This window comes from Micromonospora sp. NPDC050200 (genome assembly GCF_040656135.1).
In the GTDB taxonomy this organism is placed as follows: Bacteria; Actinomycetota; Actinomycetes; order Mycobacteriales; family Micromonosporaceae; genus Micromonospora.
Genome location: NZ_JBFALG010000001.1, coordinates 42,923 through 100,593 on the forward strand (window position 1 = coordinate 42,923; position 57,671 = coordinate 100,593).

Annotated in this window: 48 protein-coding genes and 1 pseudogene (1 of these 49 cut by a window edge); 34 read left to right on the top strand and 15 right to left on the bottom strand. The window is 71.4% G+C overall.

Annotated elements, in window-relative coordinates; genetic code table 11:
• Positions 1 to 75: 75 nt before the first annotated feature.
• The 3 genes from AB0I41_RS00185 to AB0I41_RS00195 are packed head-to-tail and all read right to left on the bottom strand — an operon-like array spanning position 76 to position 3,375.
• On the bottom strand, positions 76 to 1,119 hold the full coding sequence (locus AB0I41_RS00185; protein ID WP_357099787.1) for a methyltransferase: 1,044 nt from the start codon (positions 1,117 to 1,119) through the stop codon (positions 76 to 78).
• A gap of 58 nt (positions 1,120 to 1,177) precedes the next feature.
• Positions 1,178 to 2,317 (bottom strand): hydrolase, encoded by a 1,140-nt coding sequence (locus AB0I41_RS00190; RefSeq protein ID WP_357099790.1) that lies wholly within the window; start codon positions 2,315 to 2,317, stop codon positions 1,178 to 1,180.
• Positions 2,318 to 2,343: 26 nt separating this feature from the next.
• Entirely contained in the window at positions 2,344 to 3,375 is a 1,032-nt protein-coding gene (locus tag AB0I41_RS00195) for a class I SAM-dependent methyltransferase (protein ID WP_357099793.1), read from the bottom strand.
• Positions 3,376 to 3,531: 156 nt separating this feature from the next.
• Between AB0I41_RS00195 and AB0I41_RS00200 the strand changes: the two genes are divergently transcribed.
• A complete protein-coding gene (locus AB0I41_RS00200; RefSeq protein ID WP_357099796.1) occupies positions 3,532 to 5,223 on the top strand; it encodes an FAD-dependent monooxygenase in 1,692 nt (563 codons plus the stop codon).
• Here the strand turns inward: AB0I41_RS00200 and AB0I41_RS00205 are convergent.
• Positions 5,179 to 6,123: an AfsR/SARP family transcriptional regulator gene (locus AB0I41_RS00205; RefSeq protein WP_357100503.1), complete on the bottom strand. Its 945-nt coding sequence runs from the start codon at positions 6,121 to 6,123 to the stop codon at positions 5,179 to 5,181. The genes AB0I41_RS00200 and AB0I41_RS00205 overlap by 45 nt on opposite strands.
• Before the next feature lie 104 nt (positions 6,124 to 6,227).
• Between AB0I41_RS00205 and AB0I41_RS00210 the strand changes: the two genes are divergently transcribed.
• Positions 6,228 to 7,223: a ketoacyl-ACP synthase III family protein gene (locus AB0I41_RS00210; RefSeq protein WP_357099799.1), complete on the top strand. Its 996-nt coding sequence runs from the start codon at positions 6,228 to 6,230 to the stop codon at positions 7,221 to 7,223.
• A gap of 44 nt (positions 7,224 to 7,267) precedes the next feature.
• Positions 7,268 to 7,543, top strand: coding sequence for an acyl carrier protein (locus tag AB0I41_RS00215; RefSeq protein WP_357099802.1), 276 nt, complete (start codon positions 7,268 to 7,270; stop codon positions 7,541 to 7,543).
• 54 nt (positions 7,544 to 7,597) lie between these two features.
• Here AB0I41_RS00215 and AB0I41_RS00220 read toward each other — a convergent pair whose 3' ends face one another.
• Positions 7,598 to 8,818, bottom strand: coding sequence for a nucleotide disphospho-sugar-binding domain-containing protein (locus tag AB0I41_RS00220; RefSeq protein WP_357099805.1), 1,221 nt, complete (start codon positions 8,816 to 8,818; stop codon positions 7,598 to 7,600).
• A gap of 186 nt (positions 8,819 to 9,004) precedes the next feature.
• Between AB0I41_RS00220 and AB0I41_RS00225 the strand changes: the two genes are divergently transcribed.
• Together AB0I41_RS00225 and AB0I41_RS00230 are read left to right on the top strand one after the other, a co-directional pair.
• Positions 9,005 to 10,057 carry a ketoacyl-ACP synthase III family protein gene (locus AB0I41_RS00225; protein WP_357099808.1) on the top strand — a complete coding sequence of 351 codons (1,053 nt, stop codon included), beginning with the start codon at positions 9,005 to 9,007 and terminating at the stop codon, positions 10,055 to 10,057.
• A gap of 139 nt (positions 10,058 to 10,196) precedes the next feature.
• Complete coding sequence (locus AB0I41_RS00230; protein ID WP_357099811.1) at positions 10,197 to 15,476, top strand: type I polyketide synthase; 5,280 nt, start codon at positions 10,197 to 10,199, stop codon at positions 15,474 to 15,476.
• Positions 15,477 to 16,177: 701 nt separating this feature from the next.
• Here the strand turns inward: AB0I41_RS00230 and AB0I41_RS00235 are convergent.
• Complete coding sequence (locus tag AB0I41_RS00235) at positions 16,178 to 17,203, bottom strand: methyltransferase (protein WP_357099814.1); 1,026 nt, start codon at positions 17,201 to 17,203, stop codon at positions 16,178 to 16,180.
• 410 nt (positions 17,204 to 17,613) lie between these two features.
• Here AB0I41_RS00235 and AB0I41_RS00240 point away from each other — a divergent pair, with 410 nt between their 5' ends.
• On the top strand, positions 17,614 to 17,895 hold the full coding sequence (locus tag AB0I41_RS00240) for an acyl carrier protein (protein ID WP_357099817.1): 282 nt from the start codon (positions 17,614 to 17,616) through the stop codon (positions 17,893 to 17,895).
• 244 nt (positions 17,896 to 18,139) lie between these two features.
• Here the strand turns inward: AB0I41_RS00240 and AB0I41_RS00245 are convergent, their stop codons facing one another.
• The 4 genes and pseudogenes from AB0I41_RS00245 to AB0I41_RS00260 form a co-directional block, all read right to left on the bottom strand.
• Positions 18,140 to 19,186 carry a ketoacyl-ACP synthase III family protein gene (locus tag AB0I41_RS00245; protein WP_357099820.1) on the bottom strand — a complete coding sequence of 349 codons (1,047 nt, stop codon included), beginning with the start codon at positions 19,184 to 19,186 and terminating at the stop codon, positions 18,140 to 18,142.
• 713 nt (positions 19,187 to 19,899) lie between these two features.
• Positions 19,900 to 20,670 (bottom strand): AfsR/SARP family transcriptional regulator, encoded by a 771-nt coding sequence (locus AB0I41_RS00250; RefSeq protein WP_357099822.1) that lies wholly within the window; start codon positions 20,668 to 20,670, stop codon positions 19,900 to 19,902.
• 406 nt (positions 20,671 to 21,076) lie between these two features.
• A pseudogene (locus AB0I41_RS00255) lies at positions 21,077 to 21,229 on the bottom strand (IS5/IS1182 family transposase); the annotation flags it as partial.
• 190 nt (positions 21,230 to 21,419) lie between these two features.
• Positions 21,420 to 21,917, bottom strand: a complete 498-nt coding sequence (locus tag AB0I41_RS00260; RefSeq protein ID WP_357099825.1) for an ATP-binding protein — start codon at positions 21,915 to 21,917, stop codon at positions 21,420 to 21,422.
• Between the two features lie 121 nt (positions 21,918 to 22,038).
• Here AB0I41_RS00260 and AB0I41_RS00265 point away from each other — a divergent pair, with 121 nt between their 5' ends.
• The 7 genes from AB0I41_RS00265 (at position 22,039) to AB0I41_RS00295 (ending at position 30,272) form a co-directional block, all read left to right on the top strand.
• Positions 22,039 to 22,572 carry a hypothetical protein gene (locus AB0I41_RS00265; protein ID WP_357099828.1) on the top strand — a complete coding sequence of 178 codons (534 nt, stop codon included), beginning with the start codon at positions 22,039 to 22,041 and terminating at the stop codon, positions 22,570 to 22,572.
• A gap of 145 nt (positions 22,573 to 22,717) precedes the next feature.
• A complete protein-coding gene (locus tag AB0I41_RS00270; protein WP_357099831.1) occupies positions 22,718 to 23,074 on the top strand; it encodes a hypothetical protein in 357 nt (118 codons plus the stop codon).
• A 251-nt stretch (positions 23,075 to 23,325) separates the two neighbouring features.
• Positions 23,326 to 24,042, top strand: a complete 717-nt coding sequence (locus tag AB0I41_RS00275; RefSeq protein ID WP_357099834.1) for a phospholipase — start codon at positions 23,326 to 23,328, stop codon at positions 24,040 to 24,042.
• Between the two features lie 141 nt (positions 24,043 to 24,183).
• On the top strand, positions 24,184 to 24,912 hold the full coding sequence (locus AB0I41_RS00280) for a nucleotidyltransferase domain-containing protein (protein ID WP_357099837.1): 729 nt from the start codon (positions 24,184 to 24,186) through the stop codon (positions 24,910 to 24,912).
• 386 nt (positions 24,913 to 25,298) lie between these two features.
• A complete protein-coding gene (locus AB0I41_RS00285) occupies positions 25,299 to 27,119 on the top strand; it encodes a glycoside hydrolase family 3 N-terminal domain-containing protein (RefSeq protein ID WP_357099840.1) in 1,821 nt (606 codons plus the stop codon).
• A gap of 10 nt (positions 27,120 to 27,129) precedes the next feature.
• Positions 27,130 to 28,437 (top strand): DUF1343 domain-containing protein, encoded by a 1,308-nt coding sequence (locus AB0I41_RS00290; RefSeq protein ID WP_357099843.1) that lies wholly within the window; start codon positions 27,130 to 27,132, stop codon positions 28,435 to 28,437.
• 11 nt (positions 28,438 to 28,448) lie between these two features.
• On the top strand, positions 28,449 to 30,272 hold the full coding sequence (locus AB0I41_RS00295; protein WP_357099846.1) for a serine hydrolase: 1,824 nt from the start codon (positions 28,449 to 28,451) through the stop codon (positions 30,270 to 30,272).
• 228 nt (positions 30,273 to 30,500) lie between these two features.
• On the opposite strand, the gene iolD is transcribed toward AB0I41_RS00295, so the two are convergent.
• From iolD to iolC, 4 genes are read right to left on the bottom strand one after another with little or no spacing between them, the layout of a single operon-like run.
• A complete protein-coding gene (iolD, locus tag AB0I41_RS00300) occupies positions 30,501 to 32,345 on the bottom strand; it encodes a 3D-(3,5/4)-trihydroxycyclohexane-1,2-dione acylhydrolase (decyclizing) (RefSeq protein WP_357099849.1) in 1,845 nt (614 codons plus the stop codon).
• A complete protein-coding gene (gene iolB / locus AB0I41_RS00305; RefSeq protein ID WP_357099852.1) occupies positions 32,345 to 33,247 on the bottom strand; it encodes a 5-deoxy-glucuronate isomerase in 903 nt (300 codons plus the stop codon). The genes iolD and iolB overlap by 1 nt, the downstream gene beginning before the upstream one ends.
• On the bottom strand, positions 33,244 to 34,131 hold the full coding sequence (locus AB0I41_RS00310; RefSeq protein WP_357099855.1) for an aldolase: 888 nt from the start codon (positions 34,129 to 34,131) through the stop codon (positions 33,244 to 33,246). Before AB0I41_RS00310 ends, iolB begins: the two co-directional genes overlap by 4 nt.
• Complete coding sequence (gene iolC, locus AB0I41_RS00315; RefSeq protein WP_357099858.1) at positions 34,128 to 35,111, bottom strand: 5-dehydro-2-deoxygluconokinase; 984 nt, start codon at positions 35,109 to 35,111, stop codon at positions 34,128 to 34,130. The genes AB0I41_RS00310 and iolC overlap by 4 nt, the downstream gene beginning before the upstream one ends.
• A gap of 186 nt (positions 35,112 to 35,297) precedes the next feature.
• On the opposite strand from iolC, the gene AB0I41_RS00320 reads away from it, so the two are divergent.
• The 14 genes from AB0I41_RS00320 (at position 35,298) to AB0I41_RS00385 (ending at position 50,567) form a co-directional block, all read left to right on the top strand.
• Entirely contained in the window at positions 35,298 to 36,035 is a 738-nt protein-coding gene (locus AB0I41_RS00320) for a GntR family transcriptional regulator (protein ID WP_357099861.1), read from the top strand.
• A gap of 152 nt (positions 36,036 to 36,187) precedes the next feature.
• Positions 36,188 to 37,585: an extracellular solute-binding protein gene (locus AB0I41_RS00325; RefSeq protein WP_357099864.1), complete on the top strand. Its 1,398-nt coding sequence runs from the start codon at positions 36,188 to 36,190 to the stop codon at positions 37,583 to 37,585.
• Positions 37,560 to 38,507: a sugar ABC transporter permease gene (locus AB0I41_RS00330; RefSeq protein WP_357099868.1), complete on the top strand. Its 948-nt coding sequence runs from the start codon at positions 37,560 to 37,562 to the stop codon at positions 38,505 to 38,507. The genes AB0I41_RS00325 and AB0I41_RS00330 overlap by 26 nt, the downstream gene beginning before the upstream one ends.
• Positions 38,504 to 39,388, top strand: coding sequence for a carbohydrate ABC transporter permease (locus AB0I41_RS00335; protein ID WP_357099871.1), 885 nt, complete (start codon positions 38,504 to 38,506; stop codon positions 39,386 to 39,388). The genes AB0I41_RS00330 and AB0I41_RS00335 overlap by 4 nt, the downstream gene beginning before the upstream one ends.
• Positions 39,388 to 40,533, top strand: coding sequence for an ABC transporter ATP-binding protein (locus tag AB0I41_RS00340; RefSeq protein WP_357099874.1), 1,146 nt, complete (start codon positions 39,388 to 39,390; stop codon positions 40,531 to 40,533). The genes AB0I41_RS00335 and AB0I41_RS00340 overlap by 1 nt, the downstream gene beginning before the upstream one ends.
• 30 nt (positions 40,534 to 40,563) lie before the next feature.
• Positions 40,564 to 41,745: a CehA/McbA family metallohydrolase gene (locus tag AB0I41_RS00345; protein WP_357099877.1), complete on the top strand. Its 1,182-nt coding sequence runs from the start codon at positions 40,564 to 40,566 to the stop codon at positions 41,743 to 41,745.
• Positions 41,736 to 42,647, top strand: a complete 912-nt coding sequence (locus tag AB0I41_RS00350) for a sugar phosphate isomerase/epimerase (RefSeq protein WP_357099880.1) — start codon at positions 41,736 to 41,738, stop codon at positions 42,645 to 42,647. The genes AB0I41_RS00345 and AB0I41_RS00350 overlap by 10 nt, the downstream gene beginning before the upstream one ends.
• On the top strand, positions 42,644 to 43,792 hold the full coding sequence (locus AB0I41_RS00355) for a Gfo/Idh/MocA family oxidoreductase (protein ID WP_357099883.1): 1,149 nt from the start codon (positions 42,644 to 42,646) through the stop codon (positions 43,790 to 43,792). The genes AB0I41_RS00350 and AB0I41_RS00355 overlap by 4 nt, the downstream gene beginning before the upstream one ends.
• Positions 43,789 to 46,539 carry a hypothetical protein gene (locus tag AB0I41_RS00360; protein ID WP_357099886.1) on the top strand — a complete coding sequence of 917 codons (2,751 nt, stop codon included), beginning with the start codon at positions 43,789 to 43,791 and terminating at the stop codon, positions 46,537 to 46,539. The genes AB0I41_RS00355 and AB0I41_RS00360 overlap by 4 nt, the downstream gene beginning before the upstream one ends.
• A gap of 156 nt (positions 46,540 to 46,695) precedes the next feature.
• On the top strand, positions 46,696 to 47,478 hold the full coding sequence (locus tag AB0I41_RS00365) for a DUF427 domain-containing protein (RefSeq protein WP_357099889.1): 783 nt from the start codon (positions 46,696 to 46,698) through the stop codon (positions 47,476 to 47,478).
• 207 nt (positions 47,479 to 47,685) lie between these two features.
• Positions 47,686 to 49,095, top strand: a complete 1,410-nt coding sequence (locus AB0I41_RS00370; protein WP_357099892.1) for a hypothetical protein — start codon at positions 47,686 to 47,688, stop codon at positions 49,093 to 49,095.
• Positions 49,095 to 49,679 (top strand): hydrogenase maturation protease, encoded by a 585-nt coding sequence (locus AB0I41_RS00375; RefSeq protein ID WP_357099895.1) that lies wholly within the window; start codon positions 49,095 to 49,097, stop codon positions 49,677 to 49,679. The genes AB0I41_RS00370 and AB0I41_RS00375 overlap by 1 nt, the downstream gene beginning before the upstream one ends.
• Positions 49,672 to 50,028 carry a hydrogenase maturation nickel metallochaperone HypA gene (locus AB0I41_RS00380; RefSeq protein ID WP_357099898.1) on the top strand — a complete coding sequence of 119 codons (357 nt, stop codon included), beginning with the start codon at positions 49,672 to 49,674 and terminating at the stop codon, positions 50,026 to 50,028. Before AB0I41_RS00375 ends, AB0I41_RS00380 begins: the two co-directional genes overlap by 8 nt.
• On the top strand, positions 50,028 to 50,567 hold the full coding sequence (locus tag AB0I41_RS00385) for a hemerythrin domain-containing protein (RefSeq protein WP_357099901.1): 540 nt from the start codon (positions 50,028 to 50,030) through the stop codon (positions 50,565 to 50,567). The genes AB0I41_RS00380 and AB0I41_RS00385 overlap by 1 nt, the downstream gene beginning before the upstream one ends.
• Before the next feature lie 13 nt (positions 50,568 to 50,580).
• Here AB0I41_RS00385 and AB0I41_RS00390 read toward each other — a convergent pair whose 3' ends face one another.
• Complete coding sequence (locus tag AB0I41_RS00390) at positions 50,581 to 51,786, bottom strand: RNA-guided endonuclease TnpB family protein (RefSeq protein WP_357099904.1); 1,206 nt, start codon at positions 51,784 to 51,786, stop codon at positions 50,581 to 50,583.
• A gap of 158 nt (positions 51,787 to 51,944) precedes the next feature.
• On the opposite strand from AB0I41_RS00390, the gene AB0I41_RS00395 reads away from it, so the two are divergent.
• The 7 genes from AB0I41_RS00395 to hypD form a co-directional block, all read left to right on the top strand.
• Positions 51,945 to 53,066 carry a hydrogenase expression protein HypE gene (locus tag AB0I41_RS00395; protein ID WP_357099907.1) on the top strand — a complete coding sequence of 374 codons (1,122 nt, stop codon included), beginning with the start codon at positions 51,945 to 51,947 and terminating at the stop codon, positions 53,064 to 53,066.
• Positions 53,063 to 54,862, top strand: coding sequence for a nickel-dependent hydrogenase large subunit (locus AB0I41_RS00400; protein WP_357099910.1), 1,800 nt, complete (start codon positions 53,063 to 53,065; stop codon positions 54,860 to 54,862). Before AB0I41_RS00395 ends, AB0I41_RS00400 begins: the two co-directional genes overlap by 4 nt.
• Positions 54,855 to 55,466: a hypothetical protein gene (locus AB0I41_RS00405; RefSeq protein WP_357099913.1), complete on the top strand. Its 612-nt coding sequence runs from the start codon at positions 54,855 to 54,857 to the stop codon at positions 55,464 to 55,466. The genes AB0I41_RS00400 and AB0I41_RS00405 overlap by 8 nt, the downstream gene beginning before the upstream one ends.
• Positions 55,463 to 56,077: a DUF5947 family protein gene (locus AB0I41_RS00410; protein ID WP_357099916.1), complete on the top strand. Its 615-nt coding sequence runs from the start codon at positions 55,463 to 55,465 to the stop codon at positions 56,075 to 56,077. The genes AB0I41_RS00405 and AB0I41_RS00410 overlap by 4 nt, the downstream gene beginning before the upstream one ends.
• Before the next feature lie 14 nt (positions 56,078 to 56,091).
• Positions 56,092 to 56,295: a hypothetical protein gene (locus AB0I41_RS00415; protein ID WP_357099919.1), complete on the top strand. Its 204-nt coding sequence runs from the start codon at positions 56,092 to 56,094 to the stop codon at positions 56,293 to 56,295.
• Between the two features lie 151 nt (positions 56,296 to 56,446).
• Positions 56,447 to 56,719: a HypC/HybG/HupF family hydrogenase formation chaperone gene (locus AB0I41_RS00420; RefSeq protein WP_357099922.1), complete on the top strand. Its 273-nt coding sequence runs from the start codon at positions 56,447 to 56,449 to the stop codon at positions 56,717 to 56,719.
• A gap of 12 nt (positions 56,720 to 56,731) precedes the next feature.
• Positions 56,732 to 57,671, top strand: partial view of a hydrogenase formation protein HypD gene (gene hypD, locus AB0I41_RS00425; RefSeq protein ID WP_357099925.1) — the 5' portion only. Its footprint extends 188 nt past the window's final position; the window shows 940 of its 1,128 coding nt (coding positions 1-940); the start codon lies at positions 56,732 to 56,734; its stop codon lies beyond the right edge, outside the window.

Genomic DNA, 57,671 nt, shown 5'->3' on the forward strand with positions numbered 1-57,671 from the left:
GGTGGTGCGGGCCAGGGACAAGGCCTCCGTCCAGGCGGCGCTCGCCCGCGCCAGCGCCGCGGTGGGCGCCGCCGCTCAGTCGTGGGCCGGCACGACGGCTTCGATCAGGTGATTCATCGGCCCGGTGGGGGTCGTGCCGGCGAATTCCAGCCCGGCCCGCTCGAAGAGGGCGCGGAACTCCCGTGCCGTCCGCTCCTTGCCACCCTGGGTGGCCAGCATCAACAGGTCGATGATGGTGGTGATGCCCGGCGCGCTCGACGCTCCGACGAGCTGTTCGATGACCATGATGCGGGCGCCAGGGGGCGCGCTGCGGCGGATCGAGCTCAACGCCGCAGCGGCCTGGTCGTCGTTCCACATGTGCAGCACGCCCTTGATGACGTAGACGTCGGCCCGCACCGGCACCTCCTGCCAGACGTCGCCGGCCACGATCGAGCAGCGGCCGGCGAGCGCGCCGTTGCCGCAGAGGGCGGGGTCGACGTCGATCAACACCCTGGGCGTGTCGAACAGCACCGCACGCAGGTCCGGGTGTCGCTCCAGCAGCGCACGCACCAGTTTGCCCTGGCCGCCGCCGATGTCGGCGACGGTGGTGGCGCTGCCGAGGTGCAGGGCCGCCGCGAGCGCCTCGGCGATCGCCGCCGTCGAGGTGGCCGCGGCGCGGTCGAAGAGCGCGCTCAGCTCGGGCTCGTCCTCGCTCAGGTGGGCGAACATGTCCTTGCCGTAGAGATCCGGGAAGACGCTCGCCCCGGTGCGCACGGCATCGTCCAGCTTCGACCAGACTTGCCAGGAGAACGCTGCGCCGGCGAGCAGCACCCACGGCCGACGGCTCCCGGGCGTGTCGGCGCGCAGCGCGACGGACAGCGGGGTGTGCCCGTAGACGTGGTCACTGACCTCCTCGAAGACCCCGCGGGTGACCAGGGCCCGCATGAGCTGCCGGAGCGCCTCCGGATGTGCCTGCACCCTCTTTGCCAGGTCGTCGGCGTGGACCGGCTCCTCGGCGATCGCGTCGGCGATGCCCAACTTCGCGGCGGCCACGAGCGCCGCGGTGACGCCGAGACTGTGCGCCATCTCGTGCAACCGCAGCGACGCTACCGCCTGCTCGCTGAGCGGTTCCTGAGCCATGCCGGCTCCCTCCTGTTGGGCGGGCGCGGTACGCGCCGGTACTGGATACGGGGACGGGTCAGCCGGCGCCGAGCATGTGCCGGGCGTAGACGGCCGCGTTCGGATCGAACTGCAGCGCGGCGTGGCTCGTGGCCGTGTGAACGTCCCGCCACGCCCGCTGGATCGGGCTGTCCTCGGCCTGTGCCCGGGCACCGCTCGACCGCAGCACCCGCTCGATCGCGTCGGTCAACGACTCGGCCACGACCGCGTAGTCGCGATGACTGCGCGCCACCACGGCCGGCTCGATCGGCACTCCGGCGTCCGCGAGCGCCGCGATCCGCGTGAGCAGCAGTTCGGCGGCGTCCACCGCGGCGCTGGCGCGGGCGAGCGCCGCCTGGACGGAGGCCTTGTCCCTGGCCCGCACCACCGTGCCCATGGACATCTCCGTCTTGGCGGCGATCCATGCCGACCAGACCCGGACGGCGGCCCGGGTGGTGCCCAGCGGTGCCGCGATCATGGTGAGACCGTTGACCAACCGGAACGGCAGGGGATGCTCGGCGTCCGGGCGGGCTCCGGTCAGCAGCGACTCCTGCCTGAACGACCGGTGCGCCGGGACGAACACGTCGTCGAGTACGACGCTCCGGCTGCCCGTGCCGCGCATGCCGACGGTGAACCACGTGTCGTCGACCGTGCAGTGCTGTCTCGGCACGGCGAAGAAACGCAGGCGCCGCTCCGTCGTGTCCGGCTCCTGGCCGGACACGAGCACCCAGTCGGCGAAGTCGATGCCGCTGATGAAGGTCCACGAACCGGTCAACGTATAGCCGCCGGGTGCACCGGCGACGGTGCCGCCGGGCACCACCCCCGCGGAGATCCGTACGTCCGGCCCCTCGCCCCACAGGTCGTGCTGGCCCTCCGGGGGAAGGAAGGTCGCCATGCGGGCATGTGACGCGAACAGCGACGCGCACCAGCCCGCCGCCGCGCAGCCCTCCGCGACGACGGTGACGCGGTGCAGGAAGTCGACGAACGTGCCGTCCGTGCCGCCGAACCGGCCCGGCACAAAGTGGCGCGGGAATCCCGCGTCGGTGATGGCCCGGACCGCCGGCGGGGACAGGATGCGGTTGCGGTCGGCAGCCAGGGCGTGTTCGGCCACGATCGCCCGCGCGCCGTCGTCGGTCAGGCGGGTCGCGGTGGTGGCCCCGCTGCCGTTCGACTCGACCATGTCTGCTCCCGGTGAGTTCGGGCCGGTCAAAGCCGGTCCGCGATGAAGACCCGGTGCATGGCCGCGTCACTGGCGTGGGTCTGCACGTTCACGAACCCGGCGGCGGAGAGCATCTTCCGGTACGTGTTGACCGAATGCGTCTCGCCCTCGTGCGTCTGCACCAGCATGATCACCGAGAACATGTAGGGCAGCGGGTTCGTCTCTGGGGAGTCGTGCTCCTCGAACGTGTGCCCGACGACGGCTATCCGGCCGCCCGGCTTGACCGCCGTGGCGACCCGGCTGAGCAGTTCGGTGGCCTGCCGCTCGGAGAAGTGGTGAAGGACGTTGGTGAGCATGACGATGTCGTAGGGGCCGCCGAGCGGCACGCTGAACATGTCGCCCGAGATGAGGCGGACCCGGTCGCGTACGCCGAGCCGCTCGGCGTTACGGGCGGTCACCTCGAGCACGTTGGGCCAGTCGAGCCCGGTGACGCGCGCCCGCGGCTCGCGCTGGGCGAACGTGAACCCGTACGAACCGTGGCTGCATGCGACGTCGAGCACCTCGACCGAGTCGCGGTCCTTCGCCCAGGGGATGAGGTTCTCCGCCATCAGCTCGGCGGCGCCGTTGTTGAACCAGGAGGTGTGGTTGGCGAACTCCTCCCAGAAGTCGAACTCGGGCGTCAGCGCGTGAGTCTCGGTGACGGTGCCGCCGTGTCGGACGGCGTCGATGAGGTGCTTCTGCGCATCCCATTCCCAGTCGCTCGCGCTGAGGCGGATCGCTCCTCCGAAATAGTGTGCGCCGGTACTGACGAGAAGGTCGTCGCTGCCCGGCAGCAGCGCATAGCGGTCCTTGATGGTCCGCAAAAGCCCGATCCCGGCGAGCGCGTCGAGCAGGATCCGCATCCCACGCGGATTGGCCCCGACCTTCGTGGCGACCGCATCGGCGTCCTGCGGTCCGTCGGTGAGCAGGTCGAAGACCCGCATTTCGAGCGCGGTCCGCAGGAGTGCTGTCTTGACATAGCCGCGTGCGATGTCGTGCAGCAACTTCGCGTCGACATGGGGAAGCGCCGTCTCAGTCATGGTCACCTTCCGGGGTGGGCAGCGGTCCCCATGGTCGCCATGCCGTTTCGAGGACAACTCGAAGCTGCTCGGGGCCTGGCACGGCCAGGCAGCCCCCGGGGTGCGGCCGGATCCGCGTACGAGCGGGAGCCGAGTGGCGGCTGCGACCGTGGCGCCATGAGCAGCGATGTGCCCGTCCTGGTCGTCGGCGGTGGTCTGGTCGGACTGTCGGCCGCGCTCTTCCTGAGTGATCTCGGGATCCCGGTGGTCCTGGTCGAGCAGCACAGCGGGACGTCGACCCTGCCGCGCGGTCGCGGCCTGAGCCTGCGTTCGACCGAGGTCTTCCGCGCCGCCGGCGTCGAGGAGGCCCTGCGAGCCGCGCCCGCCTCGATCCTGCGGGACCTTCCCGCGATCATGCACGCCGACACGTTGGTGGGTGAGGAACGGTTCCGCACGGTACGACCGGCGCCGGACACGTACACGGACATCAGCCCCACCACGCCGGTCGTGGTGGACCAGAACGCGGTGGAGCCGGTCCTGCGGGAGCAAGCCCGACGACGCGGCGCGCAGTTGCGCTTCTCCACCCGGCTGGACTCGTTCGAGCAGGACGACGACGGGGTGACCGCGGTGCTCCGGGACCGGGCGACCGGGTCGACGTCCACGGTCCGTGCCGATTATCTCGTGGCGGCGGACGGTCACCGCTCGGCGATCCGGGGTGCGCTCGGCGTCGGTACGAGCGGCTCCGGCACCATCACCAGATATGCCAACATCCCGTTCGAGGCGGACCTGAGCGGCCCGCTGCGCGGCCGGCGCCTGGCGCTGTGCTACCTCGAACGGCCCGTGTCGAACACCATGCTGACCCGACTCGACGACCCGCGGCGGTGGGTGCTCATGGTCCCCTGCGACGATGACGGGGGCCTCCCAGCCGGGCAATTCCCGCGGCTCATCCGCGAGGCCGTAGGGCAGGACGTGGAGGTGCGCGTCCTGGACTCGCAGCTCGCGGAGCACGGCCGGGCCCCGACGTGGGACCTCGCCTCCTGGATCGCCGACCGGTTCCGCGTGGGACGGGTCTTCCTCGCCGGGGACAGCGCGCACGTCACTCCCCCGGCCGGCGGCCTCGGCGGCAACGCCGGCATCCAGGACGCACACAACCTGGCGTGGAAGCTCGCCGCCGTGGTGCGTGGCCACGCCGCACCCGCCCTGCTCGACACGTACGAGCGGGAGCGACGCGCCGTGGCCACGCTGACCGCCGACTTCTCGGCGCAGCGACAGGCCCGCCGGATCGCCGGTCGCGGTGACGGTGCGTCGGGCCTCGACCCGGTCGCGGTCGGGCTCGGCTACCGGTACAACTCCGCCGCGATCGTCCCCACCCCGGTGGCCGGGAAGCGAAACGACGTTAAACCCGGTGTCGGCACCGACCGCGACCGGAACGAGGCCGGGGCCGCCACACCGTCCCGGGACTTCACCGGCCGGCCGGGGAGCCGGGCGCCGCACCTGTGGCTACGCCGGGCCGGCCGGCCGGTGTCGACCCTGGACCTGTACCGCGGCAATTTCGTGCTCGTCGCCGGGGCGAAGGCGGACCGCTGGACGGAGGCTGGACGACGGGCCGAGGTTCAGGTGCCCGTGGTGGTGTACCAGCTGGGTCACGACCTTGAGGACGAACGCGGCGACTGGGCGGCGGCGCACGAAGTCGGCCACGCCGGTGCCGTGCTGGTACGACCGGACGGCTTCGTCTGTTGGCGTGCGCCGGACGACGTGGCGGCCGGGCCGGCGGTGCTCGCCAAGGTCTTCGACCAGATCCTCGGGCGGCGTACGGAGCCGGAGTCAGGCCGACCGTGCGACGACGCCGGTCGGGCGCAGAGGATGTAGCACGATCGTGTCGGCGCTGAGCACCGCCTGGTGCAACCGCTGCAGATCGGCCGAGGGGTCGAGACCCAGTTCGTTGTTGAGCAGCCGCCGCAGATCCTGGTAGGCGCGCAGCGCCTCACCGCGCCGCCCGGCCTTTTCCAGTGACACGATGAGCTGTGCGTGCAGCCATTCGTTGAGCGGGTGTAAGGCGACGAGGGACTTGAGCTCGGCGATGAGCTCGCGGTGCTTGCCCAGTTGGAGATCCGCGGCGATCCGCAGCTCCAGCGCGGTGATCCGTTGTTCCTCGAGGTGGGTCGCGTAGCTGCGCAGCATCGGCCCGCAGGTGACGTTGGTCAACGCCGGTCCGCTCCACAGCCCCAGCGCCTCGTGCAGCACCTGGCCGGCCTGCCGGACCCGGCCGCGATCGAAAAGGCCACGCCCCTGGTCGACGAGGTCCCGGAACAGGGTCGCGTCGATCTGCTCCTTGCCGAGCTCCAGCGCGTATCCCGGCGGGCGGGTGACCAGCAGCCGGTCCGCGCAGTCCTCGCCCTCCAGCCGTTCGAACGCCTTACGGATCTGGTAGACATACGTCTGCGTCGTGGTGACCGCGCTCTTCGGCGGGTTTTCCTCCCACAGTTCCTCAATCAGCCCGTCGATGCTCACCGTCTGACCAGCTCGCAGCGTCAGCACAGCAAGCACCTGGCGCACTTTTGGCGCGCTCGGTGTGCATATCTGCCCCTGACTGGCGACCTGGAACCGACCGAGAACGTTAAACCTCACGGTGCCTCCCCTGACCCGTTTTTGGGGGCTTGATCGAAGCCTCCTGGAACCAACGTACTGACGCGGTTCCGGCCCCCTCAAGACGACGACACGGAAGTTCCACTTCGCTGTATCGGCGGGAGAACAGCTACAACCTTCCATGTATGCCTCCTCGGCGAAACGGACATTCCCGGGCCTCGACCGAGGCTCGAAGCGCCGCACCCACGATGCGATGGCCACGCCTGCAGCGGACCGGAGGAGGCTGTGTGAAGACGCCCGACATTTTCATCAACGCCCTGGGCACGTATCTGCCTGAGGTGGTGGGCGCGCCGAATGCAACCGAGAACGGCATGAGTGGCGCCGCGATCGCCGGCGACACGCCCGCCGTGGAGATGGCGCTCAGCGCCACCCGCGAGGCGCTCGACCGGTGGGGGCAGGACACCGACCTGCTCAGCCTGCTGCTGTACGTCGACACGTACCACACCGGCCCGACCGGCTGGTGCCCCCACTCGTACCTCCAGCGGCACGCCGTGGGCGGCAACGTGCTGGCGGCGGGGGTGCGACAGGGCTGCAACGGCGTCTTCGGCGCGTTGGAGCTGGCTGCGACGTATCTGCGGGCGCTGCCGGAGGAGCGGGCCGCGATCGTCGTCGTGTCGGACAACCTGGACTCTCCACTGGTGGACCGCTGGAACACCCTCGATGGCTTCTCCATGGGTGACGCGGCGACCGCGCTGGTGCTCAGCCGGACCCAGGGCTTCGCCCGACTGCTCTCCGTCACCTCCACGACGGTGCCGGAGCTGGAGGGGCTGCACCGCGGAGACGAGCCGCTGCACCCCGCCAACATCGTGCTCGGGCACCGCCTCGACTTCAACGCGCGAATCCAGGAGTTCGCCAAGCACCACGGCTTCACCGAGGGGATGGCCCTGCATCTGTTCAGGAAGCTCACCGAGGTGGTGACGCGGGCCATCGACGAGGCAGGCATCCAGCTCACCGACATCACCCGTGCGGCGATGGCCAACGAACCACGCCCCAAGCTGATCGAACGCCTGCGCGCGCTGGGTCTGCCGACGGACATCTCGACGTGGGAGTTCAACCGCAGCGTCGGACACTCCGCCAGCGACCAACTGCTCGCCTTCGACCACCTGCTGCACCACAAGGAGCTCACCCCCGGCGACCATCTCCTGATGCTCGGCCTCGGCCCCGGCCTCAGCATCGCGGCCTCGGTCATCCAGGTCCTCGACGTGCCGGCATGGGTGTCGTGACGGATGCGCCGAACGAGCCAGACCGATCGACCCTGGAGGGACCGATGATCTACTCCCGTGAAGCCCTGCTCGTCCGGCTGACCACCTTCTTCAAGACCGACCTGCTCGAACCCGAGGACGCCGCGGCGCTCACCGCACAGACGCCGTTGTACGCGTGGGGGGTGTTCAACTCGTTGAGCACGGCCCGACTCATCGGCTTCATCCGGGAGCAGTTCGGGGTGGCGATCCCGCTCCAGCAGCTGACCGAAGCCAACTTCAGCACGCTGGACAAGATCACCGACCTGGTCCTGTCGGTGCGTCAGGACACTCCGGTCACCTGACCGTTCCGATGCGGTACCGGCAGCGCGTGTTGGTGCTGCCGGTACCGCACCGCGTCAGCCCGACGCGAGCTTCTCCAGGGTCTCGACGAACGCGTGCGGCGTCGGCCGGTCGAGCAGCTCCTGACGGAGCGCCGAGGCCCGGGCGCGGTAACCGGCCGCGCCGATCACGTCCCGCACCGCCTGCCGCACCGCCACCGTGTCCGCGTGGTGTCCGGGCAGGTTTATCGCCGCGCCGGTCGCGGCCACCCGAGCGCCGTTGGTGATCTGCTCGTTGGTGAAACCGACCACCACCTGTGGCACCCCGGCCGCCACCGCCGTCATCGTTGCACCGGCGCCGCCGTGGTGCAGGATGCCGGCACAGCTCGGCAGCAACAGATTGATCGGATACCGGGTCAGCACCCGGACACCGGGCGGCACCGCCCCGAGCGCCCGTACATCCTCGTCGGTCGCCGTAACAACCAGCTCCAGGTCGAGGTCGGCGAGGTCCTGCACCAGCCGCGGCAGCAGATATGAGTCGGGACCGCTCATCGTCGTCAGCGCAGTCGACCAGGTGAGGCAGAACCTCGGGCGTTGCGCCGGTTGCGTGGTCCACTCGACCAGGGAAGCGCTGCCGTTGTACGGCACGTACCGCACCGGGAAGCGCCGGGCGGCGGACGGCGGGCTCATCGACGCCGGGCACGGATCGACGATGTTCTCGATCAGATGCGGGCCGAACGGTCCCAACCCGTAGCGGACGAAGGAGCCGCTCCGGTCGGCCGGCAGTAGCCGCACGTGCGACGGCTCCGACGTCCCGATCGGCCCCCACAGGAAGAGGGCGCACGGCAGATCGAGCGCCTTCGCCGCGAGCAGCCCCTCGAGACTGATCGGGTCGTGCAGTACCACGTCCGGCCGCCAGCCCGCCGCGAACCGGACCGTCTCGTCGAAGCTCCACTCCGCGGCGCGGTTGAAGTCGGGCAACACGTCGCGTTCGAACGCCGCGACATCGAAGTCGTCCAGCGTGGACAGCCGGGTGCCGTCGAACGGATGCGGCGGCAGCCAGGGAAACGGCCAGGTCCCTTCGACCGCCTGCCGATAGTGCTCCAGCCGGTTGTGTTCGGTGATGCTCATGCCGCGCAGCACCGGCACCGGGATGAGCCCGGCCGCACGCAGCGGCCGGACCTGTGACGGCGCGCAGACCACACGTACCTCGTGCCCGGCGGACTGCAGCGCCCAGGCGGTCGGGACCATCGCCATGTAGTGGGTCGGCCACGCGGAGACCGTCAGCATTACGCGCATGAGAAGCTCCTGTCGACCGGTGCCACCGGCCCGGAGCATCTCCCTGTCTGGTCGAGGATCGCTCGATGGTCGCCGCGCCGCGAACCGTACGACGACGCACCGGCAACGCCCACGACGGCCGCTTGAGTGAGCCTCCAGGGGCCCGGGAGACAGTGCTCGGACCCAGACGGTTGAGGAGGCCGCTCGTTGTCTACCGACATTTCCATCAGCGGCATTGGTGTCTTCCTCCCCGAGGTGGTGAGTGTCGAGCACGCTGTCGAGCAGGGCTGGTACTCGGCCGATGAGGTCGAGTTGCACGAGTTGGCGGGCGCGGCGGTCGCGGGCGAGCTGCCCGCGCCGGAGATGGCGCTGCGCGCCGCGCAGGACGCGCTGAAGCGCGCCGGCCAGCGCCCCGAGGACGTCGACCTGTTGTTGTACGCCGACTCATGGCACCAGGGCCCGGACGGCTGGCAGCCGCAGTACTACCTGCAACGCCACCTGCTCGGTGGTGACCTGCTGGCGGTGGAGGTCCGGCACGGCTGCAACGGCATGTTCTCCGCGCTGCAACTGGCCGCCGGCTATCTCGGCGGGGACGCGGCACGTGCCGGCCGTCCGCGGGTCGCCCTGCTGGTGGCCGCCGACAACTTCGGCACCCCGCTGATGGACCGTTGGACGATGGGTCCGGGGTACATCGCCGGGGACGCCGCGAGCGCCGTGGTGGTCACAACCGGTCCGGGCATCGCCCGACTGCTGTCGGTCCGGTCGCTCACCGTTCCCGAGGCGGAGGAGATGCACCGGGCCGGTCAGCCGCTGTTCCCACCCGGCGTGACCGTCGGGCGGGGACTGAACTTCGGCGACCGCAATGCGGAGTTCCGGCGCCGGGTGATGGCCGAGGCTGGCGGGACGGCGGCGCTGCTGCAGATCCACCTGCGGACGTTGCGCCTCGTGGACGACACGCTCGCCGACGCCGGTATCGGCATCGACGACGTCACCCGGGTCGCCTACATGAACTACTCCCGAGAAATCGTGGAGCAACGGTGCATGGCCGCGCTGAACCTGCCCATGTCCATGTCGACCTGGGACTTCGGCCGCACCGTCGGCCACCTCGGCGCCAGCGACCAGATCGTTTCCCTCGAACACCTGCTGAGCACCGGGGCGCTCAAGCCCGGCGATCACCTGCTCATGCTCGGGGTGGGGCCCGGAGTCACCCTGTCCTGCGCCCTGGTTCGGATCGACGCGCCAACGCCCTGGGCTGGGTGACGCCGAACAACGGCGGCGCCGGCGGTGACGGCGCCCAGTCACAGCGAATCGTCCGAACATCCGTGCCGCTCGCACACCGGGCGTCCCGCCCGGAGGTCAGCCCCGGCCCGCGGCCACCGACGAACTCGAGGAGATCAGGATGGGGACAGCCGAAACCCTCGCCGTACCTGGCCCGCCGCGGCGGGCCGTGACGGCTCCCGTCGCAGTGGTCGGCATCGGCTGCCGGTTCGCCGGCGGCGTGGACTCGCCAGACAGTTTCTGGGACCTGCTGGCCAGCGGCGGTGACGGCATCGGCGAGTTGCCGGAGGAGCGATGGCAAGCCTACGGCGACCTCGGTCCCGACTACGCGGCCGCGCTGCGCCGAGCCACCAGGTTCGGCGGCTTCCTCTCCGAGATCGAGGGCTTCGACGCCGACTTCTTCGGCCTCAGCCCCCGCGAGGCCGAGCTGATGGACCCGCAGCAGCGGATCCTGCTGGAGGTGGCCTGGGAAGCGCTGGAGCACGCCGGCATGCGCGTGCGGGAACTGGCCGGCACCGACGTCGGCGTCTTCGTCGGCGTCGGCTCCGACGACTATGGCCGGCGGCTGCTGGAGGACCTGCCCAGGATCGAGGCGTGGACCGGTATCGGCGCCGCCATGTGTGCCGTGGCCAACCGCATCTCGTACGCCCTGGACTTCCGCGGGCCGAGCCTCGCGGTGGACACGGCCTGCTCGGCCTCGCTGGTCGCGCTGCACCTCGCCTGTCAGAGCCTCCGCGCGGGAGAGACCCCGGTCGCGCTGGCCGCGGGGGTCAACCTCATCGTGTCCCCCGGTCTCACCCTGACCCTCGACGCCGCCGGCGCGATGGCCCCGGACGGTCGGTGCAAGTCGTTCGACGTTACGGCCGACGGTTACGGGCGCGGCGAGGGGTGCGGCGTCGTGGTGCTGAAGCTGCTCGCCGACGCGCAGCGCGACGGCGACCGGGTGCTCGCCGTCATCCGGGGCAGCGCGGTGAACCAGGACGGCCGCACCAACGGGATCATGGCACCCAGCGGGCCGGCGCAGGAGCACGTGCTCGACCGGGCCTGCCGACAGGCGGGGATCGCTCCGGGATCGGTCAGCTACGTCGAGGCGCACGGCACTGGCACGCGGTTGGGCGACCCGCTCGAGGCCGGTGCGCTCAGCGCGGTGTACGGGGTCGATCGGGCACCGGGCGAGCCCTGTCTCATCGGATCGGTGAAGTCCAACATCGGCCACCTGGAGGCTGCCGCGGGGGTGGCGAGCATCATCAAAGTGGTGCTCGCGCTGCACCGCAGCGAGATCCCGCCCAGCCTCAACCACTCCGTCGGCAACCCGGCCATCGACTGGGACTCGGCGGGTCTGCAGGTCGTCACCGAACGCACCGCCTGGCCGCGCGGAGACGAACCGCGCCGGGCCGGGGTGTCGGGCTTCGGGTACGGCGGGACGGTCGCCCACGTGCTGGTCGAGGAGGCGCCCGAGGAGGCCGGCGGTTCGGTCACCGACGACGCCGGAGCGCACGACGTGCCGCGCCTGTTCCCGATCTCCGCCAGCTCCGACGCCGCTCTGCGGCAGCATGCGCAACGGATGGCCGACTGGCTGTCCGCGTCGGCGGAACCGGCGTCGCTGGCATCCATCGGGCACACCCTCGCCCTGCGGCGTTCCCACCTGCGCCACCGGGCGGCGGTCGTGGCGGCGAGCCGGGACGAACTCGCGGCACGGCTGCGCCACCTCGCCGCCGGTGAGCCGGCACCCGGCGTGACCAGCGGCGCGGACGACGGCGGCGGAACCGGGCTGGTCTGGGTCTTCTCGGGCCACGGTTCCCAGTGGGTCGGCATGGGGCGCGAACTCCTCCGGACCGAGCCCGTGTTCGCCGCGGTGATCGACCAGCTCGAGCCGATCTTCCTGGAGGAGATCGGCTTCTCCCCCCGCCAGGTCCTCCTCGACGACGAACTGCGCGACGTCGACCGGATCCAGACGATGATCTTCGTGATGCAGCTCGGCCTCGCCGAGGTCTGGCGGTCCTCCGGGCTGCGGCCCGACGCGGTCATCGGCCACTCGGTCGGCGAGATAGCCGCCGCGGTCACCGCCGGTGCGCTCACCGTCGAGGCGGGCGCCCGGCTGATCTGCCGCCGGTCCCGACTGCTGCGACAGGTGGCGGGGAACGGCGCGATGGCCATGGTCGGGCTGCCGTTCGACGAGGTGGCGAAGCGGCTCGCCGATCGTACCGACGTGGGGCCGGCAATCTGGTCGTCACCGGCGTCGACCGTGATCGCCGGTGACATCGAGGTGGTCGACGCACTCGTGGCCCGGTGGCGGGACGAGAACATCGCGGTGCGCCGGGTCGCGTCCGACGTCGCCTTCCACAGCCCGCAGATGGACCCGTTGCTGGCCGAGCTGACCGAGGCCGCCGCCGATCTGGCCCCGGAGCGGCCCCGCATACCCATGTACCGCACGGCGCTGCCCGATCCCCGGTCCGAGCATCCCGTCGAGGGCGCGTACTGGGCCGCCAACCTGCGAAACCCTGTGCTGCTGACGCCTGCGGTCCAGGCGGCTGTCGAGGACGGCTACCGGGTGTTCCTGGAGATATCCGCTCATCCGGTGGTGGCCCACTCCATCTCCGAAACACTGTCCTACGCCGGCCACGAGGACGGCCTTGTCGTGTCGACGTTGCGACGCAACGCGCCGGAGCGGGAAAGGCTGCTGACCAACGCCGCTGTGCTGCACTGCCACGGTGTGGCGCTGGACTGGCCGGCGCTGCAACCGGCCGGCGATCTGGTCACCCTGCCGGGAGTTCCCTGGCAGCACCGACGGCTGTGGCGCGATCCGGCATCCCCGTCGGGCATCGACGGGTCCGGCCACGATGTCGCCTCGCACACGGTCCTGGGCTCGCGCGTGAGCATCGCCGGCACCCCGCTGCGCATGTGGCGGACCCGGCTCACCGACGACAGCCGGCCGTACCCGGGAAGCCACACGATCAACGGCGCCGAGGTGACCCCGGCCGCCATCCTGATCAACACCTTCCTCGGTGCGCGCGACGAGGGCCCCTCGGTGGCGACGCTGACCGACGTGTCGTTCCAGATCCCGCTGCTGACCAGGGAGCCCCGCGACATCCAGGTGGTGCACGACCACGACGTGCTGCGCCTGGCCTCCCGTACCCCGGCGGCCGACGGACCGTGGCTCGTGCACGCCACGGCCCTGATCGCCAAGGCGGGTTCGACGCTACCGGAGCAGCTTCCCGGCCGACTCGGTGAGCTCGAGCAGACGGATCCGGATGCAGTACGCCGGCAGCTGGCCTCCGTCGGGGTGCCGACGATGGCGTTCGACTGGACCATCGAGAAGCTCTGGCGCGGGGACAACCGCATCCGGGCCCGGGTGCGGATCGACCTGCCGCCGACGGCGCGGACAACCTGGGCCCCGGTCTTCGACGCAGCCCTGTCGATCGCTCCGTTCGCGCATCCCGGCCCGCCGGCGCTGCGGATGGTCGCGGGCATCGACGAGGTACACACCTCGGGGGCGCCCCTGCTGGTCGTGGACGTCGAGATCACCGCCGATCCCGGTGACGACGCCCTCACCGTGCTGCTGGCGGACCCGACCGGGCGGGTGGTTGCCCGGCTGGCCGGCCTCCGGCTGGCCGAGATGGAGCCGAAGACCAGGGGCCGGACCGGTCCGGTCGAGATGGTGCACGAGGTCGTCTGGCGCCCGCTCGCACTGCCGGCCGCCGCGCCCGACGGGTCGGCCGCGCCGGCGCCGCGCCGGATCGCGTTCGTCGGCCCGGACAGCCCGCTGGCCGCCGCGTTGCGGGAGCGACTGACCGCGGCCGGGGCCTCGTGTCTCGCCCCGTCCCACCTCGGTGACCTGGACCTGGTCGGCGAGGACACGGATCTGCTGCTCCTGCCGCCGTCGCCCGATTCGCCGGCTCCCGTCACCGGTGCCGTGGCGGATGCCGCCTGGCTGCTCATCACTGTCGTTCAGCGACTGTCCGCACGCCATCGCAGCCGGTTCCCCCGGCTGTGGTGCCTGACCGTCGGCGTCGGCGAGGGTACGACCGAGAGCCACCTTGCCCATGCGCCGCTCTGGGGACTCGGTCGGGTCGTCGCCGGTGAGCATCCCGAGCTGTGGGGCGGGATTGTCGACCTGCCTCCGGAAGCGCCGGCGGAGGCAGCGGAGCTGCTGCTAGACGTGCTGCGTGCGCGGCCCCGAGAGGACATCGTCGTGCTGCGCGACGGCACCCCGAGCGTCGCCCGCCTGGTGCCCACGGAGCGGGCACCGGTTCGCGGGCCCGTACGGTGCAGGGCCGACGGCACCTACCTGGTGACCGGCGGGCTCGGCGTGCTCGGCTTGCAGGTGTGCCACTGGCTGGCCGAGCGCGGTGCGCGCCGAATCGTCATCGCCGGCCGGCGTGGCCTGCCCACCCGCGACGCCTGGGACCTGGCCGTCGATGACGTGACCCGCCGGCAGATCACGCAGGTCCGCGCCCTCGAGGCGCTCGGGGTGACCGTACGGGTCCTGGCCCTCGACATCGCCGATCCTGATCAGGTCGCACGTCAACTGGCACCGGAGACGCTCGGCCTGCCTCCGATCTGCGGAGTGGTCCACGCCGCGGGCGTGCTGGACAACCGGATGCTCCGTGACGTCGACCGGGCGTCGCTGGACAACGTGCTGCGGCCGAAGGTAGAGGGCGCCTGGGCCCTGCACGGCGTCTTCCCGCCCGGGAGTGTGGACTTCTTTGTGCTCTTTTCGTCGTGCGGCTATCTCCTCGGCATCCCCGGCCAGGCCACGTACGGTTCGGCCAACGCATTCCTGGATGCTTTCGCGCGGTACCGAAACCACGCCGCGTCCGGTCCGGACGGAACGTTGAGTCTGGGCTGGACCTCGTGGCACGGTCAGGGCATGGCGGTCAACGAGGTGGTCGACGCGGAGCTCCGCGCCCGCGGCGTCGGTGACATCTCCGTGGTCGAGGCGTTCAGCGCCTGGGACCATGCCGAGGAGCGCGGCGGCGGAATGTTCCCGGTGCTGCGCGTCACCCCGCTGGAGCCCGGCGAGGAAAGGCTCCCGTTGCTGGCGGAACTGTCCGACAGTTCGGCGGCGCCGGCCCCGACCGGTCCGACCGGACAGAACCCGCCGGCCATCGTCGACCTACCGCCCGAGCAGCTGCGTCAGCGCCTGATGGAGGACGTCGGCGGCCAGATCGCGGACGAGATGAAGCTTCCGGCGACCACCCTCGATCCTCGCCGGTCGCTCATCGAACAGGGGCTCGACTCCGTGATGACCATCGTCATCCGGCGCCGCCTCGAGCGACGTTACGGGCACAAGCTGCCGTCAACGCTGCTGTGGCATCAACCGACGGTCACCGCGATCATCGAGCACCTGGCCGGCCTGTTGCAGCCGGCGGAGCCGGAGAATGTCGAGGAAGTCGGCTAGCGCCCCTTCGAGCCTGTCCCGCCTGCGCAGTGGGGATGTGTCGGAGCGCCTCGTGGCGCACTGATTCCCCTTGATGGTGAGCAGGTGGTGGGCGTGGCGCTGCTCGACGGGGTAGACCGCGTGGGCGCGTTGGGCGTGCATGGCCGTCGGGGCGTTTGGCTCCGCGTAGGCACTTGCCGTCCATTGCCACCACGGCGTGCTGCGCAAGGCGGGTCGGCGGCGGCGCGGTGAGCGGGTTGAACGGGCAGCCCAGGCGGACCAACTCCTGCGGACCGCAGCGCCGAGCCCACCGCGATCGCGGTCAGCGAGTTGTGGCCTACCGCGCTCATCGCGCACACCCCGATCGCGAGCAGAGTCGCCAACCCGTGGCGCACCCCACGAGGGTCACGAGGGTCGGCTACCTACGCCGACCGGTCGAGCAGGCCTCCGGCCCGGCCAGTGGGGCACCGGGCGACGCACCCGCATTGGTAGAGACAGGCCACGACGCGATCCGCCGGGGGCATGAGCGATGATGGCACAGCGAGCACGACACCTTTGCGGATCTTGAAGCGTAGAGAGCTCCATAATCCACAGATGTCGTGCTCGCTCCCCAGCCGGGCACCCACCACAAGATCCGATCAAAGTAGACATTCGCGGGCTACTCCGGGGCCCTGGTGTTCCGGCGATGTGGGCGGGCGGTCGACGACCCGCCCCGGGATTGATTACTTGTATCCGACCATGAGCGCGTGATGGAATCCGACGCCCTCGTGGCGTTCGACCCTGGAGAATCCCGCGTCATGCAGTGCGATCTTCATGTCCTGCACCGAGTAGACCATGCCCTCGCCGGACGCGATGGTCAGGAAATAGACGGACATGAACGCGGCGGACGGCGAGCCGGTGTTGTCGTCGTCGGAGACGAAGTTGTACACGAGTACCGCGCCGCCCGGCGGCAACGCCTCGTAGCACTTGCGCAGCAACTCCGTGTTCCGCTCGAGCGACCAGATCTCGAAGATGTGGCAGAAGAGGATGCCGTCGATCCCGGTCGGCAGGGGATCGGTGAACAGGTCGCCCGGCCATCCGTGCACGCGATCACCTACGCCGGCGTCCTCGGCATTCTGCTTCGCGATGTTGAGCACGGTCTCCTGGTCGAAGATCGTCATTTCGAGGTGCGGGTGACGTTTCGCCACGGCGATGCTGTTGCTGCCGTCCCCGCCACCGATGTCGACCAGGTGGTGCAGGGCTGAGAAGTCGAACGTCTCGGCCACCAGTGGGAACGTCTGCCGGGACGCGTGTCCCATGTTGTTGTAGAACACCTGTTGCAGCGCCGGGTTGGTGGTCACGCGCTCGTACAACGTCGTGCCGGGCCCTTCCACGTGGCGCAGACCGACGTTGGTGTTACGTCGAATGGAGTCCGCGAAGTCGACCAGGCCGGGATTCGTGATCTTCTCCTGGATCTCGACGAGAGGCCCCAGATAGCCCGCCCGCTTGGGCAGCAGGCTCCGACGGGTGAGCGGGGTGTTGACGTAGTTCTCGCCCTCCCTGCGCAGGAGTCGCAGGGAGGCTAGGCCCAGCAGCAGGATCCGGGCCGGCTGCTCCTCTACACCGAGCGACGCGGCCACCGCCGGAAGGCTCATGCCGCCGTCCGCTTCGATCTTTTCGAAGAGCTCGAACTCGAGCGCGGTGCGCAGCAGTTCGAAAGCGGTGGCGCCATGGATGATCAGCTGTAGGTGCTCGGCCTCGTGAATCATTGTGGTCCTCCCGTACGTTCTGTTGGGATGGCTGGTTGATCATGTAAATCGTCGACGGCTCGTTTCGTAAGCTTGTTCGTCGCTGGCTGGAAAGCGGCACAAACGCGGACGATCCTTCGGCATGTCCGTTCCAGCCCGGCTGTCGGCTCCTGTAACGATTTCCGGCTGTGCTCAAGGCCCGCAAATTGCTCCCACGGTGGCGGATGGAGCGGCCGACCCGGTGGGAACTGGCGCGGGCTGGGGCGCGGCCGCCTCGGCCGAGCCATTAGCGCCGCTTGAGGCTGGTCGGTGACAGTGGTCGTGTCGGCGTACCGGCCGTGCGAACAGCCAGCAGGTATCCGGTGGCCACCGGACGCAGAGGACCGGTGGCAGACCCGCGATGAACCCACCCCGAGGCGAGGAAGAGGCAGATGGCCTACGCAGAAACATATGCCGACATTGGTGACAAGCTGCTCCGCTTCATCCAGGACAACCTGCTCCCCGACGAACTGATGGCCGGTTTCGGGCCGGACACCCCACTGCTGGAGTCGGGCATCCTGGATTCGCTCAGCACAGCGAGGTTGTTGAATTTCATCCGCGACGAGTTCGGCACCACAGTGCCCCTGTCGATGATCGACGCGCTCAGCTTCGAGAACGTGGAGAGCATCGTCGCGATGATCGGAAGGATCGGGCCGGTGGGACGGTCCGATTGACCAAGCAGCGGCAGCCGATGGAATCCTGACCGCGCCGGAGCGGAAGCCCACGCGCGTGCAGTCCTTCGTCACCGTCGGCTGTGACGCGAACGCGTAGTGCTCGCACCGGGGATGCGTCGGCCACCGTACTGCCCGGGTCACCTGGCCGGTCCTTCGAGTCCGGAGGCCGGCACATCCCCGGTGCCGGCCCTCCGGGCCCAACGGGCCGGCGGCTTCGGTCGTCACGGGCTGCGACACGCTGGCCCTACCGGGACGGCGACCAGGACGGAAGATCGAGGATCTCCACGACCGCGGCCTTGTAGGTCGACCCCGGAGCGAAGCCGCACAGCAGGACGCGGTCACCCGGCACCAGTTGGCCTGTCGTCAGCAGGTGGTGGAGGGCGAGCATCTGATCACTCGCGCCGACGTGCCCGATGCTGCGGCCGAAGTCCCAGGTCGACTGCTCGATCGAGAACCCCAGCATGCCGACGTAGCTTCGCTGCTCCTCCTTCGACATGGTGTGGGTGATGATCTTTTTGATGTCGCCCGTCCGCACGTCCGCTTCGGCCAGCGTGCGCTGGATGCACTCGATGTTCCGCTGGATGTGGGTGATCGACATGATCGCGGCGGCCTCGGCGGTCACGCTCTTGCGGAACGCGTCATGCGTGCCGAAGAAGTCCACGGGCCGTCTGACGGTGACGCCGGGAGGAAACAGCGGCTCCCCACTTCGCCACGCTTCCTCCATCCCGGAGAAGGAGCCGCTGCATACCGACACCAACCGCGCGAAGCCGGGCTTCTTGGTCAGTACCACAGCACTCGCACCGTCCCCGAGCACCGTCAAGCCGGCCCCGGTCGCCCACCTGTTCATCAGCGGCGTACCGAAATTGTCGCTGGCCACGACGAGCGCGGCCTGATGCTTCTCGTCCGCGCGCAGCGAACCGACCGCCAACTCCATTCCGCTCAACATGCCGACGCAGCCGTGCTTGATCTCGATGGCCAGCGGCCTGTCGCCGACCAGGTGATGTTGGAGATAGAACTGCGGCTGCCAGGTGAGCGGGCCCTGGAACCAGACATTGGCGTAGACCAGGAGGGCGACCTCGACCGGCTGCACGTCGCAGTCCTTGAAGGCGCTCTGTGCCGCCCGCAACGCCATCTCCGGAGCTGGCGTGTCTCCCGCGATGGCAACGCTGGTGAACCCCTGGACCGTGGCGTCATCAGTGCGTAACAACCCTTGCTCGACTGCCGACTCGATGCTCTGCCTCTCGGGCAGTTCCACCCCGATCCCATTGATGAAGATGTCGCCCACGCGCATGTAGACCTCCTGTCGGTCGGAACTAGGTCATGCTGTCCCGCGCTGGTCGCAGCAGGCTGGAGCCGTGCTCGGCGCCGGCGGTGAGCGTGTTCCGACGGAACCATCGAGGTCGTAGGGTTCTGGTGCGGTCGGTTTCCCCAGCCGTCGGATGCCTGCCGGTCGCCTCGGCACGGGGACGCCGGCGACGACGAGGCGAACGTGGTGGAGCCCGCCGTCGGCATTCGGCCCGGGGGTTAGGGCGACCTAGGCGATCTGTTCCAAGGGGTACGGGGCAGCGAGAATGAGCGACCTGCCCAAGCAGCCCGGGTACAACAAGCGGCTGCGGCGTTGACCGGGCGGGTCCCGCACTTCATCCAGGTCCCCGCCCTGGACACCGCGACGCCGCCGCCGAACGGCAGTTGACCGAACGCGCCGTCACCATGACCCGCTCCGCGTACAAGACAGGGCAACCCCGACCCAGGCGAGCCCCTGCTCCGCGCTCTACGACAGACCATCGAGTCGGTCAACCCAACCTTCAGACCAGCTCAGCGGGAGCCAGCAGCGGACGGCATCCGACCGGAGGGCCGATCGAGCAGATCGTCGATCTCCGCGTAAAGTGCGGTCACGAGGATCTCCAGATCAGCGTCCACGAACAGCTCCGGCAGCTCGACGTCGGGTGAGCAGCCGGTCTTGGAACTTCGCCACGTCTACCCGCCAGCGACACACGCGCCGATCTAGGCGGCGGCGCAGACCTCCAGTTCGGGATCGCCCAGCAGGATTGCGCGTTGCAGGTCCTTGAGCATCCGGCAAGGCTCGAGACCCAGCTCGTCCTTCAGCACGGTTCGCAGGGACTGGTAGACGTTGAGTGCGTCGGCTTGGCAGCCGGACCGGTAGAGCGCAAGCATCAGCTGTCGACGGAACGCCTCGCGCAGCGGGTACTCCGTGGTCAGTGAGTAGAGGAAGCCGATGAACTGACGGTGCCGGCCGAGCAGGAGCGCGGCGTCGACCAACTCTTCGAGACACGCCAAGCGCGCCTGTTCGGCCCATCCGGCGAAGCTGTTCATCAGTGGGCCGTCGTGGAGACCGCCGAGCGCCGGGCCACGCCAGAGGTCCAGTGCTTCCTGAAAAGCGTTGTACGACTCCACGAGTTGTCCGGCACGGTGGTGGTTGCGTCCCTGCTGGATCATGCGTCGGAAGATGTGGACGTCGAGTTCGTGGGATCCCAAGCTCAGCAGGTAACCCTTCTGCGTCGTAAGGATCGGGCTGCGGCCGTGCGTTACCCGGGTGAGGAACTTGCGCAGTTGGGAAATGTAGACGTGCAGTCCTGCGGTCGCGCGCCGCGGTGGATTCTCTCCCCAGATCTCGATCATGAGCTGGTCCGTACCGACCACTCGGTCGGAGCGGATGAGAAGGGCGGCCAGCAGTATCTCTACCTTCCGCGCACTAACCGATGACGTCTTGTTTCCGTCGACCACCCGAATCGGCCCCAGCAGCTCGTACCTCATTGCTTGCGACCACCTCATCTTCGAACGTTGCCGCCGACCAACAAGCGGCGCTGCTGCTGCCCGGTGCAGGCGATCGGGGCGCGCCATCCTTCCGTACCGACGGCTGGCATGCATTTCCGGCAATGTCGCGACATTCACCATCAATGTATGAAGCTATACGACCACCCCGTCCCGCCGCCTACCACAGCCACGCCCAACGTGCGGAGTGGCATTGGCCCAGGATAGCCCCAGAAGAGGGTTAGGGGACCCCTAGACTCATCTCGATCTAGATCAATGTCTGCCGCGTCCACCGGAGTGGTATACGACTTGCCCGCGATGGGCGTGTTGCATGTATATCCGGCTTTTCTTGGTCGTTAACCCCGGCGGTCAGCACGACCGACAGCGGCTTCTGCCCCTGCTCACACCCCAGGTAAATTTTGGTGGTCAGCCCGCCGCGGGAGCGGCCCAGCGCATGGTCGGCCGGCTCCAGGTCGACCCCGCCCGGCGGCTCCCGCTGCTGGTCGCTGTCCCGGCGGGCGCCGGCGGCGTGCTGATGCGCCCGGCTGGTCGTGGAGTCCACGCCTTTCCAGCTCACGAATAGCCGCGTTAGCTGGACCTGATGTGCGCTCCATCGGAAGCGCGGTACGGGAGGACCGACGCAGGCGCGGCGATCGATGGGACCGCGGCACCACCCCGCCGCGCCGCCGACCCTGACGGCGGTGGAAGGTGGGTCCGTCGGCTCTCCCGGTTCCGGCGGCTGGGCCGGGGCGTCAGTGCGGGCTGTCTTCCGCGGGCTTTGACGTCGCGCCATCGACGATGGGCGGACGCTCGGCGGGGTTCAGGCATGCGGTCACGGTGGCGGTGACGCCGTGGGGTCCTCGGGTGAGGAGAAGACCGTCGCTCAACTGGTGGGCCAGCCACAGTCCGCGTCCGCCGGCGACATCGACGGCGGGCAGCCGCACGGGCAGACTTCCCGTGGCCGCTCCGTGGTCGCTGATCTCACAGATCAGCACGTCGTCCCGGCGTCGGAGGTCGACGTGGCCGTGGCCGCCGCCGTGGCGCACCGCGTTGGTGGCCAGTTCATGGACGGCGAGAACGAAGTCGTAGCCCTCGTCGCCCACGAGTCCCGCGCCACTCACCGCTGCCTGCAGCCGGTGACGCAGGGCGGTCAGGCTGGAGGCGGTGAAGTCCTCCGACATGAGGGCGGGAGCTGCGGCAGGCCGGGAGCTCACCAGTCCCGGGTCGAACGCCCCAGCGTCGTCGTTCACGCTCGCAGGTTACTCACCGTGGGAATTTCCGCGACCGTTGCGAGCAGACAACTATCCGCAGGTCCGAGGGCGGGCTGGTCCGCCCGCTCGTGTCCCGCCCCACATTCCCTGACGGGCGGCAGTGATCGGCGGTGGTCGCTGCGCGCTCGGCGTGCAGGGCGTGGTGGACCGGCTGGACGACCGGTTCAGGCTGCTCACCACCTCGCAGCGGGACATGCCGCCGCGGCAGCGCACGCTGACCGAGGTGATCGGCTGGAGCTGGGACCTGCTGACGGAGGCCGACCGACGGGTGCTGGCCCGGCTCGCGGTTTTCAGCGACGGCTGCACGCCGGAGGCGGCCGGGCAGGTGTGCCGGACCGATCTCGACGCGCTGGCCCGGCTGGTGGACCGTTCGCTGGTGGTGACGGACGACTCCGGCGCGAGCCCGCGCTACCGGCTGCTCGAGTCGGTCGCCGCGTTCTGCCTCGAACGTCTCGACGACGCCGACGACGTACGGGCGCAGCACGCGGCGTACTACACCGACCTGGCCGAACGCGCCGGCCCGGAGCTGCGCGGCGCCGACCAGCAGGAGTGGCTGGCCCGGCTCGACGCGGAGACGGCGAACCTGCGATCGGCGCTGGCCCATGGCGGCGGACTGGCCTGGCCAACGCCCTGAGCTGGTACTGGTTTTTGCGCGGCGGGCTCACCGAGGCGCGGCGGGCGCTGGCGATGCCCGGCGAGCCGGCCGAGGAGGCCCGCGCCGCGGCCTGGCGGGCCGGTTTCGCGCTGTTGCAGGGCGGCCAGATCACACCGGACGACCTGTGCGCCGCCCTGGCCGGCGCACCGACGGCAGGGCCACGTGGTTCGCCGCGAACGCGGTGATCGAGCGGGGCGACCTGGCACTGGCGTCGGAGCTGCTGCCCACCACCTTCGGCGACCCCTGGGCCGAGGCCGCGGTGCTCAGCTCGCGGGCCAAGCTCGCGCACGCCACCGGTGATCTGTTGGGCGCCGCGGCCGCCGCCCGGGAGGTCGCCCAGGCTCCGGCCGCCCCGGCGGTGGGCGACGAGACCGACCGGGTGAGCGCACGCCTGGTCGCCGCCCTCGGGCGGGAGCCCTTCGACGCGCTGGTCACCGACGGCAGGAGTCCGGGCCCGGGCGAGGCCGGGGCCCAGATCTGAGCGGCTGTCAGATTTGCTTCAGGCGCTCTTACGCGACTGCGAGTTCGCCCCGAGCGCGTGCCGCGAGGACGGCCATGGGCGGGACTCGAGCGGTGCGCACGTCGGGTTGCGGCACCTTGCCGAGACGGTGCGGCACCGCCGCTGCCACCGGCACGCTCCTGGCGGCTGGACGAGTTCCCGCGCCGGGTCGGGGTTGCCAGTCGCCTGACGGGGTAGCCCGCCGGACAGTCCCATCCGACGCGGAGGCACCCATGCCGAACATCCGGGAGACCGCACCACCGCATGAGCAGCCGGAGGAGAACTCCCGACACGGCCGCCTGACCGTGCAGCCCGGCCCACCGATCGCCGCTGTGGCCCGCACCGGCCTGGTGGCGTTCGAGGGGCAGGCCGGCGACCTGGTCGCCCAGGCCTACGTGCCGGGGCCGGCGGAAGACGGCCCGTACCGGCTGGCGCTGCTGCTGCACGGCGCCGGCGGATCGCCCCGGCAGGCCCTGGACCTGATGCTGACGGTCGCCGACGAACAGCGCCTGCTGCTCGTCGCGCCGCAGTCGGACGCCGCGACCTGGGACATGGTCGGTGTCGGCTTCGGCCCCGACGTGCGGCGCATCGACCGGGTGCTGCAGGAGATCGTCACCGGCTACCCGATCACCGGCATGCTGATCGGCGGGTTCTCCGACGGCGCGTCGTACGCGCTGTCGCTCGGGCTGATCAACGGCGACGTCTTCGACGCCGTCCTGGCCTTCTCCCCCGGCTTCGCCGCCCCGCTGGTCACCCACGGCCGGCCCCGCGTCTACGTCTCCCACGGCACCGCCGACCGGGTGCTGCCCATCGACCGGTGCAGCAGGTCCCTCGTGCCGCGCCTCCGCGCCCTCGGCTACGACGTCACCTACGACGAGTTCGACGGCGGGCACGACGTACCCGACAGCACCGTACGGCGCGCGGTGGACTGGCTGTACTCGACCGCCTGACCCATTCACGGAAATGCCGCCTCGATGTTCCCCGCCCGCCACTCACCCCCAGTTTCATATCAGTCCGCAGACCACATCGGCGATGGCCGTGGACGATGCCTGCCGTCTGTTTCGTGTGACAGGGAGCTCTAGTCTGCAGTCGTGGTGGTCTCGGTTCCGGTCGTCGCGGAGTTCGGCAGGCGACTGGCAGCGCTCGGGTGGGTCAGCGACCTGCTTGTCGCGGGATCTCTGGCGACTGGCGACTACATTCCCGGCGTCAGCGATCTCGACCTGGTCGCGCTTGTCGACGGTCCGGTCGATACGGGCCGACAGACGGCACTGACGAGGCTGCATCGCCACCTCGACGAGGGCGCCGGCTCTGGACTCGACCTCGGATGCGTCTACGTCGACGCCATGAGGCTCTCCGACATTCAGGTGGCGCACCCGACGTGGACGCACGGATCACTCGTCCAGCGCATCCTCTCCGGGATCACCAGGGCTGAGCTGGTCCGCGATGGGTACGCCGTTTTCGGCCGCTCACCGCGCGGTGTGCTTCCGCCGATGAGCGATGACGACGTCCGCGAGGCTGCTCGTGCTGAGCTGACTGGTTACTGGGCCTGGGCGGCGCGGCGTCCGTGGCTCTGGCTGGACCCCGTCATCGCCGATCTCGGCCTCACATCGATGGCCCGTGGCCGCCACGCGCTGAGCAACGGCGAACTCCTCACCAAGAGCCGGGCCGTCGAACGGGCCGACGCCCCGGCCTGGCTCGTCGATCAGCTGCGCGCCCGGCGCCGAGGCGACAAGCTCACCTCACCCCGTCTGCGAACGGCGATGATCGCCTGGCGGGACGCGCGCCGAACCACCGCCAGGGCACAGGCCGGCCATCCATGACCTGGCGGCATCTTGGCACCTGAGTGGACTGCGGGCTGGAAGCCCTCCGCGCCCTCGAGCAGCGCCGCTCCGATGTCATCTCCCAGCAACCCGCTTTCTCTCGACAGAGGAGCGAACCGAAGTCCCGGATGGACGCTTGCTCAACTCCCGGCGGAACCGCTGGGTGGTGCCGGCGGCGATGTCGACGCCGATCTACTCCGATCGACGGGTGCCCCGAGGTGACCCGGCGACGTACCAGCCGTGTGGTAGTGGCATCCACCCGGGCGTGCCTCAACCGGTCTGGGCGACACAATCCGCCCACGAGGAGCACCTTTGTAGCTAACCTTCTTGACGACCCATTGATCCGTAGCTAAGTTTCAGCCACCCGGACTGAGAGGTCGTCGTCCATGAAGACCCGACTCGTCACCGCGACCGTCCTGGTGGCCACCCTGGCGACCACCGTCGCGCCACTCCCCGTCCACGCCTCTGCCGCGCCCGCGCGCCCGCCCACCGGCGAGCAGGGCTGGGTCACCTCGACGTTGCGGCACATGAGCCTGGTGCAGAAGGTCGGGCAGCTCTTTTCCACCTACGTCTACGGCAGTGACGCCGCGGAGCCCACGGCCGCGGACCGCGCGGCGAACCGTGCCGCGTTCGGCGTGGAGACGCCGGCCGAGGTCGTCGAGCGCTACCACCTCGGCGGCGTCATCTACTTCTCGTGGTCGCACAACCTGGACAGTCCCCGTCAGATCGCCACTCTCTCCAACGGGCTTCAGCGGGTCGCGCTCGGGGACGGCGCGAAGGGCCGGGTGCCGCTGATCGTCTCCACCGACCAGGAGCAGGGCGCAGTGGTGCGGATGCCCGCTCCCGCCGCGCAGTTCCCCGGCTCGATGGCGCTGGGCGCCGGGCGCTCACCACGGGACGCGCGCACGGCGGCGGAGATCACCGGGCGCGAGCTGCGCGCGGTGGGCATCCACCAGCCGTACGCGCCGATCGCGGACGTCAACGTCAACCCGGGCAACCCGGTGATCGGCGTACGGTCCTTCGGCGCCGACCCCACCTTGGTGGCCGAGCTGACCGGCGCACAGGTCGCCGGGTTCCAGGAAGACGCCGGCGTGACCGCGGTGGCGAAGCACTTCCCCGGCCACGGCGACACGGCCACCGACAGCCACACCGGCCTGCCGGTGATCAACCACAGCCGGGCGGAGTGGGACCGGATCGACGCTCCGCCGTTCCGACGGGCGATCAGCGCGGGCGTCGAATCGATCATGACCGCCCACATCGTGATACCCGCGCTCGACTCCTCCGGCGACCCCGCGACGTTGTCGCCGACGATCCTCACCGGCGTGCTGCGCGGTGAACTCGGCTTCCGGGGAGTCATCGTCACCGACGCGCTGAACATGGCCGGCGTGCGGAAGAGGTACGGCGATGACCGGGTGCCCGTGCTGGCGCTCAAGGCCGGCGCCGACCAGCTCCTGATGCCACCGGACCTCGCGCTGGCGCGAGACGCGGTGCTGCGTGCCGTCGGCACCGGCGAGCTGACCGAGCGGCGGATCGACGAGTCGGTGCGGCGCATCCTCGGCATGAAGTACCGGCAGGGGTTGGCCCGGTCGCCGCTGGTCGACGTCGAGGAGGCGGTACGGACGGTCGGGGCACCCGGGCACCTCGCCGCCGTCGCCCAGGTCACGGATCCGACGATCACCGCGGTCCGCAACGACGCCGGGCTGCTGCCGCTGGCCCACGCGGACCGGTCGGTGCTGGTCACCGGCTGGGACAGTGCGGCCTTCGCTCCGGTCGCGACCGTCGCCGATGGGTTCACCGCCCGCGGCGCCCGGGCCACCGCCCGACCGGCGACCCTGCCGTCCGACGGGGTGATCGCCGCCACCGCCGCCCAGGCGGCCGCCCACGATCTCACTGTCGTGCTGGTGAACAAGGCGTGGGACACCGTCGTCACCGACCCGCGCGGCACTCAACAGCACCTCGTCGCGGCGCTGCTCCGTACCGGGAAGCCCGTGGTGGTGGTGGCGGTCCGGGACCCCTACGACATCGCGTACCTGCCGGGTGTGACCACCTACCTGGCGACCTACTCGTACACCCGGGCGGCGATGGACGCGCTCGTCCGCGCGCTGCACGGCGAGCTGTCCCCCAGGGGACGGCTGCCCGTCACGATCCCCACGGCCGAGGGCGCGGGCACCGTGCTCTACCCCTACGGCCACGGCCTGACCTGGTAGGAGGCAACCCATGCAGCGTAGGAATTTCCTCGCCGGCGCGGTCGGCACCGGAGTGCTCGGCGCTGGCGCGGGGGCGTTCGGCGCCGGCGGGGCCCTGGCGCCCGCGGCGGGCAGCCCCGGTGTCCGCCGGGTCCGGACCGGTCTGGACGAGCTGGTGGCCTCCGAGTTCGCCGTGCTCACCGGCCAGCGGGTCGGCGTCGTCTCGAACCCGACCGGCGTCGACGCGGCCTACCGGCACCTCGTCGACCTCATGCACGGTTCGGGCCAGGTCCGGCTGGCCGCGGCGTTCGGCCCGGAGCACGGCTTCCGCGGCTCGGCGCAGGCCGGGGGCAGCGAGGGCACCGGCGTCGACGCGCGCACCGGTATCCCGGTCTACGACGCCTACGGCGCCTCGCAGGCGCGATGGGAGAGCATGTTCACCGAGGCAGGGGTGGACACCGTGGTCTTCGACATCCAGGACGTCGGCGTCCGCTTCTACACCTACATCTGGACCATGTACACCTCGATGGTCGCCGCGGCCCGGGTCGGCAAACGCTACGTCGTGCTGGACCGCCCCAACCCGATCGGTGGGCGGGCCTACGGGCCGATGATGACCGCGCCGTACACCTCGGGGGTGGGCCTGAAGGAGATCGTCCAGCAGCACGGGATGACCGTCGGGGAACTGGCCCGGTTCTTCAACGGCACGTTCCTGCCCGCGGAAGCCGGCCGACCGGTCGACCTGCACGTGGTGCCGTGCCGGCACTGGAAGCGGGACCACCTCGCCGCCGACACCGATCTGCCCTGGGTGATGCCCAGTCCGAACATGCCCACCCCGGACACCGCGCTGGTCTACCCGGGTACCGGCCTCTTCGAGGGCGTCGCGTCGATCACCGAGGGCCGGGGCACCTGCCGCCCGTTCGAACTGGTCGGCGGCCTGGCGACCGACTTCGACCACCACTGGAGTGACCGCCTCAACGCCCGTGACCTGCCCGGAGTCGAGTTCCGCGAGGCGTACTTCGCACCGACCTCGGCCGGGCAGAAGCCGGCGCTGTTGAACAAGCTCTGTGCCGGCGTCGAGGTCAAGGTCGTCGACCGGGCGGTGTACGACCCGATCCGCACGGCGGTGGCGATGCTGGTGGAAGCCCACAAGTACCCGGCATTCGCCTGGCGGCGCGACTCCTGGGACCCCGTCCGCCCGTACTGGATCGACAAGCTCACCGGCTCGCCCCGCTTGCGGACGCAGATCGACGCCGGAGCCGACGTGGACGACGTCGTCGGCGCCTGGGCCGACGAACTGGCCGCCTTCACCCGCCAGCGCAAGCCCTACCTGCTCTACTGAGGAGTACGGCCATGACCACTTCCTCCCGCCGTCTGCTCCGTCCGCTCACGCTCCGCCGGCTCGCGCTCGGCCTGACCGTGGCCGTCCTGGGCACGACGGTGCCGGCCATCGGGGCCGCCGCCGCCGCGCCGCCCCCGGCCGACGCCGGACCGCCGGTCATCACCCCCGCCGACATCCAGTTTCGACACGACACGCTGCGGCCCGGCAGCGCCCGCGAGGTCGGCCTGCTCCCCGAGCACGTGGATCGCCTGCCCGCCGACCTGGCGGCATATCTCCAGCCGACGCCGGACCACCCCGGGTATCCCGCGTACGCCGGCGCGGTGGTCCTGGCGGCCAAGGACGGCGTGGTCGTGCAGCACGCCGCCGTGGGCACGGCGGTACGGTACGCCGCCGTCGGACCGCCGCCCGGGCTCGTCGGGGTGGAGCTTCCCGCCGACCAGCAGCTCCCGATGCGGCCCGACACCGTCTTCGACCTGGCGTCGGTGTCGAAGCTGTTCACGACGATCGTCACCATGCAGCAGGTCGAGCAGGGACGGGTCGACCTGGACGCCCCGGTCGCCCGGTACGTCCCGGAGTTCGCGGTCGGCGGCAAGGCGGCGGTCACCGTACGGATGCTGCTCACCCATACCTCAGGTCTGCCCGCCTTCACGGCACTGTGGAGCAGGTACCCGACGCCGGCCGAGCGGTTCGCCGCCGCGCTCGCCACGCCGCTCGCGGCCGGGGCGACGCCCGGTACCCGGTACGTCTACTCCGACCTCGGGCTGATCGCGCTCGGCGTGCTGGTGGAACGGGTGACCGGCCGGCCGTTGGCCGAGCTGGTCCACGACGGCGTCACGGTGCCGCTGGGCATGACCGACACCGGCTACAACCCGGGGCCGGAACGGCGAACGCGGATCGCCGCGACCGAGTACCAGCCGTACGCCGGGCGCGGCATGGTCTGGGGCGAGGTGCACGACGAGAATGCCTGGTCGCTCGGTGGCGTTGCCGGGCACGCCGGGGTCTTCTCCACCGCGGCGGACCTGGCCCTGCTCTGCCAGTCACTGCTCAACGGCGGCGAGTACCGCGGGCGGCGGATCCTGCGGGCGGAAACGGTGCGCGCGATGCTGGTCAACTACAACGCGCCGCTGGAGCCGGCCTATCCGGAGAGCGATCGCGGGCTCGGCTTCGAGCTCAACAAGCACTGGTACATGATGGGGCTCTCCTCCCCCGTGGCGTTCGGGCACACCGGCTTCACCGGCACGTCCATCGTCATCGACCCGCTCTCCCACTCGTTCGTCATCATGCTCAGCAACCGGGTGCACCCCGACCGCGGCTGGGGCAGCAACAACGTCGCCCGGCGGGCGGTCGCACGCGACCTCGCCGAGGCGATGCCGGTGCGGCCCCGGTCGGGCGCCGCCTGGCGGGCCGACCCGCGCGACCTCGCGACCGCCACGCTCACCGCCCCGCTGCGCCGGGTGACGCGGGGCGGAACCGCGAGTTTCCTGCTCTGGTACGACACCGAGCCCCGCTACGACAGCGCCCGGTTCGAGGTCTCGACTGACGGGGGACGGACCTGGGCTCCAGTGCGGATGCTGCTGCGCCACGGGGACCGGCGCTGGACCAGCGACGGCACCGTCACCGGCTACGGGGGACGGGTCTGGTGGCAGGTCTCGGTGGAGTTGCCCGACCAGGCGAGCCAGCTGCGGTGGAGCAGCACCACCGACGGCTCCGGCCAGGGTCGTGGGGTCTACGTCGACCAGGTCGTCGCGGTGGACCGGGACGGGCTGCTCTTCGAGGGCGAGGGCGTCGACGCCTCGCGGTTCGTCGCCGACGGGTGGTCCTCCGCCCACACCTGACCGGACGCGGTCGCCCGGTCCGTGGATCACACCGCGGCGACCGGGCGACCGCACTCCGGCCGGTGGTACCACCACCTTGCCCTCCCGTCGACCCGGGCCTCAGCGGCCCGGCACAGCCGGCGACTGTGCCGGGTACCAGGGCGAGCGGGTCCTCGCGGACGTGTCTTCGCTCCGGGGGTGGGTCCGACTCGCCGGCGTCACGCCCTGCGAACATCGTGGCCGAGAGCTTCAATCGTCCAGGTGGGTGCGACGAGCCTTGCACCCGGCCTCGTACGCGGCCCGGGCAGCCCGCGTCCGCGCGGTGGTGGAGACCGCGGCGACCGGCACGTCCCACCAGGCGCCGCCGTCCGGGCCGGCTTCGTACGGGTCGGTCTCGACGTGGATGACCGTGGTGCGCTCCGCCGCTCGGGCGGTCGCCAGCGCGGCCCGCAGCTGCGCCGTGGTGGCCACCCGGATCAGGTTCGCGCCGAGGCTCGCCGCGTTGGCGCCCAGGTCGACCGGGAGCCGGCCGCCGGCCCGGTCGCGGTAGGCGGTGCCGAGCCGCTGCGCGCCGACGTTCTCGGAGAGCCGGCCGATCGAGGCGAACCCCTGGTTGTCGACGAGCACGACGACCAGCTTCACCCCTTCCGCCACCGCGGTGACCAGCTCGCTCGGCAGCATGAGGTAGGAGCCGTCGCCGACCAGCACGAAGACCTCGCGGTCCGGCGCGGCCAGCTTGACGCCGATCCCGCCGGGGATCTCGTAGCCCATGCACGAGTAGCCGTACTCGACGTGGTAGCTCTTCGGGTCGGCGCTGCGCCACAGCCGGTGCAGGTCGCCGGGCATGGACCCGGCGGCGCAGACCACCACGTCCCGCGGCCCGGCGGCGTCGTTGACCGCGCCGATCACGGCGGTCTGGGTGGGCCGCGCGTCGGGGTCGGCGTGCCGGGCCCGGTCCGCCACGGCCGCCCACCGCTCGTTCAGCTGCGCCACCGACGCCCGGTACGCCGGCTCGGTGCCCCAGCCCGCACACGCCGCGTCGAGCGCAGTCAGGCTCTCCCGGGCGTCACCGACGACCTGCAGGCCGGCGAGCTTCGCGGCGTCGAAGCCGGTGATGTTGAGATTGACGAACCGGACGTCCGCGCCGAAGAGGGTGCCGGAGGCGGTGGTGAAGTCGCTGTAGCGGGTGCCCACCCCGATCACCAGGTCCGCGCCGGCCGCGATCTCGTTGGCGGCGGTGGTGCCGGTGACCCCGACGGCGCCGAGCGCGAGCGGGTGGTCGTACGGCAGGGCGCCGGTCCCGGCCTGGGTCTCGGCGATCGGCACCCCGTGCTCCTCGGCGAACCGGCGCAGCGCCTCGCACGCCCCGCTGTAGATCACCCCACCGCCGGCCACCACCAGCGGCCGGCGGGCCGCGGTGACGGCCCGGGCGGCCCGGGCGACGGCCGAGGAGTCGGGGCGGGGACGCGGCACGTGCCAGACCCGGTCGGTGAACAGCTCCGCCGGCCAGTCGTACGCCTCGGCCTGCACGTCCTGCGGCAGTGCGAGGGTGACCGCGCCGGTCTCCACGGGGTCGGTCAGCACCCGCATCGCGGCCAGCAGCGCCGCCGGCAACTGCTCCGGGCGGTTGATCCGGTCCCAGTAGCGGGAGACCGGCCGCAGCGCGTCGGTGACGCTGACGTCGTAGGAACGCGGATCCTCCAGCTCCTGGAGCACCGGGTTGGCCACCCGGGTGGCGAAGATGTCGCCGGGGAGCAGCAGCACCGGCAACCGGTTGACGGTGGCGCCGGCGGCGCCGGTGACCAGGTTCGTCGCGCCCGGGCCGATCGAGGTGGTGCAGGCCAGGGTGCTGAGCCGGTCGGTCATCCGGGCGTACGCCGCGGCGGTGTGCACCATGCCCTGTTCGGTGCGGCACAGGTGGTAGGGCAGCTCCGCGCCCGCCGGGCCGGCCAGCGCCTCGCCGATCCCCGCGACGTTGCCGTGGCCGAAGATGCCGAAGCAGGCCGGGATCAGCCGTTGCCGCGCCCCGTCGCGTTCGGACCACTGCCGGGCGAGGAAGGTCACCAGCGCCTGCGCCACCGTCAGTCTGGGCATCACGCCTCCCGCGGCGTCGGGCCGGTCAGCGGCAGCCGCGGGTCGACCGGCTGGTCCGCCCAGCTCCCGCGGATCCAGTGGTGCCGGGGATCGTCCACACAGGCCATCGTTCGCTCCGGGCCGGGCCCGGCCAGCACGTTGAGGTAGTAGAGGTGGTAGCCGGGCGCGGCCATCGAGGGCCCGTGGTAGCCGTACGGGACGAGCACCACGTCCCCGCCGTGCACCTCGGCGAGCAGGTCGATCGGCCGCCGGCTGGTGCCGTAGACGCGCTGGTAGCCGACCGGGCCGCCGGCGTCGCCGGGCACGCCGCCGGCCACCTCGAAGTAATAGATCTCCTCCAGCTCCGCCTCGACCCGGCCGTCGTCGTGGGTCCGGTTCTCCTCGTGCTTGTGTGGCGGGTAGGACGACCAGTTGCCGCCGGGGGTGAGCACCTCGACGGCGACCAGCCGGTCGCAGTCGAAAGCCTCCGGGGAGCAGAAGTTGTTGACCTGGCGGCTGGCCGGGCCGGCGCCGCGCAGCTCGACGGGCACGTCCGGGGCGGCGGCGTACCGGGGCGACAGCCGGCGGGTGGCGCGGGCCGACGGCAGGGCGAACCGGCCCTCGCCCCGCACCGTCACCGTGGCGTCCCGTGGCAGGTAGGCGAAGTCGGTGACCGCGGCGAAGACCGACGCGCGGCCAGCCAGGGCGAGCCGTACCCCGTCGCAGTGCACGGTCGCGGTGCCGGCCAGCGGCAGGACCAGCATCTCCTCGTCGCCGGTGTCGAAGGTGACCGCGCCGCCGGCGGGCAGGGTGAGCACCCGCAGGCCGGCGTACCGCCAGCCGGCCCGCTCGGGGGTGACCTCCAGCGCCCAGGGCGCGCGGGCGGTCGTGCCCCAGGGCAGGTGGGCCTCGGTACTCGTCACGCCTCCTGCCCGGTGGGGAGCAGCGATCCGGCCAGGTCCACGGCGGCGGCCACGTCGTCGTCCGGTGGGTAGAGCAGCGCCCGGCCGACCACCAGTCCGCGCACGCCGGGCAGCCGCAACGCGCGTTCCCACCGGGCGTAGACCACGTCCGGCGCCTCCACCGGGTCGCCGCCGAGCAGCAGGACCGGCAGGGTGGTCGCGGCGATCACCCGCTCCATCTCGTCGATCGCCGGCAGTTTCAACCAGGTGTACGCGGAGGTGGCGCCGAGGGCCTGGCCGACGCTGACGCCCTTGATGACCGCTTCGGGGCGCAGGTCGGCGTGTACCCGGCCGTCGGTGCGCGCCACCCAGAGCGGCTCGACGAGGGCGACCGTCCGGTGGGCGGCCAGCGCGGTGACCGCCCGGGCGCAGGCCTGCAGCGTCGGGGCGGTGCCCGGGTCGTCGGGGTCGATGCGGCAGAGCATCTTGCCGCCGTCGTAGCGCATGGCGGCGATGCTGTCCGCGTCGTAGGCGGTGAACCGGTCGTCGAGTTCGAAGGTGGCGCCGGAGAGGCCGCCGCGGTTCATCGAGCCGATGGCCAGGCGGTCCTCCAACGCACCGAGCAGCAGCAGGTCCTCCAGGATGTCCGGGGTGCCGAGCACCCCGTCGACGCCGGGCCGGGACAGCGCCAGGCGCAGCCGGTCGAGCAGGTCGGCGCGCCCGGCCATGGCCATCGGCCGGTCCCGGACGCCGAGGGCGCCGCGGGCGGGGTGGTCGGCGGCGATGATGAACAGCGGCCGCCCCTGGTCGGGCCACGGTCGGCGGGTCCGGCCGGCGGCAGCCTCGGCGATCGCCTGTGGCCGGTGGGCGCGGGTGAGGGTCAGCGCGTCGTATTCGGTGCTCACCGGTCTTCTCCTCCCACGGCGGCGGTCGGCGACGCCGGTTCCGACTGGACGGCACGGGCCAGCGCCGCGGTCTCGGCGTGGTCGGGCATGGCGGCGGAGCAGGCCAGGCGGGAGGCGACGATGGCGCCGGCGGCGTTGGCGAAGCGCAGCGTCCGCTCCAGCGGCCAGTCGCGCAGCAGCCCCAGGCAGAGCGCGCCGCCGAACGCGTCGCCGGCGCCGAGCCCGTTGACCACGGTCACCGGCACCGGCGGCACCCGGACGGTCCCGGCGCGGGTGCGGGCCAGCACCCCGGCGGGCCCGAGCTTCACCACCGCCAGCCGGGGCCCGCGGTCGAGCAGCAGCCCGGCGGCCCGCTCGGGGTCCCGGGTGCCGACGGCGATCTCCACCTCGTCGAGGTTGCCGACGGTCACGGTGACCTGCGGCAGCGCCTCGGCGATCGCGGCGGTGGCCGCCGCCGGGTCGGGCCAGAACATCGGCCGGTAGTCCAGGTCGAGCACGGTGTGCGGGCGCCCGCCGCGGACGGCCAGCGCGGCCGCGTGGGCGTCGCGGCTCGGCTGCTGGCACAGGCCGGTGCCGGTGAGCCAGAAGACCCGGGCCGCGGCGATCGCGTCGGCGTCGAGTTCCTCGGGGCGGATCTGCAGGTCGGGGGCGGTCGGGGTGCGGTAGAACCAGAGCGGGAAGTCGTCCGGTGGGAAGATCTCGCAGAAGGTCACCGGGGTGGGCAGTCCGTCGACCGGGTGAACCTGGCTGTCGTCGACGTCGAAGTCGCGCAGCGCCCGGTGCACGTACTCGCCGAACGCGTCGGCGCCGGTGCGGGTGATCACGCCGGCGCGCAGCCCCTGGCGGCTCGCGGCGACGGCCACGTTGGTGGGACTGCCGCCGAGGAACTTGCCGAACGTCTCGACCTCGGCCAGCGGCGTGCCGATCTGCAACGGATAGATGTCCACCCCGACCCGGCCGATGGTGAGCACATCGAGCATGCGGCGTCCTTCGTCCCGGCCGGCGACGCCGTGCCCGCCAGCCCTGTCCCTGATTGGTAACAGCGTTCTACGAGTTCTGTCAATGTGTTGTCATGACATCCGCTCTCCTCGGTCGGTGACCGCTTCGGTACAGTGGCGCCCATCATCGTGCCCCGAGATCCCGCGTGTGCCCAGCGAGGAGGTGCCGTGACCGGCCCCGAGATCGCGGTCGACCGGAGCAGCCCGGTCCCGCTCTACTTCCAGGTCGCGGAGCAGTTCGCCGCGGCGATCCAGCGCGGAGACCTGGCGCCGGGCGACCGGCTGGACAGCGAGGTGCAGCTCGCCGACCGGCTCGGGTTGTCCCGTCCGACGGTGCGCCAGGCGATCCAGCACCTGGTCGACAAGGGACTGATCGTGCGCCGGCGCGGGGTGGGCACCCAGGTGACGCGCGGTGAGGTGCGCCGGGCGGTGGAGCTGACCAGCCTCCACGACGATCTGCTGCGCGCCGGCCAGCGGCCGTCGACCTCGGTGCTCGAGCTGGCCACCGTGCCCTGCCCGGCCGACGTCGCCACCGCGCTCGGCGTACCGGCGGGCGGCGAGGTGCAGCACCTGCGCCGGCTGCGGTTCTCCGACGGGGAGCCCCTCGCGGTGATGGAGAACTGGCTACCGCCCGACCTGGTGCGGCTCAGCATGGACGCGCTGCAGGCCAAGGGCCTGTACGCGATCCTGCGCGCCGGCGGCATGCGCATCCGTGGCGCCCACCAGCGGATCGGCGCGCGGGCGGCGACCGCGGCGGAGGCGCAGATGCTCGGCGAGCGGCGGGGCGCGCCGCTGCTCACCATGACCCGCACCGCGTACGACGACCAGGGCCGCTACGTGGAGCACGGCGCGCACATCTACCGGGCCAGCCGTTACTCCCTTGAGGTGACCGTCGCCGAGCGGTGACGGTGAATGTTTCGTGCTCATTTCAGTGACAGGTATTTACGTCGTCAGGCTGTCATGACATTGTGGCCGCAAGCACCGCCGGCGGCGGACGTGCGGCCGGCGGGCGACCCGCGAGTCTCTTCGAAGTCTCTCCTTGCGAAGGGAAGCAGCCCATGTCAGCCAAGCCGAGACACGCAGCGGGCGTGCTCGCCGCGCTCACCGCCGTTGCCCTCGCCGCCACCGCCTGCGGCGACTCGTCCGAGCCCGCCGGCAAGGACGCCAAGAACATCACCCTCACCATCGCCGCCAACTCCATCGTCGGCGGCAAGAACTCCGCCGGCGCGGAGTGGATCGAGAAGTGGGTCATCCCCCGGTTCGTGGAGGCGCAGAAGGCCAAGGGCGTCACCGCCAAGGTGACGTTCGTGCCCAGCGGCGTCGACGACGAGCAGTACAAGACCAAGCTGGCTCTGGACCTGCGGTCCAAGGGCGGCGCCGACGTCATCGCCGTGGACGGCATCTGGGTGGGCGAGTTCGTCCAGGCCGGCTACCTCAAGCCGCTGTCCGAGGTGGCCGGCGACCAGGCCGACTCCTGGGAGGGCTGGTCGCAGATCCCGGAGACCGTGCAGGGCCTCGGCAGCTTCGAGGACAAGCGCTACGGCATCCCGCTCGGCACCGACGGCCGGGTCCTCTACTACAACAAGAAGCTCTTCGCCCAGGCCGGCCTGCCCGCCGACTGGCAGCCCAGGAGCTGGCAGGAGATCCTCGACGCCGGCGCCAAACTCAATGCTCTGCCCGGGGTGACGCCGATCCAGATCAACGCCGGCACGGCGATGGGCGAGGCCACCTCCATGCAGGGCGCGCTGCCGCTGCTGGTCGGTGCCGGCGGCCAGATCCACACCGACGGCAAGTGGGCCGGGGCCAGCCAGCCGGTCAAGGACATGCTCGACTTCTACACCAAGATCTACGGCGGCGGCCTGGGCGACCCCAAGCTGCAGCAGGAGGCGAAGGGGCGCGACAAGTCCTTCGCGGAGTTCGCCGCTGGCAAGATCGGCATCCTGGCCGAGGGCGACTACTTCTGGCGCAGCGTCGTCAACCCGAGCACCGGCATCGCCAAGATGGCCGACCGGGACACCACCGTCGGGTACGCGATGATCCCCGCCAAGCAGCCCGGCGCCGGCATCCGCGGGCAGGACTTCGTCAGCATGTCCGGTGGCGGCGTACGGGTGCTCAACCCCCACTCCAAGTACCCGTCGCAGGCGTGGGAGCTGCTGTCGTTCATGCACTCGGCGGAGGGGGTCAAGGCCGAACTCGCCGGCGAAAAGCGGATCACCGCGCGGATGGACGTCAACAAGGAGGTGCTGGCCGGCGACCCGATGCTGACCTTCATCACCGAGAAGGTCCTGCCGGTCACCGCGTACCGGCCGCCGCTGGCGGTGTACCCGCAGGTGTCGGTGGCGCTGCAGGAGGCGACCGCCGCCGCCGCGTCGGGCAGGAGCGCCGACGAGGCGGCCACCGCGTACCAGAAGAAGGTGGAAGGGATCGTCGGTGGCCCAGGTAACGTCACCTCCTGACGAGGTGGTGGAGGGGAGGCGGCCGGACCCGGGCGCCTCCCCGGCCCCCGACGCCGCCGGGCTGGGCCGGGCCCGGGCGACCGGGTTCCTCGTGCCGGCCATGGTGCTCATCCTGGTCTTCCTCGTGGTGCCGGCCGCCTGGACGATCTACCTGGGCGTCACGAACTACCGGCTGACCGGCCTGGCCGCCGCCAATCCGGAGTTCGTCGGCCTGGACAACTACACCCGCGCGCTGGGCGACGAGCGGTTCCGCTCCTCGCTGCTGCTGACCCTGCAGTTCGTGCTCGGCTCGGCGGTCATCGGCCAGGCCGGGCTCGGCTTCGCCATCGCCTTCGCGTTGCGCGACCGCCGCGGTCCGCTGCGCCGGGTGGTCGAGGCGTTCGTGCTGCTGTCCTGGATCCTGCCCAGCTCGGTGGTCGCGTTCCTGTGGATCGCCCTGCTCGACCGGGACGGCGGCACCCTCAACGCGCTGCTCGGCCTCCCGGGCACGGCCTGGCTGCTCGACCACCCGATGCTGTCGATCATCATCTTCAACACCTGGCGCGGCACCGCGTTCTCGATGATGCTCTACGCCGCCGCGCTGGAGAACGTGCCCCGCTCACACCTGGAGACCGCCCGGCTGGCCGGCGCGTCGACCTGGCAGCAGCTGCGCGACGTGGTCCTCCCCCGCATCCGCGGGCACGTGCTGACCAACCTGCTGCTGATCAGCCTGTGGACGTTCAACGACTTCTCACCGTTCCTCATCACCGCCGGCGGTCCCGAGCAGCGCTCGGAGATCCTGCCGGTCTACGTCTACAAGGTGGCGCTCTCCGGCGGTGAACTGGGCTTCGGCGCCGCGATCTCGTTCATCATGCTGCTGATCAACCTGGTCATCGCGCTGGTCTACCTGCGCATGCTGGGCCGGCGGAAGGAGGCGGCGTGAGCAGCGCGACCACCACCGCGCCCGCGCCGCCGACGGACCCGGCGCACGACGGGGCCAGCAGCGCCGTACGCCACCTGCTCGCCCGGATCGGCCGCTACGTCTTCCTCTGCGCCGTCCTCGGGTTCTTCGCGCTGCCGCTGCTCTGGCTGGCGACCGCCCCGTTCGACGACACCCCGACGATCACCGCGTCGCTGCCGCAGTTCACCCTGGACAACTTCCGCGCCCTGCTCGACAACCCGTACGCGCTGAGCTCGCTGCTCAACTCCGTCTACCTGGCCGCCGGCACCGCGGCGCTGGTGGTGACGTTCGCGGCGCTGGCCGCGTACGCGCTGAGCCGGGTCCGGGTGCCCGGCCGCGACGCGCTGCTCTACGGGCTGCTGCTGCTCTCGTCGATCGTGACCGGTACGGCCACCATGGTGCCGCTGTTCGAGCTGGCGTTCCGGCTCAACCTGATCGACTCCCGGCTCGGGGTCATCCTGATCCTCACCGGCGGGCTGCTGCCCGCGGCGATCTTCATCCTGAAGGACTTCATGGACGCCACCCCGACCTCCTACGAGGAGTCCGCGCGGGTCTTCGGCGCCAGCCCCTTGCAGATCATGCGGCACATCGTGGTGCCGGTGGTGCGCCCCGGCCTGGCCACCGTCGGGGTGTGGGCGGTCGCCAACGTGTGGGGCAACTTCCTGGTGCCGTTCCTGCTGCTGCGCGGGCCGGAGAAGGCCCCCGCCGCGGTGATCATGTACACCCTCTACACCGAGGGCGGTCAGGCGGACCTGCGGTTGCTCTCCACGTTCTCGCTGCTCTACTCGCTGCCGGTGGCACTCATGTTCGTCTTCGTCAGCAGCCGGTACGGATTCCGCTTCCACGGAGGGATCAAGCGCTGATGTCCGCCATCACCATGCGCGAGCTGACCAAGGTCTACCCCAACGGGGTGCGGGCCCTGGACGCCCTCGAACTGGAGATCGCCGACGGCGAGTTCTTCGCGCTGCTCGGCCCGTCCGGCTGCGGCAAGACCACCCTGCTGCGCACCATCGCCGGGCTGGAGGTGGCCTCCGGCGGCAGCGTGCGCATCGGCGACCGCACCGTCACCAACCTGCCGCCCGGGAAGCGGGACGTGGCGATGGTCTTCCAGGACTACGCGCTCTTCCCGCACATGACCGTGCAGGACAACATCGCCTACCCTCTGCGGATCAAGAAGGTGGACCGGCGCGGCCGCGCCGAGAAGGCGGCGCAGACCGCCGACGAGCTGGGCCTGTCCGCGCTGCTGCAACGCCGCCCGGGGCAGCTGTCCGGCGGGCAGCAGCAGCGGGTCGCGCTCGCCCGGGCGATGGCCTGCCACCCGCAGGTCTTCCTCCTCGACGAACCGCTGTCCAACCTCGACGCCCGGCTGCGGCTGGAGGCGCGCACCTTCCTCAAGCGGCTGCAACGCGAACTGGGCGTCACCACCGTCTTCGTCACCCACGACCAGGCCGAGGCACTGGCCCTCGCCGACCGGATCGCCGTCATGGAGGGCGGCCGGATCCGGCAGGTCGGCACCCCGACCGAGGTGTTCCGCCGCCCCGCCAACACCTTCGTCGCCGGGTTCATCGGATCCACCCCGATGAACCTGGTCGACGCCGAGGTGCACGACGGCGAACTGGCCGTCGCCGGCACGCGGCTGCCGGTGCCGGAGGACGTCCGGGACCGGGTGAGCTCCGGCGAGAAGCTCGTCTACGGGGTACGTCCCGAGTACCTGGACTACTCCGCCGAGCCGGTGCCGGGGGCGCTGAGCGGGCAGGTGGTCGTGGTGGAGAACCTGGGCAGCTTCTCGCTGGTCTCCCTCGACCTGCCGAGCGGGGACGCCGCCGGGACCCCGGGGACCAGCCTCCAGGTCGTCGTGCCCGAGGGGCGCGAACCCGAGCCCGGCGACACCGGCTGGGTGGTGCCGCGGCCCGGGCGGTCGCTGCTCTACCGGGACGGCGAGCTGGTACGCGGCGTGGCGGCGCCGTCCGTGCCCGCCGCGCGTACCGGCGCCGGCGCGGAGCGGTGACCCATGGCGGTGCATCGGGGCAGGTGGACCTTGTCGGACCGCGCCGACAGCGTGCTGCGGGCCCTGCCGGTCACCGTGCCCCCGGGCACCGCCGCGCTCACGGTACGCCTCGACTACCCCCGGCAGGCCGGGGTGCTCGACCTCGGCTGCGTCGGGCCGGCCGGCTTCCGGGGCTGGTCGGGCGGTGCCCGCGACGGCTACACCCTGGCCGCCGACTGGGCCACCCCCGGGTACCTGCCCGGCGAGCTGGAGCCCGGCGAGTGGCAGGTCCTGCTCCGGTTGCACCGGATCCCACCCGACGGCCTGGACTACGAGGTCACCGCCACCACCAGCACCACCAGGCTGGCCGCCCCGGTGCCGCCGGCGGCACCGCCGCGGCCGGACCGTCCGCCGCGCCGCGCGCTGCCCGAGGTGGACGGCCGGCACTGGCTCGCCGGGGACCTGCACGCACACACCGTGCACAGCGACGGCGCGGCCACCATCGACGAACTGGCCGCCCTCGCCGCCGCCCGGGGCCTGGACTTCCTCGCCGTCACCGACCACAACACCGTCAGCCACCACCCGTGGCTGCCCGACGCCTCGGCCCGGTACGGCCTCACCCTGCTGCCCGGCCAGGAGGTGACCACCGACCGGGGGCACGCCAACGTGTTCGGCCCGGTCGGCTGGGTCGACTTCCGGCAGCCGCCCGACGTGTGGCTGGCCACCGCGGAGCGGGCCGGCGGACTGATGTCGGTCAACCATCCCCTCGGCGGTGACTGCGCGTGGCGGCAGCCGCTGACCACCCGTACCCGGCTGGCCGAGGTGTGGCACTCGGGCTGGTGGGACCGCACCTGGGGCGCGCCGCTGGCGTGGGCGCGAGCCTGGCGCCCGGACGTGGTGGCGGTCGGCGGCAGCGACTTCCACCGCCCCGGCGACGACGCACCGCCCGGCTCCCCCACCACCTGGCTGCTGGCCGACACCGACCGCGAACCCCGGGCCGCCGTGCTCGACGCGCTGCGGGCCGGCCGTACCGCCGTGTCCGCCGACCCCGGCGCGCCGCTGCTGCTCCGCCTCGGCGACGAACTGCTCGCGCTCGACGCGGACGGCGCGCTGCTCGGCTGTCCGGACGGCAGCCACCGCGTCGTCCGCGGCGACCGGTGCCGGCTCCCCGCCGGCGACGGCCTGCACGTCCTGGAAACCCACCGCATGGAGGTGATCGCACTGTGCAGCTGACCGGACGCACCCGGGTGGCCGGCGCACCCGTCAACCACGGCATCTACCAGCCCGACGACGCCCTCCTCAGCCCCGACGAGTTGCTGGCGGCCCTGTCCGGCGACGGGTACGACGGAGTGGACTCCGGGCCCATCGGCTACCTCGGCATCGGCGAGGTGCTGGCCGGCCGGCTCGCGGCGGCCGGTATCCGGCTCGCCGGCGGCTGGGTCGACCTGCGCTACGCCGACCCGGACGGCTTCACCGAGGACCTGGCCCAGCTCGACGCGGCGCTCGACGCGTTCACCGCCGTACCGGCCGACGACCCCCGGTTCGCCCCCCGACCCACGCTGGCCTGCCCCGGCAACCCCGCCCGCATGGCCCGGCCCGGCACCCCGGCCGAACTGGGCGCGGTGCTGCCGGCCGGCGCCTGGCCGGAGTTCGCCGCCCGGGTGCAGCAGGCCGCCGACCGCTGCCGGGACCGGGGCCTGGAACCGGTGTTCCACTACCACCTCGGCACCGACGTGGAGACCGAGGCCGAGGCCGACCGGCTGCTCGAACTCACCGACATCGCGGTCTGCCTGGACACCGGGCACCTGCTGCTGGCCGGCGGCGACCCGGTCGCGGCGGTACGCCGGTGGGCCGGCCGGATCGGGCAGGTGCACCTGAAGGACGCCGACCTGGCCGTCCACGAGCGGGTCCGGGCGGCCGGCGGTGGCCTCTCCGACGTGGTCGCCGCCGGCGGCTTCTGCGCTCTGGGCGCCGGTGACGTCGACGTCGCCGGGGTGCTCACCGGCCTCGACGCCATCGGCTACACCGGCTGGCTGGTGATCGAACAGGACGCGCCGGCGCACGGGCGGGACCTCGACCGGACGCTGGCCGACCAGCACGCCAACCGGCGCTGGCTGGAGGAGGCGCTGCGATGACCGAACCCGGCAAGCGAATCCGGATCGCGGTCGCCGGGCTGGGCACCATCGCCCGTACGGTGCACCTGCCGCTGCTGCAACGCCGCGGAGACCTGTTCAAGGTCGTCGCGCTCGGCGACCTCTCCCCCACCCGGGTGGCCGAACTGGGCGGCCGGTACGGCGTCGAGCCGGGCCGCCGGTACACCGACGCCACCGCGATGCTGGCCGACGGCGGGTACGACGCGCTGCTGCTGGCGACCTCCGGCTCGCACGGTGAGCTGGCCGCGCTGGCCCTGCGCGCGGGCCTGCCGGTGCTCTGCGAGAAGCCGCTGGCCTACACCCTCGCGGAGGCGGCCCGCCTGACCGAGCTGAGCGGCGGTGCGCCGGCGCTGATGGTCGGCTACATGAAGCAGTACGACCCGGCGGTGGCCGAGGCCGCCCGCCTGCTCGACGAGTGGGGCGGCGCCGAGCGGGTCCACGCGGTCGAGGTGAGCGTGCTGCACGCCGGCGGCGACCGGCAGCTCGCGTTCGCCAACCTGCCGCCGTCCCCCGCCGACGTGCCGCCCGGGGAGGCGGCCCGGCTACGCGCGGCCGACGCCGCGCTGCTCGACGCCGCGGTCGGTGGTGACCCCGGCGCGTGCACCCTCTACCAGATCCTGATCAACAGCATCTCCCACGACCTGTCGCTGCTGCGCCTGTTCACCGGCGCGCCGGCCACCGTGGAGCACGTCGCGACCTGGCCGCTGGCGCCCGACGGGCCGGCGGAGCCGTCGGTGGAGATCAGCGGGCGGCTGCCGGGCGGGGCCCGCTACGGCATCCGCTGGCTCAACCTGCCCGACTACCCGGCCTACCGGGAGACGGTGACCCTGCACCACGCCCGCGGCTCGCTGGAACTGGTCTTCCCGTCGCCGTACCTGCTCAACGCGCCCACCACACTGACCCTTGTGGAGGCCCACCGCGGCGGTGAGCGGCGGGCGGCGTTCCAGTCGGTGACCGAGGCGTTCGAGCAGGAGCTGGTGGCCTTCCACGCGATGGTCACCGCGGGCGCGCCACCGCTGACCGGGATCGCCGAGGGCGCGACCGACGTACGGACCAGCCAACAGGTGGTACGCCGCTACGGTGAGCTGACCGGGGCGGCGATCGGCGGAGAGGCGGCGAGCCCATGACACGACCGACCGAGATCATCGTCGTGCCGCACACCCACTGGGACCGGGAGTGGTACGAGCCGTTCCAGCGGTTCCGGCTGCGGCTGGTGGCACTGCTGGACGACGTGTTCACACGGATGGAACGCGACGAGCGGCAGCGGTTCACCCTCGACGGCCAACTCGCCGCGGTGGACGACTACCTGGAGGTGCGCCCGGAGCGGCGCGAGCAGGTGATCGCCCTGGTCCGCGCCGGACGGCTGGCGGTCGGGCCGTGGCAGATCCTGCTCGACGAGTTCCTCTGCTCCGGGGAGAACATCGTGCGCAACCTGGAGCGCGGGCTGACCCGCAGCGCCGATCTGGGCGGCGCCATGCCGGTGGGCTACCTGCCCGACATGTTCGGTCACATCGCCCAGATGCCGCAGATCCTGGCCGGGGCCGGGCTGGCCCACGCCTGCGTGTTCCGCGGCGTCCCCGACCGGGTCCGCACCCACGCGTTCGCCTGGCAGGCGCCGGACGGCACCTCCGTGCGCACCGAGTACCTGCCCGGCGGGTACGGCAACGCGGCCGGCCTGCTGGACGATGCCGCGCTGGTCAACCGCCGGGCCACCGACCTGGCCGCCCGGCTCGGCGGCTGGCGGCCCGAGGGCGCCGCCACCCCGATCCTCGCCATGTACGGCACCGACCATGCCGCGCCGGCCCCGGACGCCCCCGACCTGCTCGCCGCCGCCGACGTCGACGGCCTCCGGCTGCGGCTCGGCACGCTCGCCGAGTACTTCGCCACCCAGCCGACCACCGTGGCCGGGCTGCCCACCGTGCGCGGGGAGCTGCGCTCCCACGCCCGGGCGAACATCCTGCCCGGCGTGATCTCCGTACGCGCCCACCTGAAGCAGGCGATGGGCCATGCCGAGCGCCGGGTGGAGCGGTACGCCGAACCGCTCGCCGCGCTCTGGCACGACCCGTCCGTGCAGCGCTTCCTGGACATGGCGTGGACCCGGCTGATCGACGCCAGCTGCCACGACTCGGTGACCGGGTGCGGCTGCGACGAGACCGCCGAGCAGGTGGCCGCCCGCCTGGCCGAGGCCGACCAGCTCGGCCGGGCGGTCTGCGACCTGGTCGGTGCCCGCCTGGCCGCCGCCGTGCCGCACGACGGGTACCTGCTGTTCAACCCCAGCCCGACCGCCCGGACGGCGCTGGTGCGGCTGGACGTCGAGGCGCCCGACGGCGCGGCGGTGGGACTGGCCGGGGCGGACGGCAGGACGGTGGCCGCGCAGGTCCTCGACCGGGCCCGGACGCTGCTCGCCGACGACCTGGTGCCGGCCGCCGACCTGCCCGCGGTGCTGACCCGGGTGCACGGCCGGGAGCTCTACGGTCAGGAGATCACCCGGTGGTCGGTGTCGCCGGCGGACGCCACTCTCACCTTCGAGGTCGCGCGGCACGGCGATCCCGCCTTCGACGTGGAGGACGTCAAGCTGGCGCTGGCCTGCGCCGGGCAGCCGGATCGGTGGCGGGTCCGCATCGTCGCCGCACCCCGGCTGAGCGTCGCCGCGCTGGTCGACGTCCCGGCGCTCGGCCACACCGCGGTGCGGCCGGTGGCGCTGCCGGCCGGCGATGCCGCGGTCCCCGGACCGGTCACCGTCGCCGACCGGAGCCTCGACAACGGACTGCTGCGCGTCGATGTCGCCGAGGACGGCACACTGCGGCTGTCCACCCCCGACGGCGTCGCGGTGGACGGGGTGGGTCGGATCGTCGACGGCGGCGACGTGGGCGACAGCTACAACTACGCCCCGCCGGCCGCCGACGAGCTGGTCGACAAGCCCCGTGCGGTGCGGACGGTGGTGCGCCACGCGGGTCCGCTGGTGGCCGTCCTCGACGTGGTGCGCGAGTACCGCTGGCCGGTGGCGGCCGACGTCGACGCCGGTTCCCGCGTGGTGGACCGGGAGCCGGTGGTGGTCACCACCCGGGTCGAGCTGCGCTCCGGCGAGCGGTTCGCCCGGCTCCGCATCGAGTTCGACAACCGCTGCGACGACCACCGGGTCCGGCTGCACCTGCCGCTGCCGTCCCCGGCCCGCGCGTCGTACGCCGAGGGCCAGTTCGCGGTGGTGGAGCGGGGGCTGACCGCGGAGGGCGGCGGCGGCGAGGTGCCGCTGCCGACGTTCCCGGCGTCCGGGTTCGTGGCCGCCGGCGGGCCGGACGGGTCGCTGGCGGTGCTGCTGACCCAGCCCACCGAGTACGAGCTGACCGACTCCGGGCGCGAGCTGGCCGTGACGGTGCTGCGGTCGATCGGGATGCTGTCGCGCAACCGGCACGCCCTGCGCGACGAGCCGGCCGGCCCGCAGCTGCCCACCCCGTCGGCCCAGTGCCGCGGCGAGCGGACCGTCGAACTGGCGGTGCTGCCGTTGCGGGGCGAGTGGCACGCGGCGGGGGTGGCCGAGGCGGCCGAGGCGTACCGGCACGAGCTGCTGGCCTTCGCCGGTACGGGGCTGCCGTCCGTCGCGCTGCCGGGCCCGGCCACCGGGCTGACCGTGGCCGGCCCGGGGGTGGTGCTCACCAGCGTCCGGGACCGGCCGGGCCGGGTCGAGGTGCGGGTGGTGGCCGAGACCCCGACCGGTACCTGCGCGGTCCTCGGGGCCGGGCGGGGTGTCCGGGGGGCGTGGCGGGCCGACCTGCTGGGTCGGCCGGGCGACCGGCTGGCCGTCGACGCCGACGGCCTGGTCCGCCTGCCGTTGCGCGCCTGGGAGATCGCCACGGTGCAGCTCGACCTGGCCTGAGCGGCGACGCCGGGACGCGGCCTCGACGGGTGCCGAGCTGGGAAGTCGTGCGGACCAGGCCAAGCCGGGCCGGCCGGGGCAACCAACGCATAGGCTGAGCCAGAGCCGGCGCGAGGCCGTCCGAGCCGGCGCCGTAGCCGGAACGGAGGCCTGCCGTTGTCGAACTACCCACGGTTGATCGTCCCGGTCGACCACGTCGAGCCGGTACCGCGCCGGATCCGTGCCTTCGCCGCCGGCAATCTGGTCGCGGACACCACCGCAGCCCGCTACGTGTGGGAGGCACCGCCCTACCCGCAGTACTACCTCCCCCTGGCCGACGTACGCCCTGACCTGTTGATCGACGAACAGCGCACGGAGCCCTCGTCACGGGGGACGGCGCGGCTGCACGGGCTGCGGGTGGACGACGGCGTGCGGTCCGCCGCCGGCCGGGTCTACGGCGACGACGCGCTGCCCGGGCTGCGGGGCACGGTGCGGTTCGACTGGACCGCCATGGACGCCTGGTACGAGGAGGACGAGGAGGTCTTCGTCCACCCCCGCAGCCCGTACAGCCGGGTGGACGCGCTGCGCTCGACCCGTCGGGTACGCGTCGAGGTCGACGGAGTCCTGCTGGCCGAGTCGGACTCACCTGTCATGGTCTTCGAGACGGGCCTGCCGACCCGCTACTACGTCAACCGCACCGACGTGCACCACGAACACCTGATCGCCTCGGACACGGTGACCTCCTGCCCGTACAAGGGTCGCACCAGCGCCTACTGGTCGGTACGCACCGGAGAGACGATCCACCCGGACCTGGCCTGGTCCTACGACTTCCCCACCCGGCAGGTCCTGCCGATCGCCGGCCTGGTCGCCTTCTACAACGAGAGAGTCGACCTGACTGTCGACGGCGAACGGCTCGCCCGACCGAGGACGGTCTTCTCGGGGCCTTCCTCCCGGCCCTGAACAGCCGGGGCTCCCGCCCTATCGACTGCTGGACCCCCGAAGCGGGTCGCGGTCCGCCGCGCTCCCACGACGTGGTTCACCCGGTCCGGTGACGGCTGTCGTCACCTACGGACAAGGGGCACTTACGGCTGCTCCGTCCGGCGGGCTAGACCAGAGTGACCGCTTGCCCGAACGGTTCTCGGGTGCTCATGGAGGGGGTGGAACACCATGCGGACGTCTCGCCCCAGTGCCGGCTTCGAGGACGCCGAGGCGATCACGGAGGCTGTCCTGTACGAGGGATATCTGCTCTACCCCTATCGGCGGTCGTCGGGCAAGAACCGCGTCCGCTGGCAATTCGGTGTGCTCGTGCCCCCCGAGTGGGGGGAGGCGCACGGTCTGCGTGACAGCAGCGTCGCAGGCTCGGCCGAGGCGCCGTGGCAGCAGACCGAGTGCCTGGTGGAGGCGCATGATACGACGATCGTCCGCATCAGGTTGCGGTTCCTGCAGCTGCAACGCAGGGTGGTGGAGGAACGGACAGCCGACGGCGTCCACCGGGCGGTCGACCGAGTCGACGCCGGTGACCGCACGGAACTGAGCTTCGACGAGGCGGTGCCGCGGAGGTTCGACGTCGAGGCGTCGGTCGCCGACCTGCGCCGCGGGCGCCGCTTCGACGTCCGAATACCGGGCGGCGAGGACGTCGAGCCGTTGGTCGGTGATCGGGGTGAGCCGGTCGGGCGGGTGGTGCGCCGCCGGTGGCCGTTGTCCGCGCAGGTCACCGTCTCCGCCGTCCCGTGTCGGACGCCCTTCCGGTTGCTGCGGCTCAGGATACGGGTCGAGAACACGGACCGGACGACCCCGGCGGACAGCCCGCGTGACGAAGCGTTGCGGTGCTGCCTGCTCGCCGCGCACACGCTGGCCTCGGTCAGTCGGGGGCGGTTCCTGTCCGTGCTCGATCCGCCCGAATGGGCGGCGCAGGCGGCGCGGGACTGCCGGAACGTGCACACCTTTCCGGTGCTCGCCGGCGAGCCGGGCAGGTCCGACCTCCTTCTGTCGTCACCCGTCATTCTCTACGACCATCCCCAGATCGCGCCGGAGAGTCCGGGCGACCTGCACGACGCGACCGAGATCGACGAGATCCTCTCCCTGCGTACGCTCACGCTCTCCGATGCGGAGAAGCGCGAGGTCCGGGCCACCGATCCCCGTGCCGCGGCCATCCTGGACCGCGTCGAGGGCATGCCGCCCGAGATGCTCGAACGGTTGCACGGAGCCATTCGGGCCCTGGCGCCGGTCCACCGGCCGAACGATGTCACCGCCGACCCGGCACTGCCGTGGTGGGAGCCCGGTGCCGACGCGGGGATCGCGCCGGAGACCGACACCGTCCTCGTCGCGGGCACCCTGCTGTCCAGGGGTAGCCGGATCCGGTTGCGACCCCGCCGGCGCGGCACCGACGCGCACGACATGTTCCTGGCGGGCCGGACCGGTCGGGTGGAGCAGGTGCTGCTGGACGTCGACGGGTCGCGGTTCCTGGCGGTGACGGTGGACGACGACCCCGGCGGTGAGCTTCACCAGTGGTACGGGCGCCTGCGGCACTTCCGTCCGGACGAGGTCGAGCCGTTGACCGCAGAGGTGGAGGCGTGATGAGAAGCGACGGCGGCGGCCGGGTCCTGGTCGCCGGGATCGGCAACATCTTCCTCGGCGACGACGCCTTCGGCGTGGAGGTCGTGCGGCGCCTCAGGGACGCCGTCCTGCCTCCGGAGGTGGAGGTGTCCGATTACGGCATTCGGGGGATGCATCTGGCCTACGATCTGCTTGACGGTCGGCACGACGTGCTGGTCATGGTGGACGCGTTGCCGCTGGACGAGCCGCCCGGGACGCTGGCCGTCCTCCAGGTGGATCTCGACGACCCCGGCTGGCGGCTACGGCCGGCCGACGTGCTGGATTCGCCGGCCGCCGACGCGCACGGCATGGATCCCGAGTCGGTGCTGCGCCTGCTGCGCAGCCTGGGCGGCAGTATCGAGCGTGTCCTGGTGGTGGGCTGCCAGCCCGCCGACCTCGCCGAGCGCATGGGGTTGTCGGCTCCGGTCGCCGGCGTCGTCGATGAGGCGGTCCGGACGGTGGTCGAAATCGCGCAGGAGGAAGCCGCGCGGCTCACCGCGGCGATGGAGCTGCCTGGGAGTTGCCAGCAGGCGGCAGCAGGGAGGGAGGTGACCGCCGATGCATGAGACGGGTCTGTCCGAGGCGATCGTGGCGGCGGCGGTACGCAGAGCCGCCGGGCGCCGGGTCACCGGGCTGCGGGTGCGGATCGGCGGCCATGCCGTCGACCCCGATGTCGTCACGCAGGGCATCCAGGTGGCCTCGGCTGGCACGGTGGTGGCCGACGCCGCCGTCGACCTGGTGCTCGAACCGATGACGGTGCGGTGCCACGACTGCGGTCGCGGCTCACCGGTGCACGACCACCTCGCGATGGTCGCCTGCCCAGGGTGCGGCAGCGTCGACATCGAGATCACCGGGAGCGACGACGTCGTCCTGGAATCGATCACCGTGGAAGCCGTCGGGGCCGGGGCGCTCTGATGGACGCCACGGAGTTGCTGCGGCACGACCACCGCGTGGTGGAACAGCTCTTCCGGGACTACCGGGCGGCGGCCTCTGACGCACAGCGACGCGCCGTTGTCGAGATCATCGTCCGCGAACTGTCGAAGCACGCCGCGCTCGAGGAGGTGCTCTTCTACCCGTTCGCCGCGCGGGTGTTGGACGGCGGGCGGGTCGACGAACACCTCGCCGGGCACGCGCCCATCAAGGAGTTGCTGCTTCAACTGGACCGCTGCCGGGTGGGAGATCCGGCGCAGGACGAGCTGATGGCGCGGCTGGCGTCGGCCGTCGCCCGGCATGTGCGGGACGACGAGAACGAGCTCATGCCGCAGCTGTGCGCCCGGGCCGACGAGCAGGCCCTCAGCGAGCTGGGCCGGGAGATCGACCAGGGCAAACAGGCCGCCCCGACGCGCCCGCACCCGCACGCGCCGGACAAGCCGCCGGCGCTGGCCCTCGCGGCGCCGGTGGCGGCCATCTACGACCGGCTGCGGGATCGGATGCAAGGGAGGCCACGCACTTGACATCCTCCCCCGCCTAAAGGTGGGGGATTCCCTGGGTCGCCCCAGGGGTTTCCTGCTTCGTCGCCGACCGCCCCGTCCGGGAGGAGTCCCGTTGAGGTCTTACACCGGCTCCACAGGCCGTCACCGCCAGCCCGGCGGTCAGAATGTTACGTGCCGCGTTCACGTCGCGGTCGTGGACGGCACCGCACCGGCACGTCCACGCCCGCACGTTCAACGGCATGGTCTCCGCTATGGCTCCGCAGGTCGAGCAAACCTTGGAGGACGGGTACCAGCGGTCGATCACGACCAGGTCCCGGCCGTACCAGGCGCACTTGTAGGTGAGCAGTTCGCGGAACTGTCGCCAGGACGCGTCGGAGATGGCGCGGGCGAGGGAGTGGTTCTTGACCATGTTGCGCACGGTCAGGTCCTCGATCACGAGCGTTTGGTTGTCACGCACGAGTCGACTGGTCAGCTTGTGCAGGAGGTCCCGCCGGCGGTCGGCGATGCGGGCATGGACCCGGGCGACGACGAGCCTGGCCTTGGCCCGGTTGTTGGAGCCTTTCTCCTTGCGGGCCAGCTCCCGCTGAGCCTTGGCGAGGCGGGCGCGGTCGGCGCGTTCGTGCCGGGGGTTGGTGATCTTCTCCCCGGTGGGGGTCAGCAGCGAGTCCAGGCCGGCGTCGATACCAACCGCCGCGCTGCTGACCGGTGCGGGGGTGATGGTGTCGGCGCACAGCAGGGACACGAACCACCGCCCGGCGGCATCGCGGGACACGGTCACGGTGGACGGGACCTGCCCTTCGGGCAGCGGTCGGGACCAGACGATGTCCAACGGCTCGGCCATCTTCGCCAGCACGAGTGTGCCGTAGGGGTAGCGGAACGCGCTGGAGGTGAACTCGGCCGACGCCCGCGACCGCTTCCTGCTCTTGAAACGCGGGTAGCGGGCACGCTTGTCCCAGAACGCGACGAACGCGCCCTGCAGGTGCCGCAGCGTCTGCTGCAACGGCACCGACGACACCTCGTTGAGGAAGGCCAGCTCCTCGGTTCTCTTCCACTCGGTGAGCATCGCGCTGGTGGCGTTGTAGGTGACCCGCTCCTGCCGCTGCTGCCACGCCTCGGTCCGCGCGTGCAGGGCCAGGTTGTAGACCTTGCGGACACACCCAAACGTCCGGTTCAGCAGGCCGGCCTGCTCGGGGACCGGGTAGAAGCGGTATTTGTACGCCCGCTTCACCGCCCTGGTCACCGTCCACATGCTAGCGAGCCGAGCGGTGACGCTCGCGGTGACACGCGGGCAGACGCCGATCGGCCCAGGCGGCGGATCGGCTGTCCCTGTTCTGCTTCGCAGGGGTTCCGTTTCCTCCCCGGCCTGAAGGCCGGAGTATCCACGGAAGGAATCTGTTGATGACAGAGGGCGTACGCGACACCGCGGTGATCCCGCAGGAGAACGGGTTCGACGAGGTCACCATTCTCTGGATCTCCGAGGGCATGAGTTGTGACGGAGATACCGTGTCGATGACGGCCTCCGGTCAGCCGGCGATCGAGGACATCGTGCTCGGGCTCGTTCCCGGTCTGCCGAAGGTCAACCTGCACAACAAGGTGTTGTCGCCGGCGGCCGGCGGCGAGGAGTTCCTGGCGCCGTACCGGAAGGCGGCTCGTGGGGAGATGACCGAGCCGTTCATCCTCGTGATCGAGGGCTCGATCCCGAACGAGAACATCAACGGCGACGGGTACTGGACGTCGTTCGGCAACGACGAGGCCACCGGTGAGCCGCTGACCCTGAACTGGTGGATCGACCAGTTGGCGCCGAAGGCGTGGGCGGTCGTCGCCGCCGGCACCTGCGCGACGTACGGCGGCATCCACGCCATGGCGGGCAACCCGACCGGCTGCATGGGCCTGGCCGACTATCTCGGGTGGGACTTCCGGTCGCAGGGCGGCCTGCCGATCGTCAACGTCCCGGGCTGCCCGATCCAGCCGGAGAACTTCATGGAGACCCTGACCTGGGTGCTCTACCACGCCGCCGGCTCGGCGCCGCCCCCGCCGCTGGACCACATGCTGCGGCCGCAGTGGCTGTTCGGCAAGACCGTGCACGAGGGCTGCGACCGGGCCGCCTACTACGAGCAGGCCGACTTCGCCAAGGACTACAACTCGCCCAAGTGCCAGGTGAAGATCGGCTGCTGGGGGCCGGTCATCAACTGCAACGTCCCGAAGCGCGGCTGGATGGGCGGCGTGGGCGGCTGCCCCAACGTCGGCGGCATCTGCATCGGCTGCACCATGCCGGGCTTCCCCGACAAGTTCATGCCGTTCATGGACATGCCTCCCGGTGGCAGCCTGTCCACGCTGCTCATCAAGCCGTACGGCGCGTTGATCCGCCGCCTGCGCGGCATCACCAACGCCACCGCCAACCGGGAACCGAAGTGGCACCACAACGGTCCGGAGCTCACCAGCGGCTACAACCCCCGCTGGCGTCCCTACGGTCCGGCGGACCCCCGTCGTCAGGCAGCAGAGGAGAGGAACCGACCGTGACCGCGACGAAACCGAAGCCGGCCGCCGGCCAGAAGCCCGGCGAACTGGTGGAGATGGCCTGGGATCCGATCACCCGGATCATCGGCAACCTCGGCGTCTACACGAAGATCGACTTCGCGAACCGGGTGGTCGCCGAATGCCACACCACGTCGTCGCTGTTCCGCGGCTACTCGGTGTTCATGAAGGGCAAGGACCCGCGGGACGCCGGCTTCATCACCAGCCGGATCTGCGGCATCTGCGGCGACAACCACACGACCTGCTCGGTGTACGCGCAGAACATGGCGTACGGCATCAAGACCCCGCCGCTGGCCGAGTGGATCATCAACCTCGGCGAGGCCGCCGAGTACATGTTCGACCACACCCTCTTCCAGGACAATCTCGTCTTCGTCGACTTCTGCGAGGCGATGGTCAAGCAGACCAACCCCAGCGTCCTCGCCCGTGCGGAAGTCACCGCGGCACCGGGCCGGGACATCCACGGCTACCGGACGATCGCCGACATCATGCGGGCCTACAACCCGTTCGAGGGCGAGGTCTACAAGGAGGCGCTGAAGGTCAGCCGGACGACCCGGGAGATGTTCTGCCTCATGGAGGGCCGGCACGTCCACCCGTCGACGGTCTACCCCGGCGGCGTCGGCACCATGCCGCAGCCGTCGCTGTTCACCGACTACCTGAGCCGGCTGATCAGCATCCTGGACTTCGTCAAGAAGGCCGTCGCCCTGAACGACGACATCTTCGACTTCTGGTACGAGGCGCTGCCCGGCTACGAGGAGGTCGGCCGCCGCCGGGTCCTGCTCGGCTGCTGGGGCTCGTTCCAGAACCCCGACGTCGTCGACTACCGGTACGAGACCATGACGAACTGGGGGCGGGCCATGCACGTCACCCCCGGCATCGTCGTCGACGGCAAGCTGCTCACCACGGACCTGGTCGACATCAACCTCGGCATCCGGATCCTGCTCGGCAGCTCGTACTACAAGGACTGGGTCGGCCAGGAGGAGCCATTCGTCAAGTACGACCCGCTCGGCAATCCGGTCGACATCCGCCACCCCTGGAACCAGACCACCCTCCCGGATCCGGGCAAGCGCGACTTCAACGACAAGTACAGCTGGGTGATGAGCCCCCGCTGGTTCGACAAGAGCAGCGGAGAGCATCTCGCGCTGGACACCGGCGGCGGCTGCTTCGCCCGGCTGTACACCACCGCACTGGCGAAGATGGTCGACACCCCGTACGTCAAGTCGACCGGGCACAGCGTGCTGATCTCGCTCCCCAAGAGCCAGCAGCTGCCCGAGATGACGCTGGAGTGGAAGATCCCGAAATGGTCGAACGCACTGGAGCGAGACCGCTCGCGGGCCTACTTCATCGCGTACGCCGCGGCCATGTCGCTGTACTTCCTGGAACGGGCGATGGAGCGGATGCGCGCCGGCGACATGCGGGTCTTCACCGAGTTCGACGTGCCGGACGAGGCCATCGGGTGCGGCTTCCACGAGGCCGTACGGGGCACCCTTTCGCACCACATCGTGATCAGGGACCGCAAGATCGCCAACTACCACCCGTATCCGCCGACGCCGTGGAACGGCAGTCCCCGCGACAGCTACGGCACCCCGGGGCCGTACGAGGACTCGATCCAGAACATGCCGATCTTCGAGGAGAACGGCCCGGACAACTTCAAGGGCGTCGACATCATGCGGGCGGTGCGCAGCTTCGATCCCTGCCTGCCCTGTGGGGTGCACATGTACGTCGGCGGCGGCCGTACCCTCAAGAAGATCCACTCGCCGATGTTCGGCGCGTCACATGGGTGAGCAGCCGGACCTCCAGCGGCTCGACGACACGGCCGTCGAGCCGCGGCTGGCCCGCCTGGACGCCATGCTCGGCCAGCTCGAGCAGACCCCCGGCCGCACCGCCGAGCTGGCGTTGAAGGCCGTCGAGCTGCTGACCGAGGTGTACGGCGAGGCGCTGGCCCGGGTCACCGACCTCGCCGCCGGCAGCCCCCGCGCGCTCGACCGGCTCACCAACGACGAGCTGCTGCGGCACCTGCTGCTGTTGCACCGCATCCATCCGGATCCGCTGGACCGGCGGGTGGCACGGGCGGTCGACGACCTCCGGCCGCGGCTGCACGCGCAGGGTGCCGAGATCGCGCTGATCGGTGTTCAGGACGAGGTGGCGCGGATCAGCCTGTCCGCCAGGTCGTGTGGCGGTGGCGGCGCGGCCCTGCGGGACCTGGTGCGGGAGCAGGTGCTGACGTTCGCGCCGGAGCTGTCCGCCGTCGACGTGGTGGCGCCCGCGCCGGCTCCGGCGCTGATCCCGGTCACCACCCTGTGGCAGCGGCCGGACCGGCCCGAGGCGGCGACGACGCGCGAGGCGGGGCGCGCCGCCGGGCCGCTGGCGTTGGGTGGCACGCCATGACCGCGGGCGCGCTGCAGCGGGCGATCCGCCGCGCCGGGCAGCGCGCGGCCGCGGTCGAGCGCTGCGGCATGTGCGCCGGGCCGGTCGGCCCCGAGCACCGGCACGTGTGGGACGAGCAGGACGGGGAGCTGATGTGCGCCTGCACCCCGTGCTCCCTGCTGTTCGAACGCGAGGCGGCCGGCGGCGGCCGGTACCAGCTCCTTCCCACCCAGGGCAGGCGGTTGACCGGTCTGTCCGCCGACGAGCTCGGCGTGCCGGTCGGCCTGGTGTTCTTCGTGAAGCAGCGGGACGGCCGGGTGCTCGGGCACTACCCGAGCCCCCTCGGCACGACCGAGTCGGAGATCGATGCCGGCGCCTGGCGGGCCATCGAGGCGCGCTCACCCGCGCTGGCCGAGCTGACGCCACGGGTCGAGGCGTTCCTGGTGTGGACCGGCACGCCGCGCGGCGGCGGCCAACAGTGGGTGGTGCCGCTCGACGACTGCTTCCGGCTCGTGGCGCTCATCCGGCAGCACTGGACGGGCATGTCCGGGGGAAGCGCGGTGTGGCGGGAGATCGCGCGGTTCTTCGACGATCTCGGCCGACGGCATGGTCGGCCGTCCGGCAACGACTGATGGAGGGGGCGGTAATGGGCGAGATCCGAGTGGGCGATCCCGATGTCGAACTCGACGCGCCGGCGCACACCAAGGGCGTCGAGGAGGGCAACTCGCGGAGAAGGAAGCAGGCGGGCCATCACGATGACGGGACGGTGGATGCCCGCCGCTCGACCGGCATCCGGCCCAAGAAGCACGGCCCGGTCCTGCCGATCATGCCGAACCTGCCGCCGGGCTGAGCCGGCGCGGGTCCGAAGGAGGTGAGCTGTGCGAAAGCTGTTGGCGCTGGTGGCCGGCGTCGCCGTGGTGGGGATGTTCTGGAAGGAACTACCCGCGCTGCGGCGCTACATCAAGATCGAGAAAATGTGACCGGAAAGGACGAATGAGCCGATGTGCCTAGGAATCCCGGGCGAGATCGTCGAGATCAAAGCCGGCCACGACGACCTCGCCATCGTGGACGTCGTGGGCGTCCGACGGGCGATCAACATCGGCCTGCTCGGTCCGGACCAGATAGGAATCGGAGACTGGGTGCTCGTCCATGTCGGGTTCGCCATGTCGAAGATCGACGAGACCGAGGCGGCCGCCACGTTGGCGATGCTGACCAGCCTCGGGCAGGCGTACACCGACGAGCTGCAGGCGCTCGCCGAATCCGACATCACCTAGGAGCGGTGACCCATGCGTTACGTCGACGAGTACCGCGACGCCGACAGGGCTCAGGCGCTGGCCACCCAGATCGCCGCGTTGTGCGAACCGGGACGGCAGTACAAGTTCATGGAGGTCTGCGGCGGTCACACGCACACCATCTACAAGCACGGGCTCGAGGACTACCTGCCGGAGCAGGTCTCGCTCGTGCACGGGCCGGGATGCCCGGTGTGTGTGATCCCGATGGGCCGGGTCGACGACGCCATCGCCCTCGCCCATGAACCGGGCGTCATCATGACGGCGTTCGGCGACATGATGCGGGTGCCCGGCGGCACCGGCTCGTTCCTCGACGCCAAGGCGGCCGGCGCGGACATCCGGATGGTGTACTCACCGTTGGACGCGCTGAAGATCGCCCGAACCAACCCCGACCGCAGGGTCGTCTTCATGGCGATCGGGTTCGAGACCACCTCACCGTCGACCGCGGTGACCGTGCTGCGGGCAGCCGCCGAGGGAATCGACAACTTCTCGGTCTTCTGCAACCACGTCACCATCCTCCCGGCGATCAAGGCGATCCTCGACTCCCCCGACCTGCGCCTGGACGGCTTCCTCGGGCCCGGGCACGTCTCCACGGTCATCGGCTGCCGCCCCTACGAGTTCATCGCCCGCGACTACGGCAAGCCGCTGGTGTGCGCCGGGTTCGAACCGCTGGACCTCCTGCAGTCGGTCTTCATGCTGCTCAAGCAGCTCGCCGAGGGCCGCTGCGAGGTGGAGAACCAGTACACCCGGGTGGTGCCCTGGGACGGCAACCTGCGGGCACTGGAGGCGATCGGCCAGGTCATGCAGCTGCGACCGTACTTCGAATGGCGCGGCCTCGGCTTCATCTCGCACTCCGCGCTACGGATGCGGGACGAGTACGCGGCGTACGACGCCGAACAACTCTTCGACGTCCCCGGGGTGCGGGTGGCGGACCCGA

Coding starts and splice junctions, on each gene's coding strand:
- AB0I41_RS00290 (WP_357099843.1), top strand. CDS start 27,130: ATGCAGCGTAGGAATTTCCTCGCCGGCGCGGTCGGCACCGGAGTGCTC.
- AB0I41_RS00325 (WP_357099864.1), top strand. CDS start 36,188: ATGTCAGCCAAGCCGAGACACGCAGCGGGCGTGCTCGCCGCGCTCACC.
- AB0I41_RS00415 (WP_357099919.1), top strand. CDS start 56,092: ATGGGCGAGATCCGAGTGGGCGATCCCGATGTCGAACTCGACGCGCCG.
- AB0I41_RS00205 (WP_357100503.1), bottom strand. CDS start 6,123: ATGGAAGGTTGTAGCTGTTCTCCCGCCGATACAGCGAAGTGGAACTTC.
- AB0I41_RS00195 (WP_357099793.1), bottom strand. CDS start 3,375: ATGACTGAGACGGCGCTTCCCCATGTCGACGCGAAGTTGCTGCACGAC.
- iolD (WP_357099849.1), bottom strand. CDS start 32,345: ATGCCCAGACTGACGGTGGCGCAGGCGCTGGTGACCTTCCTCGCCCGG.
- AB0I41_RS00360 (WP_357099886.1), top strand. CDS start 43,789: ATGACACGACCGACCGAGATCATCGTCGTGCCGCACACCCACTGGGAC.
- AB0I41_RS00185 (WP_357099787.1), bottom strand. CDS start 1,119: ATGGCTCAGGAACCGCTCAGCGAGCAGGCGGTAGCGTCGCTGCGGTTG.
- AB0I41_RS00250 (WP_357099822.1), bottom strand. CDS start 20,670: ATGAGGTACGAGCTGCTGGGGCCGATTCGGGTGGTCGACGGAAACAAG.
- AB0I41_RS00295 (WP_357099846.1), top strand. CDS start 28,449: ATGACCACTTCCTCCCGCCGTCTGCTCCGTCCGCTCACGCTCCGCCGG.
- AB0I41_RS00420 (WP_357099922.1), top strand. CDS start 56,447: ATGTGCCTAGGAATCCCGGGCGAGATCGTCGAGATCAAAGCCGGCCAC.
- AB0I41_RS00395 (WP_357099907.1), top strand. CDS start 51,945: ATGACAGAGGGCGTACGCGACACCGCGGTGATCCCGCAGGAGAACGGG.
- AB0I41_RS00200 (WP_357099796.1), top strand. CDS start 3,532: ATGAGCAGCGATGTGCCCGTCCTGGTCGTCGGCGGTGGTCTGGTCGGA.
- AB0I41_RS00275 (WP_357099834.1), top strand. CDS start 23,326: ATGCCGAACATCCGGGAGACCGCACCACCGCATGAGCAGCCGGAGGAG.
- AB0I41_RS00245 (WP_357099820.1), bottom strand. CDS start 19,186: ATGCGCGTGGGCGACATCTTCATCAATGGGATCGGGGTGGAACTGCCC.
- AB0I41_RS00340 (WP_357099874.1), top strand. CDS start 39,388: ATGTCCGCCATCACCATGCGCGAGCTGACCAAGGTCTACCCCAACGGG.
- AB0I41_RS00220 (WP_357099805.1), bottom strand. CDS start 8,818: ATGCGCGTAATGCTGACGGTCTCCGCGTGGCCGACCCACTACATGGCG.
- AB0I41_RS00355 (WP_357099883.1), top strand. CDS start 42,644: ATGACCGAACCCGGCAAGCGAATCCGGATCGCGGTCGCCGGGCTGGGC.
- AB0I41_RS00375 (WP_357099895.1), top strand. CDS start 49,095: ATGAGAAGCGACGGCGGCGGCCGGGTCCTGGTCGCCGGGATCGGCAAC.
- AB0I41_RS00190 (WP_357099790.1), bottom strand. CDS start 2,317: ATGGTCGAGTCGAACGGCAGCGGGGCCACCACCGCGACCCGCCTGACC.
- AB0I41_RS00215 (WP_357099802.1), top strand. CDS start 7,268: ATGATCTACTCCCGTGAAGCCCTGCTCGTCCGGCTGACCACCTTCTTC.
- iolC (WP_357099858.1), bottom strand. CDS start 35,111: ATGCTCGATGTGCTCACCATCGGCCGGGTCGGGGTGGACATCTATCCG.
- AB0I41_RS00235 (WP_357099814.1), bottom strand. CDS start 17,203: ATGATTCACGAGGCCGAGCACCTACAGCTGATCATCCATGGCGCCACC.
- AB0I41_RS00410 (WP_357099916.1), top strand. CDS start 55,463: ATGACCGCGGGCGCGCTGCAGCGGGCGATCCGCCGCGCCGGGCAGCGC.
- AB0I41_RS00285 (WP_357099840.1), top strand. CDS start 25,299: ATGAAGACCCGACTCGTCACCGCGACCGTCCTGGTGGCCACCCTGGCG.
- AB0I41_RS00230 (WP_357099811.1), top strand. CDS start 10,197: ATGGGGACAGCCGAAACCCTCGCCGTACCTGGCCCGCCGCGGCGGGCC.
- AB0I41_RS00380 (WP_357099898.1), top strand. CDS start 49,672: ATGCATGAGACGGGTCTGTCCGAGGCGATCGTGGCGGCGGCGGTACGC.
- AB0I41_RS00405 (WP_357099913.1), top strand. CDS start 54,855: ATGGGTGAGCAGCCGGACCTCCAGCGGCTCGACGACACGGCCGTCGAG.
- AB0I41_RS00385 (WP_357099901.1), top strand. CDS start 50,028: ATGGACGCCACGGAGTTGCTGCGGCACGACCACCGCGTGGTGGAACAG.
- AB0I41_RS00240 (WP_357099817.1), top strand. CDS start 17,614: ATGGCCTACGCAGAAACATATGCCGACATTGGTGACAAGCTGCTCCGC.
- AB0I41_RS00370 (WP_357099892.1), top strand. CDS start 47,686: ATGCGGACGTCTCGCCCCAGTGCCGGCTTCGAGGACGCCGAGGCGATC.